Source organism: Pseudonocardia sp. MH-G8, from assembly GCF_002262885.1.
Classification (GTDB): domain Bacteria; phylum Actinomycetota; class Actinomycetes; order Mycobacteriales; family Pseudonocardiaceae; genus Pseudonocardia.
In genome coordinates, this window is the sequence record NZ_NKYF01000031.1 from 1 (window position 1) to 56,680 (window position 56,680).

General features: G+C 71.3%; 57 protein-coding genes and 3 pseudogenes (1 of these 60 cut by a window edge). 23 read left to right on the plus strand and 37 right to left on the minus strand.

The features are described 5' to 3' along the window. Positions 1–1,156 precede the first annotated feature (1,156 nt). From tyrS to CFP66_RS39640, 13 genes are all read right to left on the minus strand, one after another. Positions 1,157–2,428 carry a tyrosine--tRNA ligase gene (tyrS, locus tag CFP66_RS39580; protein WP_094930512.1) on the minus strand — a complete coding sequence of 424 codons (1,272 nt, stop codon included), beginning with the start codon at positions 2,426–2,428 and terminating at the stop codon, positions 1,157–1,159. 47 nt (positions 2,429–2,475) lie between these two features. Beyond that, entirely contained in the window at positions 2,476–3,474 is a 999-nt protein-coding gene (locus CFP66_RS39585; protein ID WP_094930513.1) for an iron-siderophore ABC transporter substrate-binding protein, read from the minus strand. Positions 3,475–3,493: 19 nt separating this feature from the next. Further along, positions 3,494–4,129 carry a DNA-3-methyladenine glycosylase gene (locus CFP66_RS39590; protein WP_094930514.1) on the minus strand — a complete coding sequence of 212 codons (636 nt, stop codon included), beginning with the start codon at positions 4,127–4,129 and terminating at the stop codon, positions 3,494–3,496. Then, positions 4,126–5,412 (minus strand): aminotransferase class I/II-fold pyridoxal phosphate-dependent enzyme, encoded by a 1,287-nt coding sequence (locus CFP66_RS39595; RefSeq protein WP_094930515.1) that lies wholly within the window; start codon positions 5,410–5,412, stop codon positions 4,126–4,128. The genes CFP66_RS39590 and CFP66_RS39595 overlap by 4 nt, the downstream gene beginning before the upstream one ends. Then, positions 5,409–6,830, minus strand: coding sequence for an argininosuccinate lyase (gene argH, locus CFP66_RS39600; protein ID WP_094930516.1), 1,422 nt, complete (start codon positions 6,828–6,830; stop codon positions 5,409–5,411). Before argH ends, CFP66_RS39595 begins: the two co-directional genes overlap by 4 nt. Further along, positions 6,830–8,260 carry an argininosuccinate synthase gene (gene argG / locus CFP66_RS39605; RefSeq protein WP_094930517.1) on the minus strand — a complete coding sequence of 477 codons (1,431 nt, stop codon included), beginning with the start codon at positions 8,258–8,260 and terminating at the stop codon, positions 6,830–6,832. The genes argH and argG overlap by 1 nt, the downstream gene beginning before the upstream one ends. Positions 8,261–8,325: 65 nt before the next feature. Further along, on the minus strand, positions 8,326–8,772 hold the full coding sequence (locus tag CFP66_RS39610) for an arginine repressor (RefSeq protein WP_094930518.1): 447 nt from the start codon (positions 8,770–8,772) through the stop codon (positions 8,326–8,328). Continuing rightward, positions 8,769–9,692, minus strand: coding sequence for an ornithine carbamoyltransferase (gene argF / locus CFP66_RS39615; protein WP_094930613.1), 924 nt, complete (start codon positions 9,690–9,692; stop codon positions 8,769–8,771). The genes CFP66_RS39610 and argF overlap by 4 nt, the downstream gene beginning before the upstream one ends. After that, positions 9,685–10,869: an acetylornithine transaminase gene (locus CFP66_RS39620; protein WP_094930519.1), complete on the minus strand. Its 1,185-nt coding sequence runs from the start codon at positions 10,867–10,869 to the stop codon at positions 9,685–9,687. The genes argF and CFP66_RS39620 overlap by 8 nt, the downstream gene beginning before the upstream one ends. Then, a complete protein-coding gene (gene argB, locus CFP66_RS39625) occupies positions 10,866–11,756 on the minus strand; it encodes an acetylglutamate kinase (RefSeq protein ID WP_198961999.1) in 891 nt (296 codons plus the stop codon). The genes CFP66_RS39620 and argB overlap by 4 nt, the downstream gene beginning before the upstream one ends. A gap of 4 nt (positions 11,757–11,760) precedes the next feature. Continuing rightward, complete coding sequence (gene argJ / locus CFP66_RS39630; protein WP_094930521.1) at positions 11,761–12,921, minus strand: bifunctional glutamate N-acetyltransferase/amino-acid acetyltransferase ArgJ; 1,161 nt, start codon at positions 12,919–12,921, stop codon at positions 11,761–11,763. Then, positions 12,918–13,937, minus strand: a complete 1,020-nt coding sequence (gene argC, locus CFP66_RS39635) for an N-acetyl-gamma-glutamyl-phosphate reductase (RefSeq protein ID WP_094930522.1) — start codon at positions 13,935–13,937, stop codon at positions 12,918–12,920. The genes argJ and argC overlap by 4 nt, the downstream gene beginning before the upstream one ends. 171 nt (positions 13,938–14,108) lie before the next feature. Beyond that, a complete protein-coding gene (locus CFP66_RS39640) occupies positions 14,109–14,669 on the minus strand; it encodes a DinB family protein (protein WP_094930523.1) in 561 nt (186 codons plus the stop codon). Positions 14,670–14,760: 91 nt separating this feature from the next. Between CFP66_RS39640 and CFP66_RS39645 the strand changes: the two genes are divergently transcribed. Next, the gene (locus tag CFP66_RS39645) at positions 14,761–15,732 is read left to right on the plus strand and encodes a YafY family protein (RefSeq protein ID WP_094930524.1); all 972 of its coding nucleotides are present in this window, start codon (positions 14,761–14,763) and stop codon (positions 15,730–15,732) included. Between the two features lie 12 nt (positions 15,733–15,744). Here the strand turns inward: CFP66_RS39645 and CFP66_RS39650 are convergent, their stop codons facing one another. Beyond that, positions 15,745–16,137 (minus strand): hypothetical protein, encoded by a 393-nt coding sequence (locus tag CFP66_RS39650; RefSeq protein WP_094930525.1) that lies wholly within the window; start codon positions 16,135–16,137, stop codon positions 15,745–15,747. Between the two features lie 120 nt (positions 16,138–16,257). Between CFP66_RS39650 and CFP66_RS39655 the strand changes: the two genes are divergently transcribed. Further along, positions 16,258–16,941: a DNA alkylation repair protein gene (locus CFP66_RS39655; RefSeq protein ID WP_369805267.1), complete on the plus strand. Its 684-nt coding sequence runs from the start codon at positions 16,258–16,260 to the stop codon at positions 16,939–16,941. Between the two features lie 268 nt (positions 16,942–17,209). Next, the gene (locus CFP66_RS39660) at positions 17,210–17,794 is read left to right on the plus strand and encodes a hypothetical protein (protein WP_094930526.1); all 585 of its coding nucleotides are present in this window, start codon (positions 17,210–17,212) and stop codon (positions 17,792–17,794) included. A gap of 200 nt (positions 17,795–17,994) precedes the next feature. On the opposite strand, the gene pheT is transcribed toward CFP66_RS39660, so the two are convergent. From pheT to CFP66_RS39695, 7 genes are all read right to left on the minus strand, one after another. After that, positions 17,995–20,487 (minus strand): phenylalanine--tRNA ligase subunit beta, encoded by a 2,493-nt coding sequence (gene pheT, locus CFP66_RS39665; RefSeq protein WP_094930527.1) that lies wholly within the window; start codon positions 20,485–20,487, stop codon positions 17,995–17,997. Between the two features lie 22 nt (positions 20,488–20,509). Next, positions 20,510–21,565 carry a phenylalanine--tRNA ligase subunit alpha gene (gene pheS, locus CFP66_RS39670; RefSeq protein WP_094930528.1) on the minus strand — a complete coding sequence of 352 codons (1,056 nt, stop codon included), beginning with the start codon at positions 21,563–21,565 and terminating at the stop codon, positions 20,510–20,512. A 56-nt stretch (positions 21,566–21,621) separates the two neighbouring features. Then, entirely contained in the window at positions 21,622–22,431 is an 810-nt protein-coding gene (locus CFP66_RS39675; protein WP_094930615.1) for an RNA methyltransferase, read from the minus strand. 50 nt (positions 22,432–22,481) lie between these two features. Further along, positions 22,482–22,859, minus strand: coding sequence for a 50S ribosomal protein L20 (gene rplT, locus CFP66_RS39680; protein ID WP_094930529.1), 378 nt, complete (start codon positions 22,857–22,859; stop codon positions 22,482–22,484). 53 nt (positions 22,860–22,912) lie between these two features. Next, a complete protein-coding gene (rpmI, locus tag CFP66_RS39685) occupies positions 22,913–23,107 on the minus strand; it encodes a 50S ribosomal protein L35 (RefSeq protein ID WP_075950387.1) in 195 nt (64 codons plus the stop codon). Positions 23,108–23,181: 74 nt separating this feature from the next. Beyond that, positions 23,182–23,766, minus strand: a complete 585-nt coding sequence (gene infC / locus CFP66_RS39690; protein WP_094930530.1) for a translation initiation factor IF-3 — start codon at positions 23,764–23,766, stop codon at positions 23,182–23,184. Between the two features lie 207 nt (positions 23,767–23,973). Then, positions 23,974–24,165, minus strand: coding sequence for a hypothetical protein (locus CFP66_RS39695; RefSeq protein WP_143517531.1), 192 nt, complete (start codon positions 24,163–24,165; stop codon positions 23,974–23,976). 131 nt (positions 24,166–24,296) lie between these two features. Between CFP66_RS39695 and CFP66_RS39700 the strand changes: the two genes are divergently transcribed. Genes CFP66_RS39700 through CFP66_RS39720 form a run of 5 tightly spaced genes read left to right on the plus strand, consistent with a single transcriptional unit; the run spans position 24,297 to position 28,726 of the window. Continuing rightward, a complete protein-coding gene (locus CFP66_RS39700) occupies positions 24,297–24,833 on the plus strand; it encodes a hypothetical protein (protein ID WP_094930532.1) in 537 nt (178 codons plus the stop codon). A gap of 52 nt (positions 24,834–24,885) precedes the next feature. Beyond that, positions 24,886–25,743 (plus strand): DUF4097 family beta strand repeat-containing protein, encoded by an 858-nt coding sequence (locus tag CFP66_RS39705; RefSeq protein WP_094930533.1) that lies wholly within the window; start codon positions 24,886–24,888, stop codon positions 25,741–25,743. 29 nt (positions 25,744–25,772) lie between these two features. Continuing rightward, positions 25,773–26,723 carry an ATP-binding cassette domain-containing protein gene (locus CFP66_RS39710; protein WP_094930534.1) on the plus strand — a complete coding sequence of 317 codons (951 nt, stop codon included), beginning with the start codon at positions 25,773–25,775 and terminating at the stop codon, positions 26,721–26,723. Then, a complete protein-coding gene (locus tag CFP66_RS39715; protein WP_094930535.1) occupies positions 26,720–27,505 on the plus strand; it encodes an ABC transporter permease in 786 nt (261 codons plus the stop codon). The genes CFP66_RS39710 and CFP66_RS39715 overlap by 4 nt, the downstream gene beginning before the upstream one ends. Before the next feature lie 18 nt (positions 27,506–27,523). Then, positions 27,524–28,726 carry a cytochrome P450 gene (locus CFP66_RS39720; protein ID WP_094930536.1) on the plus strand — a complete coding sequence of 401 codons (1,203 nt, stop codon included), beginning with the start codon at positions 27,524–27,526 and terminating at the stop codon, positions 28,724–28,726. Between the two features lie 19 nt (positions 28,727–28,745). Here CFP66_RS39720 and uvrA read toward each other — a convergent pair whose 3' ends face one another. After that, positions 28,746–31,655 carry an excinuclease ABC subunit UvrA gene (uvrA, locus tag CFP66_RS39725; protein ID WP_094930537.1) on the minus strand — a complete coding sequence of 970 codons (2,910 nt, stop codon included), beginning with the start codon at positions 31,653–31,655 and terminating at the stop codon, positions 28,746–28,748. 541 nt (positions 31,656–32,196) lie between these two features. Here uvrA and CFP66_RS39730 point away from each other — a divergent pair. After that, complete coding sequence (locus tag CFP66_RS39730; protein WP_158228400.1) at positions 32,197–32,607, plus strand: OsmC family protein; 411 nt, start codon at positions 32,197–32,199, stop codon at positions 32,605–32,607. A 129-nt stretch (positions 32,608–32,736) separates the two neighbouring features. Here CFP66_RS39730 and CFP66_RS39735 read toward each other — a convergent pair whose 3' ends face one another. From CFP66_RS39735 to CFP66_RS39760, 6 genes are all read right to left on the minus strand, one after another. Then, entirely contained in the window at positions 32,737–34,077 is a 1,341-nt protein-coding gene (locus CFP66_RS39735; protein WP_094930539.1) for a PP2C family protein-serine/threonine phosphatase, read from the minus strand. A gap of 86 nt (positions 34,078–34,163) precedes the next feature. Then, positions 34,164–34,877, minus strand: a complete 714-nt coding sequence (locus CFP66_RS39740) for an ABC transporter ATP-binding protein (RefSeq protein WP_094930540.1) — start codon at positions 34,875–34,877, stop codon at positions 34,164–34,166. After that, positions 34,874–35,632 carry an ABC transporter ATP-binding protein gene (locus tag CFP66_RS39745; protein ID WP_094930541.1) on the minus strand — a complete coding sequence of 253 codons (759 nt, stop codon included), beginning with the start codon at positions 35,630–35,632 and terminating at the stop codon, positions 34,874–34,876. The genes CFP66_RS39740 and CFP66_RS39745 overlap by 4 nt, the downstream gene beginning before the upstream one ends. Next, positions 35,629–36,609 carry a branched-chain amino acid ABC transporter permease gene (locus CFP66_RS39750; RefSeq protein ID WP_094930542.1) on the minus strand — a complete coding sequence of 327 codons (981 nt, stop codon included), beginning with the start codon at positions 36,607–36,609 and terminating at the stop codon, positions 35,629–35,631. The genes CFP66_RS39745 and CFP66_RS39750 overlap by 4 nt, the downstream gene beginning before the upstream one ends. Then, positions 36,606–37,469 (minus strand): branched-chain amino acid ABC transporter permease, encoded by an 864-nt coding sequence (locus CFP66_RS39755; RefSeq protein WP_094930543.1) that lies wholly within the window; start codon positions 37,467–37,469, stop codon positions 36,606–36,608. The genes CFP66_RS39750 and CFP66_RS39755 overlap by 4 nt, the downstream gene beginning before the upstream one ends. Before the next feature lie 5 nt (positions 37,470–37,474). After that, a complete protein-coding gene (locus tag CFP66_RS39760; protein WP_094930544.1) occupies positions 37,475–38,701 on the minus strand; it encodes an ABC transporter substrate-binding protein in 1,227 nt (408 codons plus the stop codon). A gap of 150 nt (positions 38,702–38,851) precedes the next feature. Here CFP66_RS39760 and CFP66_RS39765 point away from each other — a divergent pair, with 150 nt between their 5' ends. Together CFP66_RS39765 and CFP66_RS47565 are read left to right on the plus strand one after the other, a co-directional pair. Continuing rightward, the gene (locus tag CFP66_RS39765) at positions 38,852–39,526 is read left to right on the plus strand and encodes an MBL fold metallo-hydrolase (protein WP_094930545.1); all 675 of its coding nucleotides are present in this window, start codon (positions 38,852–38,854) and stop codon (positions 39,524–39,526) included. A gap of 597 nt (positions 39,527–40,123) precedes the next feature. Next, positions 40,124–40,666 (plus strand): hypothetical protein, encoded by a 543-nt coding sequence (locus CFP66_RS47565; protein ID WP_143517532.1) that lies wholly within the window; start codon positions 40,124–40,126, stop codon positions 40,664–40,666. A 30-nt stretch (positions 40,667–40,696) separates the two neighbouring features. Here CFP66_RS47565 and CFP66_RS39775 read toward each other — a convergent pair whose 3' ends face one another. Together CFP66_RS39775 and CFP66_RS39780 are read right to left on the minus strand one after the other, a co-directional pair. Further along, positions 40,697–40,897 (minus strand): hypothetical protein, encoded by a 201-nt coding sequence (locus CFP66_RS39775; protein ID WP_094930547.1) that lies wholly within the window; start codon positions 40,895–40,897, stop codon positions 40,697–40,699. Then, complete coding sequence (locus tag CFP66_RS39780) at positions 40,894–41,568, minus strand: endonuclease domain-containing protein (RefSeq protein WP_094930548.1); 675 nt, start codon at positions 41,566–41,568, stop codon at positions 40,894–40,896. Before CFP66_RS39780 ends, CFP66_RS39775 begins: the two co-directional genes overlap by 4 nt. A 155-nt stretch (positions 41,569–41,723) precedes the next feature. Here CFP66_RS39780 and CFP66_RS39785 point away from each other — a divergent pair, with 155 nt between their 5' ends. From CFP66_RS39785 to CFP66_RS39810, 6 genes and pseudogenes are all read left to right on the plus strand, one after another. After that, positions 41,724–42,383 (plus strand): uracil-DNA glycosylase, encoded by a 660-nt coding sequence (locus CFP66_RS39785; protein ID WP_158228401.1) that lies wholly within the window; start codon positions 41,724–41,726, stop codon positions 42,381–42,383. Next, complete coding sequence (locus CFP66_RS39790) at positions 42,380–42,889, plus strand: recombinase family protein (protein WP_198961991.1); 510 nt, start codon at positions 42,380–42,382, stop codon at positions 42,887–42,889. The genes CFP66_RS39785 and CFP66_RS39790 overlap by 4 nt, the downstream gene beginning before the upstream one ends. Next, positions 42,826–42,975, plus strand: coding sequence for a helix-turn-helix domain-containing protein (locus CFP66_RS50525; protein WP_369805268.1), 150 nt, complete (start codon positions 42,826–42,828; stop codon positions 42,973–42,975). The genes CFP66_RS39790 and CFP66_RS50525 overlap by 64 nt, the downstream gene beginning before the upstream one ends. Next, positions 42,972–43,730: a hypothetical protein gene (locus tag CFP66_RS39795; protein ID WP_094930550.1), complete on the plus strand. Its 759-nt coding sequence runs from the start codon at positions 42,972–42,974 to the stop codon at positions 43,728–43,730. Before CFP66_RS50525 ends, CFP66_RS39795 begins: the two co-directional genes overlap by 4 nt. 431 nt (positions 43,731–44,161) lie before the next feature. Further along, a pseudogene (locus CFP66_RS39805) lies at positions 44,162–44,350 on the plus strand (MBL fold metallo-hydrolase); the annotation flags it as partial. 100 nt (positions 44,351–44,450) lie between these two features. After that, entirely contained in the window at positions 44,451–44,993 is a 543-nt protein-coding gene (locus CFP66_RS39810) for a hypothetical protein (RefSeq protein WP_143517534.1), read from the plus strand. Positions 44,994–45,401: 408 nt separating this feature from the next. Here CFP66_RS39810 and CFP66_RS39815 read toward each other — a convergent pair whose 3' ends face one another. Beyond that, positions 45,402–46,676 carry an IS701 family transposase gene (locus CFP66_RS39815; RefSeq protein WP_369805270.1) on the minus strand — a complete coding sequence of 425 codons (1,275 nt, stop codon included), beginning with the start codon at positions 46,674–46,676 and terminating at the stop codon, positions 45,402–45,404. A 438-nt stretch (positions 46,677–47,114) separates the two neighbouring features. On the opposite strand from CFP66_RS39815, the gene CFP66_RS47570 reads away from it, so the two are divergent. The 3 genes from CFP66_RS47570 (at position 47,115) to CFP66_RS49555 (ending at position 48,736) form a co-directional block, all read left to right on the plus strand. Beyond that, positions 47,115–47,774 carry a hypothetical protein gene (locus CFP66_RS47570; protein WP_143517535.1) on the plus strand — a complete coding sequence of 220 codons (660 nt, stop codon included), beginning with the start codon at positions 47,115–47,117 and terminating at the stop codon, positions 47,772–47,774. Positions 47,775–47,847: 73 nt separating this feature from the next. Further along, positions 47,848–48,498: a hypothetical protein gene (locus CFP66_RS39820; protein WP_094930554.1), complete on the plus strand. Its 651-nt coding sequence runs from the start codon at positions 47,848–47,850 to the stop codon at positions 48,496–48,498. A 106-nt stretch (positions 48,499–48,604) separates the two neighbouring features. Continuing rightward, positions 48,605–48,736 carry a hypothetical protein gene (locus tag CFP66_RS49555; RefSeq protein WP_369805269.1) on the plus strand — a complete coding sequence of 44 codons (132 nt, stop codon included), beginning with the start codon at positions 48,605–48,607 and terminating at the stop codon, positions 48,734–48,736. A 127-nt stretch (positions 48,737–48,863) separates the two neighbouring features. Here the strand turns inward: CFP66_RS49555 and CFP66_RS39830 are convergent, their stop codons facing one another. From CFP66_RS39830 to CFP66_RS48290, 3 genes are all read right to left on the minus strand, one after another. Then, a complete protein-coding gene (locus CFP66_RS39830; RefSeq protein WP_198961992.1) occupies positions 48,864–49,742 on the minus strand; it encodes a hypothetical protein in 879 nt (292 codons plus the stop codon). Positions 49,743–50,844: 1,102 nt separating this feature from the next. Beyond that, the gene (locus CFP66_RS39835) at positions 50,845–51,411 is read right to left on the minus strand and encodes a hypothetical protein (RefSeq protein ID WP_143517536.1); all 567 of its coding nucleotides are present in this window, start codon (positions 51,409–51,411) and stop codon (positions 50,845–50,847) included. Next, positions 51,405–51,566 (minus strand): hypothetical protein, encoded by a 162-nt coding sequence (locus CFP66_RS48290; protein ID WP_158228402.1) that lies wholly within the window; start codon positions 51,564–51,566, stop codon positions 51,405–51,407. Before CFP66_RS48290 ends, CFP66_RS39835 begins: the two co-directional genes overlap by 7 nt. 27 nt (positions 51,567–51,593) lie before the next feature. Between CFP66_RS48290 and CFP66_RS49560 the strand changes: the two are divergent. Next, positions 51,594–51,722, plus strand: a pseudogene (locus tag CFP66_RS49560) (MBL fold metallo-hydrolase); the annotation flags it as partial. Between the two features lie 145 nt (positions 51,723–51,867). Here the strand turns inward: CFP66_RS49560 and CFP66_RS39845 are convergent. After that, positions 51,868–52,524 (minus strand): response regulator transcription factor, encoded by a 657-nt coding sequence (locus CFP66_RS39845; RefSeq protein ID WP_233160086.1) that lies wholly within the window; start codon positions 52,522–52,524, stop codon positions 51,868–51,870. Beyond that, the gene (locus CFP66_RS49565; protein WP_143517537.1) at positions 52,521–53,657 is read right to left on the minus strand and encodes a sensor histidine kinase; all 1,137 of its coding nucleotides are present in this window, start codon (positions 53,655–53,657) and stop codon (positions 52,521–52,523) included. The genes CFP66_RS39845 and CFP66_RS49565 overlap by 4 nt, the downstream gene beginning before the upstream one ends. Before the next feature lie 82 nt (positions 53,658–53,739). On the opposite strand from CFP66_RS49565, the gene CFP66_RS39855 reads away from it, so the two are divergent. Together CFP66_RS39855 and CFP66_RS39860 are read left to right on the plus strand one after the other, a co-directional pair. Further along, positions 53,740–55,203, plus strand: a complete 1,464-nt coding sequence (locus tag CFP66_RS39855) for a serine hydrolase (RefSeq protein ID WP_233160087.1) — start codon at positions 53,740–53,742, stop codon at positions 55,201–55,203. An 84-nt stretch (positions 55,204–55,287) separates the two neighbouring features. Beyond that, positions 55,288–55,476: pseudogene (locus CFP66_RS39860) on the plus strand (MBL fold metallo-hydrolase); the annotation flags it as partial. On the opposite strand, the gene CFP66_RS39865 reads toward CFP66_RS39860, so the two are convergent. Next, on the minus strand, positions 55,477–56,680 hold the 3' portion of the coding sequence (locus CFP66_RS39865) for an MFS transporter (protein ID WP_198961994.1). The gene runs 29 nt beyond the window's last position; only the last 1,204 of its 1,233 coding nucleotides appear in the window; its start codon lies off the right edge, out of view; the stop codon is at positions 55,477–55,479.

Genomic DNA, 56,680 nt, shown 5'->3' on the forward strand with positions numbered 1-56,680 from the left:
CTAACAAAACCCGTGACACAATCACAGGTTAAAACAAACTGGCACAAAACCAATTCATGATAAAGCTCGACACACTGTTGAGTTCTCAAGAGACACCCGCACACCATGACGATCCTCGCGGACCGGGCCGGGGCAACTTTCCTAGCGTACATGGTCCTGGTCGCGGAGTCAAGCTCCGCCAGGCCCACTCCCTCAGGCTAGCACTGTGCAGTGCGGGCCTTCCGGGGCGGTCACCGTGCTGGAGGCTGACTCTGGGCCGAAGATCCCGTCCCGGTCTGTCTTGCTGCCTCCGTGGCGACGAGGAGAAAGTTACACACCCCCGTCGGAGGAGGTCAAACCGGGGGGTCACTTGCCACCGTTCGGCCAGGTCAGGGCCAGTTTCAGGGCTGAGAGCCGCACATGCGCCCGTCCCTCCCCGAGCTCCGCCGACGAACCTGGGGAGAGGCCGACCGCCCAGTGCCGGCGACGGCGACGGCGACGAGTACGCGAGCGTGACGGCCGACCTGCCACCAGATCAGCGAGATCGGTACATGAGCCGCCCCCTGAGGCTGTTGCCAGATCGGTCAGACCCGCGCCGCGGACGCTGCGTCGATCACGGGCACATGGTGGCCAGTCGATCTTCGGCGACGACCATCCGCCCGTGATCGACGCTGCCGGTCGGGACGCGGCGCACGGTGATCGAACTGATCAGTACCTGGGTGCGGACGCTGCGACAGTGCCGTACTTCTCGGGTTGATCACCGCCTGGTGATCAACCCGAGCAGCGCGTGGGTGCTGTCGCGGCGACGTCAGGTACCTTTCGCAACGATCACCAACCGGCGGCCGCCCGGTCCGATCCGGCAACACCGGCTCCCCTTGCAGCCCATGTCCGTCTCCCGGCGATCACCCGGTTCATGCCGGCCGCTCCCGGCGGAGACTGCGGCCTGCTCGGCGGCGGTCCCGGTTGGCCGACACGGGATGCAGGAGCTGCCCAGGTGCACCGGGAGGCACGCGGCCATGATCTCTTCGAGCACTACGTGGTGGTCGTGCTCGCCGCGCTGAGGTACGACTCGCGAGCGCTGATCGTTGCGATCCGCACGGGAGGGTTGTCGGCGAGGCCACCAGGTGCGGCTCGTGGCGATCACGCGCCGGCCGCAGCCTCGCAGGGACGTCGCGCGTCAGTTCGCCCGCACACCTGCGAGGTTGCGCTTGCCACGGCGCACCACGGCCCAGCGGCCCGCGAGGAGGTCGTCCTCACCGAGCGCCCAGCCCTCGTCCGCGACCTTCGCGTTGTTCACGTACGCACCGCCTTCGCCGACCGTGCGCCGGGCCGCCCCGCGGCTCTCCACCAGGCCGGTGGCGAGCAGGAGGTCGACGATCGTGGGCCGCTCCCCGAGCTGGACGTCGGCGTGCGGGACCTCGGCAAGTGCCGCGTCGAGCGTGCCGGCGTCCAGCTCGCGCAGCTCCCCGCGGCCGAACAACGCCGCACTCGCGGCGACCACCTGCTGCGTGTGCCGTTCGCCGTGCACCAGGGTGGTGAGCTCCTCGGCCAGCCGGCGTTGTGCCGCGCGGGCCTGCGGCCGTTCGGCGACGGCCCGCGCCAGCTCGTCGATCTCCTCGCGGGGCAGGAACGTGAACAGCCGCAGGTACCGGACGACGTCGGCGTCGGCCACGTTGACGAAGTACTGGTACCACGCGTACGGCGAGGTCATGTCGGGGTCGAGCCACACGCTGCCGCCGCCGGTCGACTTCCCGATCTTGCGACCCTCGTTGTCGGTGACCAGCGGGGTGGTCAGCGCGTGCACCGCCTTGCCCTCGACCTTGCGGATCAGGTCCACGCCACCGACGATGTTGCCCCACTGGTCGGACCCGCCCAGCTGCAGCCGGCAGCCGTGCTCGCGGTACAGGTGCAGGTAGTCCTGGCTCTGCAGCAGCAGGTAGCTGAACTCGGTGTAGGACATGCCCTCGCCGTCGAGCCGGCGCTTGACCGTCTCGCGGTTGAGCATGACGTTGATCGAGAAGTGCTTGCCGACGTCGCGCAGGAACTCGAGGGTGGTCTGCCCCCCGGTCCAGTCCAGGTTGTTGACGACGAGCCCACCGGTGGGCGAGTCGTCGAAGTCGACGAACCGCTCCAGCTGACCTCGGATGCGCGAGGCCCAGTCGCGCACCGTCTCGGTGCTGTTCAGCGACCGCTCCCCCGCCTCACGGGGGTCACCGATCATCCCGGTGGCTCCACCGGCCAGGACGATCGGGCGCACACCGGCCTGCTGGAACCGTCGCAATGTGATCAACTGCATCAGGTTGCCGGCGTGCAGGCTCGGCGCTGTCGGGTCGAAGCCCGCATACATCGAGAGGACGCCCTCGCCGAGTTCGCGCCGCAGCGCGTCGAGGTCGGTGCTCTGCGCGATCAGGCCGCGCCACTCCAGCTCGTCGAGGATGTCGGTTCCCACACCGAGGATCCTCCCCCACGACGGCCAGCCGTTTTCAGGCGCCCGGTTCAGGCTCCCAGCGCCCCCGCGAACTGGGCGGGCAACTCGTCGAGCAGCGCGGGCAGGCTCAGCACGCTGCTGAACGACAGCGCGACGCCCTGCTCCTGCGAGAGGTTGACCACGCGACCCTCCTGACCCACGCGCAGGGCCGGGTAGCCGGGCTGGGCCTCGAGCGACGCGTTGTCGTTGCCCGGGATCTCCAGCCAGCCGACCACGTCGTTCTCGTCGAGCAGCCCGAGCCGCTCGCTGCTGATGTCGGCGTAGAAGTTGTCGCCGGCGAGCTGGTCGAACGTCTCGGGCACCGTGAAGCCCAGCGACGTCAGGAAGCGGCCCCGGTTGTCCTCCGACGTCCAGACGAAGAATCCGGCGTTGGTGGAGCTCGCCGCGGCGATGGCGGCAGTGCGGCCCGCAAACTGCGGGTACTGCGCGCTCACCGCGGCGAACCGCCCCTCGAGGTCGGCCACCAGCCGGTCGGCCTCGCCCGAGCGGCCCAGGGCGGTGCCGACCATGCGCGTCGTGTCCTGCCACGCGGTCTGGTACGGGTCGGCCCCGGGCGGCTGGCTGATCGTCGGCGCGATGCGGGAGAACAGGTCGTACTCCTCACGGGACAGGCCCGCCGACACCGCGACGATCAGGTCCGGCTGCAGCGCCGCGACGGCCTCGGGGCTGATCGATTCGCCTGCCAGCACCTGGGGCTGCTGACCCTGCAGCCGGTCGCTCGCCCAGGGCCACGTGGCCGACGGCCGGTTGCCGGTGAACTCGCGGATGGCGACCGGCACGACGCCGAGGGCCAGGATCGCGTCCTGGTCGGTGTAGCCCAGCGACACCACGCGTTGCGGCGCTCGCGGCACCTCCGTGGAACCGTAGGAGTGCTCGACGGTGACCGGGAACGCTCCGCCGCCCTCGGCGGGCGGGGCCGCCCCCTCCGTCGAGCCTCCTCCCCCGCACGCCGTGAGCAGGACTGCGGCGGTGAGGAGGGCCGCGACGGCCCGCACGCGTGCGATCACGGACGAAGGCTAGGCTTCCCTACTTCGCCCGTCCAGAGCGGGTGCCCGGCGCGCCACGACCGGGCCGGTACGGGCTCACCGCCGCCGACCCGTCGACCCAGAACCGCCAGGACAGCTCGTGCGCGGCCGCCACCCCGACCCGCGGACCTGTGCGCACGAGCGCCGGGGCCACCGGCGGCGCGTCGAGCACCCGCACCGGGGACGCGGGATCGGTGACGTCCACCCCGTTGTGCTCACGGCCCAGGCCGAGCAGCGACGCGAGCCGGGCCGGGCCGCGGGCGAGATCGTCGTCACGGCGGGCGGTCGGGCGCCGGACCCGGGCCACCCCGAGGTCGGACACCACCTCGCCGGCCCGCAGCAGCACGGCTCCCGCCTCGCCGTCGTCCAGCGCGGTGACGTTCGCGCAGAAGTGCATGCCGTAGACGAAGTAGACGTACAGGTGCCCGGCCGGGCCGAACATCACCGCGTTGCGCGGGGTGCGCCCGCGGTAGCTGTGCGAGGCCGGGTCGTCCCGGCCCCGGTAGGCCTCCACCTCCACGAGGCGGACGGCCACCGGGCCCTCGGGCACGTCCGCGACGACCGTGCAGCCGAGCAGCCGCACGGCCGCTTCGGTGACGTCGACGGCCAACTCCTCCCGCGGGAGGAGATCCGTCACTGCTGCTGCGCCGATGCGCGCTCCGCGTTCGCTTCGCGCTGGACCGGCGAGCGCTGGGCCAGCGCCAGCCGCACGCAGACCGCCACGCCCTCCATCGCCTTGCGCACCTCGGGCAGCGGCGGGAACGTCGGCGCGAGCCGGATCGTGCGGTCCTGCGGGTCCTCGCCGTAGGGGTGGGTGGCCCCGGCCGGGGTGAGCGCCAGGCCCGCCTCCTTCGCGAGCCGGACGATCTCGGTGGCGGTGCCGTCCGGCACGGTCAGGGTGACGAAGTACCCGCCCTTCGGCGCCGACCACTCGACCCCGGGGGTGTCGGCGAACTCGCGCGTGAGGATCTCGTCGACGGCCGCGAACTTCGGCGCGATGATCTCGCGGTGCTTGCGCATGTGCGCACGCAGGCCGTCGGCGTCGCGCAGGAACCGCACGTGACGCAGGTGGTTGGTCTTGTCCGGGCCGATGGTGCGCTTGCCGGTGAGGGCCAGCCACCAGTTGACGTTCGCCGTGGACGAGCCGAGGAACGCCACACCCGCGCCGGCGAGTGTGATCTTCGACGTCGAGCCGAACACGAACGCGCGGTCCGGGTGCCCGGCCTCCGCGCACAGCGCGAGCACGTCGGCGATCTCCACCTCGTCCTCGGTGAGGTGGTGCACCGCGTAGGCGTTGTCCCACATGATCCGAAACTCCGGTGCGGCGGCCGGGGTGGCCGCGAGCCGGCGCACGGTCTCGTCGGAGTAGACCGCGCCGTCGGGGTTGGAGTACTTCGGCACGCACCAGATGCCCTTGACGGCGGGGTCGAGCACCAGCTCGTCGACGACGTCCATGTCGGGGCCGTCCGGCGTCATCGGCACCGGCACCAGCTCGATCCCGAGCCGCTCGCACACCCCGAAGTGGCGGTCGTAGCCGGGCACCGGGGCGAGGAAGACCACGCGCTCCTCGTCGGCCCAGCGCTTCTCGGTACCGGGCAGCGGGGACAGCAGGGCGTGCACGAGCGTGTCGTGCATCAGCTCGAGGCTCGAGTTGCCGAACGCGATCAGCTGCGCGGCCGGCACCTGCAGGAACGGCGCCACGAGCTCGCGCAGCTCGGCGAGCCCCGCCAGGCCCTGGTAGTTGCGCGTGTCCGTGCCGTCCGCGGCGCGGAAGTCCTCGGACCCGGGCAGGCCGAGCATCGCGTTGGCGAGGTCGAGCTGCTGCGCCGACGGCTTGCCCCGGGTGAGGTCGAGCCGCATGCCCTGGCCCTTGAGCTCCTCGTAGGCAGCGCGGGCATCGTCCAGCACCGGCGTGGTCATCTCGCTCCTCCTGTTGCGTTCAGTGCCTCCCGGGCGGCGGTGACAACCGCACGCAGCTCGTCGAGCTGCTCGGCGACCCGCTCACCCGCGGTGCCGCCCCGCGCGTTCCGGGACGCGATGGAGCCTGCCACGGTGAGCACCTCGCGCACGTCCGGGGTCAGGGCGGGGTGGACGGTGGCCAGCTCGGCGTCGGTCAGGTCGGCCAGTCCGACGCCCTTGGCCTCGGCCGCCCGGACGCAGCCGCCCGCGGCCTCGTGCGCCACCCGGAACGGCACGCCCTGGCGCACCAGCCACTCGGCGACGTCGGTGGCCAGCGTGAAACCGGCCGGCGCGAGCTCGGCGAGCCGGTCGGTGTGGAAGGTGAGCGTGGCCACCATCCCGGCGACGGCGGGCAGCAACAGCTCCAGCTGCTCGACGGAGTCGAACAGCGGTTCCTTGTCCTCCTGCAGGTCGCGGTTGTACGCGAGCGGGAGGCCCTTCAACGTGGCGAGCAGACCCGTCAGGTTGCCGATCAGCCGGCCCGCCTTGCCGCGCGCCAGCTCCGCGACGTCCGGGTTCTTCTTCTGCGGCATGATCGAGCTGCCGGTGGAGTACGCGTCGTCGAGGGTGACGTAGGAGAACTCCGCCGTCGCCCAGACGATCACCTCCTCGGCGATCCGGGACAGGTCCACCGCGACCATCGCCAGCACGAACGCGGCCTCGGCGGCGAAGTCGCGCGACGCCGTGCCGTCGATCGAGTTGGCCGACGACGAGTCGAACCCCAGCTCGGCCGCGACGGCCTCGGGGTCGAGCCCGAGCGACGAGCCTGCGAGCGCCCCCGAGCCGTACGGCGAGACCGCGGCGCGCCGGTCCCAGTCGCGCAACCGGTCGACGTCGCGGACGAGCGCGTGCGCGTGCGCGGCGAGGTGGTGCGACAGCAGGACGGGCTGCGCGTGCTGGAGGTGGGTGCGACCGGGCATGGGCACGTCCGGGTGCGCACCCGCCTGCGCGACGAGGGCGTCGACGACGTCCAGCACGCCCGCGCCGACCCGGCGGGCCGCATCGCGCAGCCACATCCGGAACAGCGTGGCGACCTGGTCGTTGCGCGAGCGCCCGGCGCGCAGCTTGCCGCCCAGCTCCGGGCCGGCCCGCTCGATGAGGCCGCGCTCCAGGGCGGAGTGCACGTCCTCGTCGTGCTCCGCCGGTGCGAACGCGCCGGACGAGACGTCGGCGGCGAGCTTCGCCAGCGCGTCGAGCATCCCGGTGAGCTCGTCGTCGGTGAGCAGTCCCGCGCCGGCGAGCACGCGGGCGTGCGCCATCGAGGCCCGCAGGTCGTACGGGGCGAGGCGCCAGTCGAACTGCGTGGACTTCGACAGCGCCGCCAGCGCGTCGGCCGGGCCGGAGGCGAACCGGCCACCCCACAGCTGGGATCCGGACATCAGTCGGTACCCGCTTCCAGCGCGGCGTCGTCGAGGGACTTCTCCGAGTCGCGCTCACCGGACTCGTCGGCCGCGATCCGGTCGAAGCCGCCCGCGGGCAGTTCGCCGAAGAGCGTGCCGTGCTCGACGAGCACCGTGCCCTGCTCGTGCGGCTGCCCGGCGTAGGTCTCGAGCTTCGCGCGGGAGTCGGCGATGTCGAGGTTGCGCATCGTGAGCTGGCCGATCCGGTCCATGGGCCCGAACGCGGCGTTCTCGACGCGCTCCATCGACAGCCGGTCCGGGTGGTAGGAGAAGCCGGACCCGTCGGTGTCGAGGATCGTGTAGTCGTCACCGCGGCGCAGGCGCAGCGTCACGGTGCCGGTCACGAGCGAGGCGATCCAGCGCTGGATCGACTCGCGCACCATCAGCGCCTGCGGGTCGAGCCAGCGCCCCTCGTAGAGCAGCCGGCCGAGCTTGCGACCCTCGTTGTGGTAGTTGGCCACGGTGTCCTCGTTGTGGATCGCGTTGAGCAGCCGCTCGTAGGCGGCGAAGAGCAACGCCATCCCGGGTGCCTCGTAGATGCCGCGCGACTTGGCCTCGATGATCCGGTTCTCGATCTGGTCGGACATGCCCAGCCCGTGGCGTCCGCCGATGGCGTTGGCCTCCCACACGAGGGCGACCTGGTCGGCGAACCGCCTGCCGTTGATCGCCACCGGGTACCCGGCCTCGAAGGTGACCGCGACGTCCTCGGTCTCGATCTCGACCGACGGATCCCAGAACTTCACACCCATGATCGGCTCGATGGTCTCGAGGGAGACGTCGAGGTGTTCCAGCGTCTTGGCCTCGTGGGTGGCGCCCCAGATGTTGGCGTCGGTGGAGTACGCCTTCTCGGCGGAGTCCCGGTAGGGCAGCCCGTGGGCGGTGAGCCACCTGCTCATCTCGTCGCGCCCGCCCAGCTCCTGGACGAAGTCGGCGTCGAGCCACGGCTTGTAGATGCGCAGCTCGGGGTTGGCCAGCAGGCCGTAGCGGTAGAACCGCTCGATGTCGTTGCCCTTGAAGGTCGAGCCGTCGCCCCAGATGTTCACGTCGTCGGCCTGCATCGAGCGCACCAGCAGCGTGCCGGTGACGGCGCGGCCCAGCGGTGTGGTGTTGAAGTACGTCCGGCCCCCGGACCGGATGTGGAAGGCGCCGCACGCCAGCGCCGCGAGGCCCTCCTGCACCAGCTGCGGCCTGATGTCGACCACACGGGCGATCTCGGCGCCGTACTGCTTCGCGCGTGCGGGCACCCCGGAGGTGTCCAGCTCGTCGTACTGGCCCAGGTCAGCGGTGTACGTGCAGGGGATCCCGCCCTTGTCGCGCATCCAGGCGACCGCCACCGAGGTGTCGAGGCCGCCGGAGAAGGCGATGCCGATGCGCTCACCCTTGGGGAGGGAGGTCAGGACCTTGCTCACGAGGGGGTTGCTCCTTCAGTCTCGAGCCCGGCCGGGCGGGTCGGTCGCGCAGGCGCGCGACGGGTTCACAGTTCGCGTAGGCGGTTGACGAGCCCGGCGCCGGTGAGCGGCTCGCGGGCGACCACCATCAGGGTGTCGTCGCCGGCGATGGTGCCGACGACGTCGTGCAGGGCGGCGCGGTCCAGCGCGCTCGCCAGGTAGTGCGCTGCGCCGGGCGGCGTGCGCAGCACCGCCAGGTTCCCACTCGCGTCCGCGGACACCAGCAGGTCCCCCAGCAACCGGGCGAGCCGGGCGGTGCCACCCTCGACGCCGCGCACCGGGCTGCCGTCGTCCGGGATCACGTACGCACCGCGGGCCTTGAGCGCGCCCAGCTCGTCGAGGTCGCGCGACAGGGTGGCCTGCGTGGTGCCGATCCCCTCGGCCTCCAGCAGCCCGAGCAGTTCGGTCTGGCTGTGCACGGCCCGGTCCCGGATCAGCTCGCTGATCCGGGCCTGCCGGGCCGCGCGGGTCATCGGCTGCGCAGCAACCACGCGAGCAACGCCTTCTGCGCGTGCAGCCGGTTCTCCGCCTCGTCCCAGACGGCGCTGGCCGGGCCGTCGAGGACCTCGTCGGTGATCTCGTCACCGCGGTGGGCGGGCAGGCAGTGCAGCACGATCGCACCCTCGGCCGCGCGCTCGAGCAGACCCGAGTTGATCTGCAGCGGGCGGAACGGCGCCGTGCGGTCGAGCCCGTCGGCCTCCTGGCCCATCGACACCCAGGTGTCGGTGACGAGGACGTCCGCGCCCTCGGCCGCGGCGCGCGGGTCGGCGACCAGCTCCACGCCGCCGCTCGTGTCCGATGCCCGGTTCTTCGCGTCCCGCAGCACCCCGGCGTCGGGTTGGAACCCCTCCGGCGCGCAGACCCGGACGTGCATCCCGGCCGTGGCGCCACCGAGCAGCAGCGAGTGCGCCATGTTGTTGGCGCCGTCCCCGAGGTAGGTCAGCGTGAGCCCGGCGAGGCGCCCGAAGCGCTCGCGGACGGTCTGCAGGTCGGCGAGCACCTGGCAGGGGTGGAACTGGTCGGTGAGCGCGTTGACGACGGGCACGGTGGCCGCGGCGGCCATCTCCTCGATCCGCGACTGGCCGCCGGTGCGCCAGACGATCGCGTCGACGTAGCGGGAGAGCATCCGCGCGGTGTCACCGATCGTCTCGCCCCGGCCCATCTGGCTCGACCGCGCGTCGACGATCAGCGGGTGCCCGCCCAGCTGCGCGATCCCGGCCTCGAACGACAGCCGGGTGCGGGTGGAGGGCTTGTCGAACAGCACGGCGACCGGGCGCGGGCCCTCCAAGGAGCGGTGGGCGTACCGGTCGGCCTTCATCGCGTCGGCGAGGTCGAGCACCTCGGCCTGCTCGGCGGGGGTGAGGTCGTCGTCGCGGAGGAGGTGCCTAGCCATCTGCTGCATCGCCGTTCGCATCGTCCAGGAATCTCGGGAAGGCCGCGAGGAACTCGGCGGCCTGGGCGTCGGTGAGCACGAGCGGCGGGACCAGCCGGGCGCGGTCGGGCACGGCGTTGTTCACGAGGAACCCGCCGGCCCGCGCGGCGGCGGCCACGGCCGTCGACACCGGCTTGCGCAGCCCGATGCCGATGAGCAGGCCGGCGCCGCTGACGCCCGTGACGAGCGGGTGGCCCATCGCCTCGACCGCCGTGGTGATCTCCTTGCCGACCTGCGTGACGTGCTCGAGCAGGCCGTCCTCGGCGATCGTGCGCAGCACGGCCAGCGCGGCGGCCGCGCACACCGGGTTGCCACCGAACGTGGTGCCGTGCTGGCCGGGCTCGAGCAGGCCGCCGGCCGCGCCGAGGCCGATGCAGGCCCCGATCGGCAGGCCGCCCGCGAGGCCCTTGGCCAGCGTGACGACATCGGGCACGACGCCGGCCTGCTGGAACGCGAACCACGAGCCGGTGCGCCCGACGCCGGTCTGCACCTCGTCGAGCACGAGCAGGGCGCCGCGCTCGGCCGTGATCCGCCGGGCCGCGGCCAGGTAACCCTCCGGCGGGTTCACCGCGCCGGCCTCGCCGAGGATCGGCTCCAGGAACACCGCAGCCGTGTCGGCGTCGACGGCCGCCTCCAGCGCGGCGACGTCGCCGTACGGGACGTGCTCGACGCCCGGGGTCATCGGGTAGAAGGGGGTGCGCTTGGGCTCCTGCCCGGTGAGCGCGAGCGCGCCCATCGTGCGGCCGTGGAAGGCGTTCTCGGCGGCGATGATCTTCGACCGGCCGGTGCGGCGGGCCATCTTGAACGCGGCCTCGTTGGCCTCGGCGCCGGAGTTGCAGAACAGCACGCGCCCCGGCTCGTCGATCAGCTCGAGCAGCTTCTCGGCCAGGGCCAGCGGCGGCTCGGTGATGTAGAGGTTGGACGTGTGGCCGAGCGTGGCGATCTGGTGCGTCACCGCCTCGACCACGGCCGGGTGCGCGTGGCCGAGGGAGTTGACCGCGATGCCGCCGACCAGGTCGAGGTAGCGGTTGCCCTCGGCGTCCCAGACCTCGGCGCCGCTGCCGCGCACGAGCGTGAGCGGCGGCGTGCCGTAGTTGTCCATCAGCGCGGCCTGCCACCGTTGCGCCATCCCGGTCATGACGGGACCACCATCGTTCCCACTCCCTCACTGGTGAACACCTCGAGCAGCACCGAGTGCGGCACCCGCCCGTCGATCACGTGGGCCTGCGGCACGCCGCCGCGCACGGCGCGCAGGCAGGCCTCCATCTTCGGCGCCATCCCGCTGGCCAGGCCGGGCAGCATCGGCTCCAACTCCTCGGCGGTGAGCGCACTGATCACCGACTCCGGGTCGGGGTAGTCCGCGAACAGCCCGGCCACGTCGGTGAGCACCACGAGTTTCGCGGCGCCGAGGCTGGCCGCCAGCGCGGCGGCGGCGCTGTCCGCGTTGATGTTGTAGACGGTGCCGTCGACGTCCGGCGCGACGCCCGCGACCACCGGGATCCGGCCGGCCTTCACGATGTCGAGCACGGCGTCGGGGTTGACGTGCACCACGTCGCCGACCAGGCCGATGTCCACGGCCTCCCCGTCGACGAGCGCGGTGCGCTTCTCGGCGGTGAACAGCTGCGCGTCCTCGCCCGAGAGGCCCACGGCGTACGGACCGTGCTGGTTGATCAGCCCGACCAGCTCCCGGCCGACCTGCCCGACGAGCACCATCCGCACGACGTCGATCGTCTCGGGCGTGGTGACGCGCAGGCCGCCGCGGAACTCGCCGGGCAGCCCGAGCCGCTCGAGCATCGCCGAGATCTGCGGCCCGCCGCCGTGCACCACCACGGGGTGGATGCCGGCGAGGCGCAGGAACACCATGTCCTGGGCGAAGGCCTGCTTCAGCTCCTCGTCGACCATCGCGTTGCCGCCGTACTTGACCACGACGATCTGGTCGTGGAAGCGCTGCAGCCAGGGCAGGGCCTCCGCCAATATGCCGGCCTTCTGCCCGGCCCGCTCCAGCCGCGCCTGACTCGGAACCAGTTTCTTAGGAGGAGTAAGCACTGTTCTCCTCCACGTAGGCGTGGGACAGGTCGGTGGTGAGGATCTCCGCGGCGCCGTCCCCGAGCCCGAGCGCGACCTCGACGAGGATGTCGGCGCCCTTCAGGTCGGCGTCGGCCCGGTTCCCGGCCGCCACGCCGCCGCGGCACAGCAGCAGGCCGTTGACAGTGATGTCGAGCCGGTCCGGGTCGAGCGCGGCGTCGGCGTAGCCCGCGGCGGCGGCGATGCGCCCCCAGTTCGGGTCCGAGCCGAAGAGCGCGGTCTTGACCAGGCTGTCGCGGGCGACCGTGCGCGCGACCGTCACGGCGTCGTCCTCGGTGGCCGCGCCGGAGACGCGCACGGTGATCCGCTTGGTGACGCCCTCGGCGTCGGCCTGCATCTGCCGGGCCAGGTCCTGGCACACGGCGGTGACGGCCGCGGTGAACGCGTCGGTGTCGGGCACGACCCCGGACGCCCCGGACGCGAGCAGCAGCACGGTGTCGTTCGTGGACATCGAGCCGTCGATGTCGAGCCGGTCGAAGCTCACGCGGACGCCTGCGCGCAGCGCCGCGTCCAGCACGGGGGCGTCGACCACGGCGTCGGTGGTGACGACCGAGAGCATCGTGGCCATCGACGGCGCGATCATCCCGGCGCCCTTGGTGAGCCCGCCGATCGTCCAGCCGGCCTCGTCGGTGTGCGTCGCCTCCTTGACGACGGTGTCGGTCGTCATCACAGCGGTGGCGGCGGCGCGCCCGGCCGCCGCGTCCGCGCCCAGCCCGGTGTGGGCGGCGCGGACCCCGGCCAGCACGCTCTCGCGGGGCAGCTGCGACCCGATCAGCCCGGTGGAGCAGACGGCCACCTCGACTGCGCCGCACCCGAGCAGCTCGGCGGCGGTCTCCGCGGTGGCGTGGGCGGTCTGGAAGCCCTCCGGTCCGGTGCAGGCGTTGGCGTTGCCGGCGTTGAGCACGACCGCCCGCACTCGCCCGGTGGTGAGCACCTGCTCCGACCACAGCACGGGCGCGGCCTTGACCTTGTTGCGGGTGAAGACGCCCGCCGCCGTGTGCTGGGGGCCGTCGTTGACGACGAGGGCGAGGTCGGGGCCGTCGCCCGAGCGGATGCCCGCGACCACGCCGGACGCCCGGAAACCCTGCGGGGAGACGACGCTCACGGGGCCACCCCCGTGACCGGGAGGCCCGCGGTCTCGGGCAGGCCCAGCGCAAGGTTCATGCACTGGACGGCAGCGCCCGCGGTGCCCTTGGTCAGGTTGTCGATGGCGGCGACCACGACGAGCCTGCCGGCGTCGGCGTCCACGACCACCTGCAGCGCGACGGTGTTGGCGCCCAACGTCGAGGCGGTCGTGGGCCAGCTGCCCTCGGGCAGCAGGTGCACGAACGGCTCGTCGGCGTAGGCCTTCGCGTAGACCTCGGTCGCCTCGCCCGTGGACGCGGTGGTGCGGGCCGAGCAGGTGGCGAGGATGCCGCGCGGCAGCGGCGCGAGCACCGGGGTGAAGCTCACGCTCACGGACCTGCCCGCCGCGGCGGACAGGTTCTGCACCATCTCGGGCGTGTGCCGGTGCACCCCTCCCACGCCGTACGCCGAGAGCGAGCCCATCACCTCCGCCCCGAGGAGGTGCGGCTTGAGCGACTTGCCGGCCCCGGACGTGCCGGTGACGGCCGTGACGACGACCTCGGGGTCGACGATCCCGGCGGCCAGCGCGGGCGCCAGCGCGAGGCTGACCGCGGTGGGGTAGCAGCCCGGGACCGCGACGCGGCGCGCCCCGCGCAACGCCTCCCGCGCCCCGGGGAGCTCGGGCAGGCCGTACGGCCAGCTCCCGGCGTGGTCGCCGCCGTACCAGCGGGCCCATGCGGCCGGCTCCGCGAGCCGGTGGTCGGCGCCGCAGTCGACGACGAGCGTGTCGTCACCCAGCTGCGCCGCCAGCTCCGCGGACCTGCCGTGGGGCAGCGCGAGGAAGACGACGTCGTGCCCGGCGAGGGTCTCCGCCGTCGTCTCCTCGAGCACCCGGTCGGCCAGCGGGAGCAGGTGAGGCTGGTGGACCCCCAGCCGCGTGCCCGCGCTCCCGCCCGCTGTGAGGGCTCCGATCTCCACGTCCGGGTGCGCGAGCAGGATCCGGAGGAGTTCTCCTCCGGCGTACCCGCTCGCTCCCGCCACCGCTACCCGCGCCATGCGTATGACTATGCACGCCTACGCAAACTGATGCAAACCCGTTCGGTCACACACGACCGGGCGCCGAGATGATCGCGGCAACGGGCGGGCCCCGGCCTTGATCACGAAGTCGGCGCGAAAACGGGTGGAATCCGCCCGGGAACGCGCCGAAGTTGTGATCATGACGGCCGGTTAGCCCATCGTCTTCTGGCCGTCCAGGGCCTCGCGGAGGATGTCGGCGTGCCCGGAGTGCTGGGCGGTCTCGGCGACGATGTGCATGAACACGCGTCGGGCCGAGCGGCGAGCGCCCTTCTCGAACCACGGGGCCTCGGGCAGCGGGTGCGAGAGATCCAGGTCGACGGTGGCGACGAGCTCGTCGGTGCGCCGGGCGACCTCGTCGTAGCGCGCGAGCACGCCCTCGAGCGTCTCGTCCGGGAGCAGCCGGAAGCCCGCCGTGAACTGCTCGATCATCTCCGGGGTCGGCTCGCCGTTCCAGTCGGTGCCGCCCATCGCCGCCGGCCCGTCGACGATGAAGGCGACCCACCCCTGTTCGGTCTCGGCGACGTGCTTGATCAGCCCGCCCAGGCTCAGCTCGCTCACCGTGGTGCGCTCCCGGGCCTGCTCGTCGGTGAGGCCCTGCACGGTGTGGCGCAGGAACCCGCGCTGCGCGGCCAGGGTCTCCAGCAGGTCGGCGCGCTCTCCGGTCACGGCTGTGGTCACGGAGGCCTCCTGGCCGGTGGTCGTGCTGGTCATCGGTGTTCCGCCTCTCCCTCGGTGGCTGCTGAGGGCAACTCTAGGACCATCAAGTGTCACTTTCTGACCTCAATACGGCGAGAATCAGCTCATGGCCAACACGAGCTCCCGGATGCTGCGGCTGCTGTCCTTGCTGCAGACCCATCGCTACTGGCCGGGGACCGACCTGGCCGAGCGCCTGGAGGTGTCCGTGCGGACCCTGCGGCGCGACATCGACCGGCTCCGCGAGCTCGGCTACCCCGTGGAGGCCAACCGCGGTGTCGACGGGGGCTACCAGCTCGCCGCGGGCGCCGCGCTCCCGCCGCTCGTGCTCGACGACGAGGAGGCGGTCGCCCTCGCCGTGGGACTGCAGGCCGCGGCCCAGGGCGGGGTGGCCGGTATCGCCGAGTCGTCCGTACGTGCGCTCGCCAAGGTGGTGCAGGTGATGCCGCCCCGGCTACGGCGCCGCGTGGACGCGCTGCGGGCGATGACGGTGCCCGCCGGTTGGGGCAGCGCCTCCGCCGACGTGGACCCGGGTGTCCTGACCGTGCTCGCGCAGGCGTGCCGCGACACCGAGCGGGTGCGGTTCGCCTACACGTCCGCCGCGGGCGAGAGCTCCTCCCGCGACGTGGAGCCCCTGCGGCTGGTGTCGCTGGGGAGGCGCTGGTACCTCGTGGCCTACGACCTCACCCGCCACGACTGGCGAAGCTTCCGCCTCGACCGGCTCGACGCACCGGAACGCACCGGCGCGCGGTTCCGCCCGCGCGAGCTGCCCGCGGAGGACGCCGCCGCGTTCGTGCGGGCCGGGATCGACCGCAACCCGGCGTGGTGGGCCGTGGAGGTGCGGGTGGCTGCCCCGGCGGACGTCGTGCGGGCGGCGGCCGGCCGGTGGGGTACGACCGAGGACGACGGCGACGGCCGCTCCGTGCTGCGGATGCGGGCCGACACGCTGGACTGGCCCGCGATGCTGCTCGGCACGATCGGAGCGGACTTCGAGGTCGTCTCGCCTCCGGAGCTCCTCGACCACGTGCAGGCCTGGGCGCGGACGTTCGACCGGGCCACCGGACCGATCGGCCGCCCCTGAACCGGGTGCCGCTCACGCGTCGACCCCGAGGGAGCGGACCACCAGCTCGTCGAGCCTCCGTTCGAGGACCGAATCGACCGGCCAGGCCACCGCCATCGCGGCCAGGTCGACGGCTTCGGACATCGCGCACTCGTCGCACGGGTTCCAGCCCTCCTGCTGTTCGCTGGACTGGATCGCCAGTGCGTAGTCCGCGAGCGTGAGCCCCACCTCGGCAACCCGCGCCGTGGTGGTGGAGCGGTGCGAGTTGAGCCCGCCGAAACCCCGCCCGCACCCGCAGCCGCCGTCGGGATCGCCGCGATCGCGCGGGCACACCTCCACGATCCGGACCAGCTCACCCTCGATGCACCAGTGGTAGTCGCTGCCCCGCTCCCCCTGGGTCTGCGCCGTGGCCACGAACACCTTCATCCCTGACTCCCCTCGTCAGAACCGTCGCCAGGAGTGTGACCGGCACCACCGACAACCCGGTGGGGTCACGGCGCCTCCGTGCACCGGCCGCGGGGCTCGCGCCGCCGGTAGCGTGCCGGCGTGCACCCGATCGTCGAGTGGCTCCGGGCGGACCTCGCCACACACGCCGACCCCACGGCCGCGGACGGGATGCAGCGCTACATGAAGTCGGCCATGCCGTTCCGCGGCGTCGCCAAGCCCGGCCGGGAACGCCTGCTGCGCGCCGCCCTGACCGCGCACCCGCTGCCCGATGCCGCGGCTCTCGACGCCACCGCCCGCGAGCTGTGGGACGGCGCGCGGTTCCGCGAGGAGCGCTACCTCGCCCTCTCCCTCACCGGTCACCGCCGGCACGTGCGGTGGCTCGACCCGTCGTGGGTGCCGCTGCTGCGGCACTGGATCGTCACGGGCGGCTGGTGGGACTTCACCGACGAGATCGCGAGCCGGCGCATCGGTCCCCTGCTGCGCGCGGACCCGGCCGCGCTGCGCCCGGTCCTGCAGGCCTGGAGCACCGACGAGGACCGGTGGCTGCGCCGCACCGCCGTCATCTGCCAGCTCACCTCCGGCCCGGCCACCGACACCGCCCTGCTCACCGAGGCGATCGAGGCCAACCTCCACGACCCGGACTTCTTCCTCCGCAAGGGCATCGGCTGGGCACTGCGCCAGCACACCCGCACCGACCCCGCCTGGGTGCGGGCGTTCGTCGCCGCCCACCCCGACCTCTCCCCGCTCTCCCGGCGGGAGGCGCTGCGCCACCTCGACCGATGATCGTTCCGAGTTCGACCCATCCGCCCTCCGAAGGGCGCTGACGCCGACCTCGCAACGATCACGCGCCCCCACGGCGCGACTCGCACGCACCCACGCCGCGACTCGCATACATTCAGACCCCGACTCGCGGGGGTGACGGCCCGGCCCCGCTCGCGAGTCGCGCTGTGGGTCTCCGCGAGTCGCGCTGTGCGTGTGTGCGAGTCGCGGGAGGCAGGGGAATCCTGCGGAACGGGCCCACGGCGCGGGGTCGCCCGGTTACCGTCGCCGCGTGCAGCGGGGCTGGTGGGTGCGGGTGGCGGTCGCGTGCGCCATGGCTGCCCTGCTGCTCGTCGCCACCGGTTGCACCACCGTCGTCCCCGGCTCGGCCACGGCGGCGCCCGCGCCCGGGTCGTCGGTTCCCGGCGCGCCCGGGGCGCCCGCAGCCCCGCCCGATGCGCGCAGCGGGCTCGACGCCGACGTGCTGCCGAACGAATGCCTGCTCAACGCGGCGGAGTTCGGCGACCTCGTGGGTCTCGCCGTCCAGCCTCCGGAGCAGGGCACGATCGAGCGGGAGGACGGGTCGGTCAGTGCGAGCTGCGTGGCCACCGCGGGCTCGGAACCCGTCGCGATGCTCAACGTCTACGCCGTGCGCTCGGGAACCCCGGCCGACTACGTGCGCGCGGGCGGTGACGCGGGACGCCGCGAGCTGCCGGAGGTCGGCGACGCCGCGGTCGTCATCGACACGGCCACCGGGCCCACGCTGCAGCTCGCGAGCCCGGAGTACCTGCTCACGATCCTCGTGTCGGGCGGCACCCCGTCCGACGACGCGTGGCGCACGGCGGCCCGGGCCGCGCTGTCCCGGTTGCCCGGATAGCCGACGCCGTGCTCACGCCCCCAGTTCCGCTGATGCGCCCGACCGTGCTGTGCCGCTCCCGGGACGGTGGCCACCAACTTTCCCGGGTCACGCAGCAGCCGGTCCGGCCGTCCCCGACACGGGCCCACAGGAGATTCCATGACCATATGGACGTGAGGGGGATATCACCCGGCCGGCCGCCGAGCGGCACACCACCGTCGTCAGGCGCGCAGGGTCGCCGCGTAGCGCTCCGCCGCCACGGCCACGGCGGCATCGCGGCCCGCATTGGCCTCTTCGTTGGTGAGGGTGCGGTCAGGGGCGCGGAAGCGGAGGGTGAAGGCCAGCGATCGGCGCCCCTCCCCCACCTGCTCGCCCGCGTACACGTCGAACAGGCGGACGTCCTCCAGCAGCGCGCCGCCCCCGTCCTGCAGGGCGTCGGCGAGCTCGGCCACCGGCACCGCGGTGTCGGCGACGAGCGCGACGTCGACCGCGATCGGCGGGTACGCCGACACCCGCGGCGCGGGCCGTCCGTCGGCGAGCGGGATCGCGTCGAGGTCCAGCTCCATCGCGCAGGTGCGCTCCGGCAGGCCCAGCGCCTCCACGACCTTGGGGTGCAGCTCGCCTGCGTGCCCCACGATCCAGTCCCCGACGCGCAACGCGGCGCAGCGGCCGGGGTGGAAGGGCGGCAGCGCGGCGGCGGAGACCCGCAGCTCGGCTCCGGCGGACTGCGCGGCGAGCCGGGCGGCCTGCACGGCGTCGGCCCACCCTGCCGGACGGCCCGGGCCCCACCAGCCGCGCGGCTCGCGCTCGCCGGCGAGCACCACGGCGACGTGCACCGGCTGGGCCGGCAGCGCGGCCTCGATCTGCGCCAGCTCGGCGTCGTCGGGACGACCCGCGACGTCGGGGTCGGGCATCGGCACCGGGTTCGCGTGCGGGAGCACCACCTGGCCGATGTGGAACAGGGCCAGGTCGGCCGAACCGCGGGAGCGGTTGCGCACGAGGGTGTCCAGCACACCCGGCAGCAGCGTGGTGGCGAGCTCGGCGCGCTCGGCGTCGAGCGGGTTGAGCACGTGCACGGTGTGGCGGCGCACGTCCTCGGCGGGCAGCCCGAACGCGTCCCAGACGCTCCGGTCGACGAACGGGAACGGCAGCACCTCGACGTACCCGGCCTCGGCGAGCGCACGCGAGACGGCCCGGCGTCGCGTCTGGACCGGCGTCAGACCGCGCCCGGCCGGAGCGGTGGGCAGCACCGACGGGATCGCGTCGTAGCCCTCCAGGCGCAGCACCTCTTCCACGAGGTCGGCGGCCTGGGCCAGGTCCGGGCGCCAGGACGGCGGAACGGCGACGACCTGGGCGCGCCCGTCGTCACCGGTGACGATGTCGACGGCGCAGCCGATCTGTTCGAGGCGGCGCACGGTGGCCCCGCGCGGGTAGCCGAGCCCGGCGACCTCGTCGGGCAGGTCCAGCGGCATCCGCACCGGCGCGGACCGCGGCGCGGCGCCCGCGTCGGTGCGCCCGGCGGCGAGGGTGCCGCCGCCGTGCTCGACGAGCAGTTGCGCCGCGCGTTCCGCGGCGACCGGTGGCAGCTGCGGATCGACGACCCGCTCGAACCGCCTCGACGCCTCCGAGGGCAGCTTGTGCCGGCGGGCGGCGCGGGCGATGACCGCCTGGTCGAAGTGCGCGGCCTCGATCAGGACGTCGATGCGCCCTTCGGTGTCGGTGCCGATCTCCGTGGACGCCCCGCCCATCACCCCGGCGAGGCCGATGGGGCCGGAGTCGTCGGTGATCAGCAGGTCGTCCGGGTCGAGCCGGCGCTCGACGTCGTCCAGCGTCACGACGGTCTCGCCGGCCGTGGCGCGCCGGACGACGATGGGGCCCGAGACACGGCCTGCGTCGTAGGCGTGCAGCGGCTGGCCGAGCTCGAGCATCACGTAGTTGGTGACGTCGACGATCAGCGAGATCGGGCGCATCCCGGCGGCCAGCAGCCTGCGCTGCATCCACCACGGCGCCGGGGCGGCGGGGTCGACGCCGTCGACGCGGCGGGCGACGAACCGCGCGCAGCCCGGATCGGGCAGCGTGACGGGCCACGCATCGCCCTCGGCGGCCGGCACGTCCACGCGCGTGGCGGGATCGGTGAAGTCCGTGTCCAGGGCGCAGGCCAGCTCGCGGGCGAGACCGCGCACCGAGAAGCAGTACCCGCGGTCGGGGGTGATGGCGAGCTCGACCACGGGATCGTCGAGGCCGAGCAGCGGCATGGCGTCCTCACCGGGCTCCCCCGCGCCGGCGGGCAGCACGAGGATCCCCGCGTGGTCGGACCCCAGTCCCAGCTCCTTCGCCGAGGCGATCATGCCGTCGGAGACGTGCCCGTAGGTCTTGCGCGAGGAGATCGGGAACGGGCCGGGCAGCACCGCGCCGGGCAGCGCGACGACGACGAGGTCGCCCGCGGCGAAGTTCGACGCGCCGCAGATGATGCCGCGCACCTTCTCGCCGCCGTCGACACCGACATCGACCTGGCACCAGCGGATGGGCTTCTTCAGCCCCTCCAGGACCTCGAACTCCAGCACCCGGCCGACGACGACCGGGCCGGTGAGCGTGGCAGGCCGGTGGACGTCCTCGATCTCCAGCCCGACGCGGACGAACGCCTCGGCGGTGTCGTCGGCCGGTGGGGTGGCCTCGCCGATGTGCTCGGCGAGCCAGGACAGCGGAACACGCACTCTTTCGCCCTCCCGGGCCGACTCAGACGCCGAACGCGCGGCTGAACCGCACGTCGCCCTCGACCATGTCGCGCATGTCGGGGATGCCGTTGCGGAACTGGAGCGTGCGCTCCAGGCCCATGCCGAACGCGAACCCGGAGTGCATCTCCGGGTCGATACCGCAGGCGCGCAGCACGTTGGGGTTGACCATGCCGCAGCCGCCCCACTCGACCCAGCCGGCGCCGCCCTTCTTCTCCGGGAACCAGACGTCGACCTCGGCCGAGGGCTCGGTGAACGGGAAGTAGGAGGGCCGCAGGCGGGTGCGCGACTCCGCGCCGAACATGGCGCGGGCGAACGCGTCGAGCGTGCCCTTGAGGTGCGCCATCGTGATGCCGCGGTCGACCGCGAGGCCCTCGACCTGGTGGAAGACCGGGGTGTGGGTGGCGTCGAGCGCGTCGGTGCGGAACGTGCGGCCCGGGCACACCACGTACACCGGCAGCTCGCGCTCCAGGAGCGCGCGGATCTGGACCGGCGAGGTGTGCGTGCGCAGCACCGTGCCGGACGTCTCGGAGTCGCCGAGGTAGAACGTGTCCTGCATCGTGCGCGCGGGGTGGTCCTTGCCGAAGTTCAGCGCGTCGAAGTTGAGCCAGGACGACTCGACCTCGGGGCCCTCGGCCACCTCCCAGCCCATCGCGACGAACACGTCCGCCACCCGCTCGGCGACCTGCGTGATGGGGTGCCGCGCTCCCCGCGGGGTGCGGTCCCAGGGCAGCGTGACGTCGACGGCCTCCTCGGCCAGCACGCGCGCGTCGCGCTCCTCGACGAGCACCGCACGGCGGGCGTCGAAGGCCTCCTGCGCCTGTTGGCGGGCGGCATTGACCCGCTTGCCCGCGTCGGCGCGCTCGGGCCCGGGCAGCGATCCGAGCTCGCGGCGCGCCAGCAGCAGCGGGGCGCGGTCACCGAGGTGCGCGGGCTTGACGGCGGCGAGCGCCGCCAGGTCGGACGCCGCGTCGAACGCCTGCTCGGCGGCCGCGACGGCTGCCTTGAGCGTGTCCGGGTGCAGCGGGCCCGGGGTGTCGAGGTCCGTGCTCTCAGTCATGGTGGGCCCATCCTAGGTGGGGCGTGCGGCGGCCCGGGCGTGCGGCCCGGGGTGGATCACGGCGTCCTCCGGCGCCGGCCCGCCGCCACACTCGCGTACAAGCAGACGGCCGCGGCCGTGGCCAGGTTGAGGCTTTCCGCCCGCCCGAGGATCGGGACGCGCACGCGGTGGTCGGCGCCGCGTGCAAGGTCGGCGGGGACCCCGTGCGCCTCGCCGCCGAACACCCAGGCCACGGGGCCGGCCAGCACGGCGTCCGACGCCGGGTCGTGCAGGTCCAGCTCGCCCCCGGCGTCGGCGACGAGCACGGCGAGCCCGGCGGCGCGGCAGGCGTCGAGCACGGCGCCGGCGTCGCGGTCGCGGGCCAGTGGCAGGTGGAAGACGCTGCCGGTGGAGGCGCGCACGGCCTTGCCGTTGTGCGGGTCGACCGTGTCGCCCGCCAGCAGCACGGCGTCGGCACCCGCGGCGTCCGCCACCCGGATCACGGTGCCGACATTGCCCGGGTCGGCGATGCCCGCGCACACGGCGACCAGCGCGGGCCGCTCCCCCAGCGCCTCGGCCACCGCGACGTCGAGCAGGTCGCACACCGCCACCAGGCCCTGCGGGGTGACGGTGTCGGACAGCGAGGCAGCGGCCTGGTCCGTGACCACGACGACACGCACCCCCGCTTCCCGCGCCGCGGCGACCAGCTCGGGGTGGCGGTCGGCCGCGGCGTCGGTGATGAAGAGCTCGTGGACGCGGGCGTGGCGCAGCGCCTCGCGGACGGCCTGCGCCCCCTCCACGAGGAACCGCCCGGCCCGATCACGGCCCGTGCGCCTCAGCAGCTTGCGGGCTGCGACGACGCGGGGCGTGCGCTGCGTTGATGCGATCTCCGCGTGCGCTCCGATCGGTGTACCGGGCGGTTCGGCGCGGCCTGCGCTCAGGCGGCGCTCCCGTTCTGGGCGGGCACGTTGGCGCGGGAGAGCTCGACGAGCGTGGTGAACGCGGCCGGGTCGCTGATGGCGATCTCCGACAGGTTCTTGCGGTCGACCTCGACACCCGCGACCTTGAGGCCCTGGATGAAGCGGTTGTACGTCATGCCGTTGGCGCGGGCGGCGGCGTTGATGCGGGTGATCCACAGCTGCCGGAAGTCGCCCTTCTTGGCGCGCCGGTCGCGGTAGGCGTAGTTCAGCGAGTGGAGCATCTGCTCCTTCGCCTTGCGGTACAGACGCGACCGCTGCCCGCGGTAGCCGCTGGCCAGCTCGAGGGTGGTGCGACGCTTCTTCTGAGCGTTCACCGCGCGCTTCACGCGTGCCATGGGGGTGTGTCCTTACGTCGTTCGGTCTGCGGGAGGGAGGGGCCGAGCTCAGCTCAGCGGCCGAGCATCTTCTTGACGCGCTTGACGTCGGCCTTGTTCACGGGCACGACGCCCGACAGGTCACGCGTCTCCTTGCTCGACTTGACCTCGAGGCGGTGGCGCAGGCCGGTCTGCTGGCGCAGCAGCTTGCCGCGACCGGTGATCTTGATCCGCTTTGCGATCCCGCTGTGCGTCTTGTTCTTGGGCATGACTGTTCCGTTCACCGGTGACGCCCCGGCGGCCCGGGGCGTCGAGATTGGTCGTGCTGGCCGTTCCGCGGGCCTCAGGCCTGCTGGACCTCCGCCGGCGCGGCGGCGGCAGCGGCCTCCTTGCGGGTCGGCGGCTTCTTGTTCGGAGCGATCACCATCGTCATGTTGCGGCCGTCCTGCTTGGGAGCCGCCTCGACCGTACCGAGGTCACTGATGTCCTCGGCCAGCCGCTGCAGCAGCCGGAAGCCCAGCTCGGGGCGCGACTGCTCGCGGCCACGGAACATGATCGTGACCTTGACCTTGTTGCCGCCTTCGAGGAAGCGCCGGACGTGCCCGCGCTTCGTCTCGTAGTCGTGCTTGTCGATCTTCGGCCGGAGCTTCTGCTCCTTGATCGTGGTGAGCTGCTGGTTGCGGCGGGACTCCCGGGCCTTCTGCGCGCTCTCGTACTTGAACTTGCCGTAGTCCATGAGCTTGCAGACCGGCGGGCGGGCCTGAGCGGCGACCTCGACGAGGTCGAGCTCGGCCTCCTGCGCGAGCCGCAGGGCGTCCTCGATGCGCACGATGCCGACCTGCTCCCCGTTGGGTCCGACCAGACGGACCTCGGGGACGCGGATGCGGTCGTTGATGCGCGTCTCTGTGCTGATGGGGTCTCCTCGTATCGACGTCGTCCGGCGCGACGGAGCGAAGACCCGTGATACACCGGACGAGCCTGTGGCTCACCGGCGGACCGGACCCGGACACCTTTGAGATGGCGGGTGGGAGCGGGGCTCCGCTTGTCGCCCTGATGCGCTGAACAACACGCGACAGGGTGGTCGCATTCCGAAGGGTACCAGGGCCGCAGCCGAGCTGCGCGCCCCGGGCTGTTGTCAGCGGCCGGGCGCACCACGCCCGGCCAGGTACGCCTCGGCGCGAGCGACCAGGTCGGCCCGCCCATCGGCCCAGAGCCTGAAGTTCTCCAGCACCTGCCGGCCATCGAGTCCCGGCCGAAGCAGGTCGAGGTCCGGACGGGCGAAGAAGACGTCGTAGATCGGCACGAGGTCCTCCGCAGTCGGCGGCACGCCGCAGCTCTTGCAGGTCACCTTCGGAGCGCGGCTTCCTGAACAAGCGCATACCCCTCATCCTCCCGCAGACACCATCATGGCACCCCATTCGTTTGCCTTGGCACCATAGTGATGCCATAGTGGCACCCATGGACCTGACGCCGCATGTCGAGCGGCTGCGCTACGAGCTCGGGATCGCCGCTGCCGCAGGCGGCGACGACGCGCGTGCGCTCGCCGAGCGGCTCACCGCACCGCTGGAATCCGCGGTCCGGCTGGTACTGCTCGAGGCACTGTCCGATGCCGCCGACGAGATCACGCGGGAGATGGCGCCCGGCTCGGTGGAGATGCGGCTGCGCGGCCGGGAGCCCGGCTTCGCGGTCACACCGGCACCGGCCGAGGACGCGCCCCCCGCCCCCGGCGGCGCCGCCGACGCCCTGGGGGGTGGCATCGGCGGCGCCGCGCCCGCCCCCGACGTGGAGGAGGGCGCCATGACGCGGATCAACCTGCGGCTGCCCGACTCGCTCAAGGCCAGGGTCGAGGAGGCGGCGGGCCGCGAGCGCCTCTCGGTGAACGCCTGGCTGGTCCGCGCCGCCACGTCCGCGCTGACCCCGGGCGACCGGGACGAGCGCCGGTCCCCCCGCCGCAACGCCCGCGGCGGACAGAACCTCACGGGCTGGGTCCGCTAGTGATCCCGTCCGATCCCGAGACATCCCACACTCCTGCAGGGAGGGCTTCGCCATGCCCACTTTCGCCACCCCGGCACCGATCACCGTCACGCTCGACCTCGTCATCGCCGACGTCCGGCTCCGCGCCGGTGAGCGCGACGACACGGTCGTCGTGATCACACCGCGCAATCCGGCAGACCCCGAGGACGTCCAGCTCGCGGAGCGCACCCGCGCCGAGTTCGCCGACGGCCGCCTGGGGATCCGCGCCCCCCGGTCCTGGCGCAGCCTCAGCCCGTTCCGCACCGGCGGGGCCCTCGACATCGAGATCGACCTGCCGGCCGGCTCCGAGGTGCGTGGTGAGGCGTCGATCGCCGAGCTGCACGCCGCCGGCCGCCTCGGGACCTGCCGGTTCTCCACCTCGATGGGTGACCTCTCGCTCGAGCGGGTCGGGCCCGCCACGCTGGCCACCCACGGCCGGGTCACCATCGGCCGGACCGAGGGCTCCGCCGAGATCAACGCCGCCGGCGCCGTGCGCATCGGCACGACCGGCGGCCCGACGACGATCAAGAACCTGAACGGCACCACGGAGGTCGACACGGTCGAGGCCGGCCTCACCTGCCGGTCCGCCAACGGCGACATCTCCGTCGGCACGGCGCTGGCCGACGTCGAGGCGACGACCTCCAAGGGCGACGTCCGGATCGACGAGGTCGTGCGCGGCGGGGTCTCGCTCGAGACCGCGCACGGCCGCATCGAGATCGGCATCCGCCCGGGCACCGCCGCGCAGCTCGACGTGCACTCGCGGCTCGGCCGGGTGCGCAACGCCCTCGACGTCACCGACGGGCCGGACGCCTCCGACGAGATCGCCACCGTCCGCGCCCGCACCTCCGTCGGCGACATCGTCGTCCGGCGTCCCGAGTCCACCACCCGCTGAACAACTCACCGAGCAACGGGAGCCATGACATGTCCACCCCACCGGCGATCACCGCGCGCGGGCTGCGCAAGGCCTACGGCGAGAAGGTCGTCCTGGACGGGCTCGACCTCGACATCCCCGCCGGCTCGATCTTCGCGCTGCTCGGGCCGAACGGCGCAGGCAAGACCACCACCGTCAACATCCTCGCGACGCTGGTCGGCGCGGACGGCGGGAGCGCGCGCGTCGCCGGCCACGACCCCGCCCGCGAGCCCGACGCGGTACGCGCGGCGATCGGCGTCACTGGCCAGTTCTCCGCCGTCGACGGCCTGCTCACCGGCGAGGAGAACCTCGCCCTGATGGCCGACCTGCACCACCTGGACCGGGCGGAGGGCCGGCGTCGAGCTCGCACCCTGCTGGAGCGTTTCGGCCTGGTCGAGGCCGCGCGCAAGCCCGCGGGCACCTACTCCGGGGGCATGCGCAGGCGCCTCGACCTCGCCATGGGCCTCGTCGGGCGCCCGCGGGTGCTCTTCCTCGACGAGCCGACCACCGGGCTCGACCCCCGCAGCAGGCGCGCGCTGTGGGACATGATCCGCGAGCTCGCCGCGGGCGGCGTCACGATCCTGCTCACCACCCAGTACCTGGACGAGGCCGACCAGCTCGCCGACCGCATCGCCGTGCTCGACGACGGCCGGATCGTGGCGACCGGAACGGCGGACGAACTCAAGAGCCTCGTGCCCGGCGGTCACGTCCGGCTGACCTTCCCCGACGCGGCCGGGTACGACGAGGCCGCGCGCGTGCTCACGGGTGCCGTCCGGGACGACGCCGCGCTGGCACTGCAGGTGGCCGGCGGCGGCAGCGTCCCCGAGATCCGCGGCCTGCTCGACCAGCTCGACCGCCTCGGCCTCGACGCCGACCGGTTGTCCGTGCACACCCCCGATCTCGACGACGTGTTCCTCGCCCTCACCGGGCGAGCGGCCCCTGCGGAGGCGATCTCCCGATGACCACGACCATCGTCCGGGCGAGCCACCCCCTGCGGGACTGCGCCACCATGCTGCGGCGGCAACTGCGGCACCTGCGGCGCTACCCCTCGATGACGCTGATGCTCGTCGGGATGCCGGTGATCTTCCTGCTGCTGTTCGTCTACGTCCTCGGCGGCACGTTGGGCGCCGGGCTCGGCGGGGACCGCGGGGACTACGCGTCCTACGTCACCCCCGGGATCCTGCTGATGACCGTGGGCACCGCCGTGAGCGGCACGTCGGTCTCCGTGGCCATGGACATGACCGAGGGCATCGTCGCCCGCTTCCGCACGATGGCGATCTTCCGGCCGTCGGTGCTGACCGGGCACGTGCTGGGCAGCATGGCCCAGACATTGCTGTCGGTCGTCGTGGTCGCCGGCGTCGCCGTCCTGGTCGGATTCCGCCCGGCCGCGGGCGTCGGCGGCTGGCTCGCCGCGCTCGCCGTGATCGCCGTGTTCGCGTTCGCCCTGATCTGGCTCGGCGTCGCGCTCGGCGTGAGCACGCGCAGCGTCGAGACGGCGAGCAACACGCCCATGCCGCTGATGCTGCTGCCCTTCCTCGGCAGCGGGTTCGTGCCGACCGACTCCATGCCGGCCGCGCTGCGCTGGTTCGCCGAGTACCAGCCGTTCACACCGGTGATCGAGACCGTGCGCGGCCTGCTCATGGGCACGCCGGTCGGCGGCCACGCCGCCGCCGCCCTGGCCTGGAGCGCCGTCATCGGCGCGGGCAGCTACGCCTGGGCCATCCGCCGCTACAACCACACCTGACCGGATCGGAACACCGCCATGACCGAGACGCTCGTCCCGCGCATCACCGAGCTACCCACGCGCCGCCATCCGGATCGGCCGTTCGACCCGCCGCCCGAGCTGGCCGCGATCCGCGAGCGGCACCCACTGGTCCGCATGACCTACCCGGACGGCCACGACGGCTGGCTCGCCACCGGCTACGCCGCCTGCCGCGCCGTGCTCGCGGACCGCCGCTTCAGCTCGCGCTACGAGCTCGCACACCTGCCGCTGGCGGTGGACGGCGCGCCGCCGGAGCTGCCGCCGGCCGCCGTCGGCGACCTCACCGGGATCGACGCGCCGGAGCACACCCGCCTGCGACGCCCGCTCGTCGGCTACTTCACGGTGCGCCGCATGCATTCGCTCACCGAGCGGGTGCAGGAGATCGCGGCCGAGCACCTCGACGCGATGCAGCGCGACGGCTCGCCGGAGGACCTCGTGTCCTCGTTCGCGAAACCGATCCCCGCGCTCGTCATCTGCGAGCTGCTCGGCGTGCCCTACGCCGATCGCGACACCTTCCAGCGCCACGTGTTCACGATCATGGGTGGCAGCAGCACCATCGAGGAGATAGGCGCGGCGATGGGCGCGCTCCACGCGTACCTGCTCGACCTGGTGCGGGCCAAGCGTGCACGTCCGGCCGAGGACATCCTCAGCAGCCTGACCGGGACCGACCTGACCGACGACGAGCTCGCGGGCGTCGGTGCCTTCCTGCTCGCGGCCGGCCTCGACACCACGGCGAACATGATCGCCCTCGGCACGTTCGCCCTGCTCTGCCATCCCGACCAGCTCGCACTGCTCCGCGCGGACCCCGCGCTCGTCGAGCCCGCGGTCGAGGAGCTGATGCGCTACCTCACCGTCGGGCACACCGGCCTTCGCACTGCGCTCGAGGACGTCGAGCTGGAGGGACAGGTGATCCGGGCCGGCGAGTCGGTGACGCTCGCCATGGGGGCCGGCAACCGCGACCCGCGCCGGTATCCCGACCCCGACGCCCTCGACCTGCGCCGCGGCGCACCCGGGCACCTGACCCTCGGGCACGGCATGCACCAGTGCCTCGGCCAGCAGCTCGCACGCGTGGAGATGCGGGTGGCCTTCCCCGCGCTGCTGGCCCGGTTCCCCGGGCTGCGCCTGGACTGCGCACCCGAGGACGTGCCGACGCGCCCCGACGCGAACATCTACGGGGTGCAGCGGCTCCCGGTGGCCTGGTGATCGCCGAGCCGTTGGACGATCAGCTCGCCGCGGCGGCCTTCTTCCGCCGCGCCTTCGGGGCCGGCGCCTCCTCCGGCGTGACCAGGCCCTTCAGGAACTGGCCGGTGTAGCTCGCCGGGTGGGCCGCCACCTGCTCGGGCGTGCCCTCGGCGATCACCGTGCCGCCGCCCGAGCCGCCCTCCGGGCCCATGTCGATCAGCCAGTCGGAGGTCTTGATGACGTCGAGGTTGTGCTCGATGACGATCACCGAGTTGCCCTTCTCGACGAGGCCGTTGATCACCTGGAGCAGCTTGCGGATGTCCTCGAAGTGCAGGCCGGTGGTGGGCTCGTCGAGGATGTAGACGGTGCGGCCGTTGGAGCGCTTCTGCAGCTCGGACGAGAGCTTGACGCGCTGCGCCTCGCCGCCCGACAGCGTGGGCGCCGGCTGGCCCAACCGCACGTACCCGAGCCCGACGTCGACCAGGGTGCGCAGGTAACGGGCGATCGAGTTGATCGGGGCGAAGAACTCGGCCGCCTCCTCGATGGGCATGTCGAGGACGTCGGCCACGGTCTTGCCCTTGTAGTGCACCTCGAGCGTCTCGCGGTTGTACCGGGCGCCCTTGCAGACCTCGCAGGGCACGTAGACGTCCGGCAGGAAGTTCATCTCGATCTTGATGGTGCCGTCGCCGGAGCACGCCTCGCAGCGGCCGCCCTTGACGTTGAACGAGAACCGTCCCGCCTGGTAGCCGCGCACCTTCGCCTCGGTGGTGGAGGCGAAGAGCGTGCGGATCTTGTCCCACACCCCGGTGTAGGTGGCGGGGTTGGACCGCGGGGTGCGCCCGATCGGCGACTGGTCGACGCGCACCAGCTTGTCGAGGTCGTCGAGACCGGTGATGCGGGTGTGCCGGCCGGGCACCTGCCGGGCGCCGTTGAGCTTGTTGGCGAGCACGGTGGCGAGGATGTCGTTGACCAGCGTGGACTTCCCCGACCCGGACACCCCGGTGACCGAGACGAGGCAGCCCAGCGGGATGTCGACGTCGATGCCGCGCAGGTTGTGCTCGCGGGCCCCGACGACCGTGAGCTGACGCTTCCGGTCGCGCGGGCGGCGGATCTCCGGCACCGGGATCGACCGCCGGCCGGACAGGTAGGCGCCGGTGAGCGAGGTGTCGTGCGCCTCGAGCTCGGCGACCGTGCCGCTGTGCACGATCTCGCCGCCGTGCTCCCCCGCGCCCGGGCCGATGTCGACGGCCCAGTCGCAGGATCGGATGGTGTCCTCGTCGTGCTCGACGACGATGAGCGTGTTGCCCAGGTCGCGCAGCCGGGTGAGGGTCTCGATCAGCCGCCGGTTGTCGCGCTGGTGCAGCCCGATCGAGGGCTCGTCGAGCACGTACAGCACGCCGACCAGGCCGGACCCGATCTGCGTGGCCAGCCGGATGCGCTGCGCCTCGCCGCCGGACAGGGTGCCGGCCGCGCGGTCGAGCGAGAGGTAGTCGAGCCCGACGTCCAGGAGGAAGCCCAGCCGCGCCTGCACCTCCTTGAGCACCCGGCCGGCGATCATGGCCTGGCGCGCGTCGAGCTGCATGCCGTCGAGGAAGGCGGAGCACTCGGCGACCGACATCGCCGAGACCTCGGCGATCGACCGGTCCCCCTGCGTGCGGTGGGCCAGCGTGACGGCCAGCACCTCCGGCTTGAGCCGCGCCCCCTTGCAGGCCGGGCACGGCACGTCGCGCATGTAGCCCTCGTAGCGCTCGCGCTGCGACTCCGACTCGGTCTGGTCCAGGCGCCGCTCCAGGAACGGGATGACGCCCTCGAAGTTGGCGTAGTAGGCGCGCTCGCGGCCGTACCGGTTGCGGTAGCGCACGTGCACCTGGTCGGTGCTGCCGTGCAGGACGGCCTTCTGCGCGGCGGCGGAGAGCTTGCGCCACGGGGTGTCCATCCGGAACCCGACCGCCTTCGCCAGGCCCTCCAGCAGCCGCCCGAAGTACTCCGCCGACTGCCCGCCGGCCCACGGCGCGACCGCGCCGTCGGCGAGGCTCGCCTCCTGGTCGGGAACGACCAGCTCGGGGTCGACCTCCTTCTTGATCCCGATGCCGACGCACTCGGGGCACGCGCCGTAGGGCGAGTTGAAGGAGAAGGTGCGCGGCTCGAGGTCGTCGAGCGACAGCGGGTGGCCGTTGGGGCAGGCCATCCGCTCGGAGAAGCGGACCTCACGGTGGGGGTCGTCGTCGGCCAGGTCGACGAAATCGAGCACGACCAGGCCGTCGGCCAGCCGCAGCGCCGTCTCCACCGAGTCGGTGAGCCGCTGCTTGGCCGACCCCTTCACGGTGAGCCGGTCCACCACCACGGAGATGTCGTGCTTCTCCTGCTTCTTGAGCTTGGGCGGCTCGGTGAGCGGGTGCACGGTGCCGTCGACCATCACGCGCGAGTAGCCCTGCGACTGCAGGTTGGCGAACAGGTCGACGAACTCGCCCTTGCGGGTGCGCACCACCGGCGCCAGCACCTGGAAGCGGCTGCCCTCCTCCATGGCGAGGACCTGGTCGACGATCTGCTGCGGCGTCTGCTTCTCGATCACGTGCCCGCAGACGGGGCAGTGCGGCACGCCCGCGCGGGCGTAGAGCAGGCGCAGGTAGTCGTAGACCTCGGTGATGGTGCCGACGGTGGAACGCGGGTTGCGGTTGGTGGACTTCTGGTCGATCGAGACGGCCGGGGAGAGACCCTCGATGAAATCGACGTCGGGCTTGTCCATCTGCCCGAGGAACTGCCGCGCGTAGGCCGACAGCGACTCGACGTACCGGCGCTGGCCCTCGGCGAAGATCGTGTCGAACGCGAGGCTGGACTTGCCCGAGCCGGAGAGGCCGGTGAACACCACGAGGCTGTCGCGCGGCAGGTCGAGATCGACGCCGCGCAGGTTGTGCTCGCGGGCGCCGCGTACTACCAGACGGTCGGCCACGGTGGGGAGCCTCCTGAAGATGCGTGTGGAGGGGCCTTCCTACAGGCCCTCGTTCCATGCTAAGCGCGACCACCGACAGAACCGGCGCGGCAGCCGGCGGCCCGGCGAGCGGCCGCGGCGGAGAGCCGGGCAGCGACAACGAGGATCGCACACACGTTCGAAGCGCCGTCGACCGGGTCGGCACCGCCACCCGCCCCTCACCGGCGGGACCGGGGCGCCGGATCGACGTCGGACGTCGTGGTGATCGCCACGAGCCGCACCCCAGCGCGGCGCCGACCGCAATGACGTGCGGCTCGAGAGGATTCTCCCGCACCGATCGTTCCGAGCCGCACGCCAGCGCCAGAGGCACGACAACAGCGTGCGCCTCGGAAGGATCAGTCGGGCATGATCTGCACGAGCCGCACACCACCGACCTTCCCACGACCACGGCGCACGACTGGGAGCGATCAGCGACGGTCGGCGTGGCCGGGGGGCGGATCCCCCACACCCGATCGACGAGCGGGAGGCGGTCCGGGTTCCCGCAGGGCTCTACCCTTGCCCGGTGGGAGAACCGAACGTCTGGTCCGTGGCCCGCCTGCCCGCGCCGGAGAGCGAGGCCGCGGACCTGAGCGTCAACGGGCTGGAGCTGAGCTGCGCCGTGCCCGACGACGCGGGGTCCGAGCCCGCGGGCGCCACCCCCTTCGGCCTGCTCGCCGCGTCGCTCTCGTCCTGCACGGCGATGTCGGTGCGCACGTTCCTGGTGCGCTGGCGGATCGACCCCGGCGCGGTCACCGTGCGCGTCGGCGTGCACCAGGACACCCCGCCGATGCTGGACCGGCAGGTCACGGTGGCTGCCGAGATCAGCCCCGACCTGCGGGAACAGCTCGCCGGAGTCGTCGACAGCACGCCCGTCACGGTGTTGCTCCGCGACGCGATGACGATCCGCACGGTCCTGACGACGGGCGCGGGCTGACGACGGCCACCGGAAGGCGCGGCGAGCGGCTCGGACCCGTCGTGCTCCCCCGGCCGTGCCCGCCTCGGCCCGGCCCGCCCGCTCCCCGATCACCGCCCCGTCGGCCTGAGGTCCGCGGCGGCGGGACGGTCAGGGTGTGACGTCGGGATCGGGTTCCGCGAACGGCTCGGCGGGCAGGCGCAGGGCGAGCAGCGCGACGTCGTCGGCGCCGTCCGGCGCGAGCCGATCGACCAGCTGGTCGCAGAACTCGTCCAGGTCGTGGCGCGCCAGGGCCGAGGCGTGCTGGCGCAGCCGGGTGAGGCCCACGTCGATGGATTCGCGCCGGTTCTCCACGAGCCCGTCGGTGTAGAGCAGCACGGTCGCCCGCGCCGGCAGCGGGTGCAGTGCGTCGTGGCGGAGCTCGTCCGGCTGCACGCCCAGGATCATGCCCGCTCCGCCGTCGAGGTAGGTGGCCTGCCCGTCCTCGGTGACCAGGAGCGGCGGCGGGTGCCCCGCGTTCGTGAACCGCAGCTGGTGCGGCCCGCCCACCGGGCCTTCGATCCGGGCGAACACGAGCGTGGCCATCCGCGCGTCGCTGACGTGCGTGGCCACCTGGTCGAGCCGCCGCACGATCACGTGCGGCGGCTCCGTGCGGTCCCACGCCAGCGCGCGCAGCATGTTGCGCAGCTGGGCCATGCGGGCCGCGGCCGGCAGGTCGTGCCCGACGACGTCGCCCACGACCATCGTGGTGACGCCGTCGGGGAGCAGGAACGAGTCGTACCAGTCGCCGCCCACGTGCGAGGTGGCGTGCGCCGGGCGGTAGCGGGCGGTCAGCTGCAGGTGGTCCACGTCCGGGAGGGCCGGGAGCAGGTGGCGCTGCATCGTCTCCGCGACCCGCCGCTGCGCGTCGAACAGCTGCGCGTTGTCGACCGCGAGACCGGCCTGCTGCGCGATGTCCGCGGCCAGCTCGACGTCCACGGCGTCGTAGGGCGGAGCCGGATCCCGCCGGACCAGCGTGAGCGCTCCCAGCACCCGGCGCGGGGTGCGCAGCGCGACGACCACGGCGGAACCGGCGCCCAGCTCGTCGAACAGCTCGTGCTGGGCGACCATGAGCGGTGAGTCCCGGCGGGCGGCGAACTCGTCCGGGCCCAGCAGGGCGGGCGGGCCGCCGCGCAGGACCTGCCCCAGCGACGAGGCGGAGCGCTCCGGCACCGGCGGCATCGGCCGCTCGTGGGTCCCCTCCGGCGCGCACCCGGGATCACGGTGCACGACGACGGCACGACGCAGCTCCTGGGCGCCGTCGTCCGCGAGGAGGTCCACGACGAGCCAGTCGGCAAGGCGGGGCACCACCAGCCGCGCCAGGCGCCGCAGCGCCTCGTCGACGTCGAGCGTCGAGCCGAGCACCCTGCCCACCTCGCCCACCAGCTGCAGGCGCGCGATCACCCGCTCCAGCGCGGCCACTTCGGGCGCGAGGCCGTCGGTCGTCCCCATGTCCGTACGTCCCGTCCCGTCGCGATGACCCCACTCGTGGCCCGGAGGGTACGTCGCGCGGAGGGCCCGATGCGTGACACCGCTGCTCAGGCGACCCCGAGGAGGCGGTGGGCGGTGTCGGGGTCACGGCGGAACTGCGCGGTGGGCACCCGGTGCACCAGCACCCCCTTCTCCATCACCGCGATCTCCCCGGCCACCGCGAACGCCAGGTGCAGGTCCTGCTCGACGAGCAGAACCGCGACGCCCTCGTCGCGCAGCGTGGCGACGACCCCGGCGATCTGGTCCACGACGGCGGGCGCGAGCCCCTCCGACGGCTCGTCGAGCAGCACCAACCGCGGGTTCGTCAGCAGGGCTCGGGCGACCGCGAGCATCTGCTGCTCCCCGCCGGACAGCTGCCCGGCGTAGTGGCGGAGGCGCTCGGCCAGCCTCGGCAGCAGGTCGAGCACGGCGTCGACGGTCCAGGCGCCGGGCCGGGCCGCCAGCGCGAGGTGTTCGGCGACGGTCAGCGTGGCCCACACCCGACGCCCCTGCGGCACCAGCCCGATCCCGGCGCGGGCGATCCGGTCCGGGCGCTGCCCGGCCAGCTCCCGGCCGTCGAGCCGCACCGAGCCCGCGCTCGCCGGCACGAGCCCGGCCAGGGTCATGACCAGCGTCGACTTCCCGACCCCGTTGCGGCCGAGCAGGCCCAGCACGGTGCCTGCGGCCAGGTCGAGGTCGACGCCGTGCAGCACGGTGCCGCGGTCGTAGCCGGAGACCAGGCCCCGGACCTCGAGGAAGCTCGGCGCCGACGACCCACTCATGCCTCGAACAGCTCCTCGCGCCGCCCCGTACCCAGGTAGGCCTCGCGGACCGCCTCGCTCGCGCGCACGTCACCCGGCGTGCCGGAGAGCAGCACGCGCCCGAGGTGCAGCACCGTGACGGCGTCGGCGAGGGCGAACACCAGGTCCAGGTCGTGCTCCACGAACAGCACCGTGATCTCGCGCGGGAGCGCGGAGAGCAGCGCCACCAGCCGGGCGCTCTCCGCGGGCGACATCCCGGCCGCGGGCTCGTCGAGCAGCAGCAGCGACGGGCGGCAGGCCAGCGCGAGCGCCACCTCCAGCTGCTTGCGCTCGCCGTGGGACAGGGCAGGCGCCAGGACGTCCCCGCGCCCGGCGAGCCCGACCTCGTCGAGCAGCTCCTCGGCGCGGGCGCGCAACGCCGGACGGCGGCGCGGGAGCAGACCGGTCCGCCCGCCGTCGTGGCGCTGCACCGCGAGCAGGACGGTCTCCGCCGCCGTCAACGAGGCGAAGACGCTGGCGTGCTGCATGGTCTGGCTCATCCCGCGCCGGCAACGCGCCACCTCCGAGAGCCGTGTGACGTCGCGCCCGGCCAGCTCGACGACGCCTGCGTCGGCCCGCGTCGTGCCGGTGAGCAGCGTGAACAGGGTGGACTTGCCCGCACCGTTGGGGCCGATCACGGCATGCCGGGCGCCGGGCGCGACGGTGAGGTCGACACCGTCGACGGCGGCGAGCGCGCCGAACGAGCGACGCAGCCCCGTGCACCGCAGCGCCGTCACGACCGCCTCCGCAGGCGGATCCCCGCCGCCCCTCGCGGCAGCAGGTACACGGCCAGCACGAACACCGCGCCGAGCACGAGCGTGCCGTGGCCGTCCAGGCTGGGGCCGAGCGCGTCCCGCACAATGATCACCAGTGCCGCGCCGAGGCACGCGCCCCACAGCGACCCGGCACCGCCGATGATCACGGCGAGGAGCGCGAACGACGCCGTCAGGAAGCCCAGGTCGGGCAGCGCGACGAAGCGGGCCTGCGCCGCGAGCAGCGATCCGGCGAGCCCGGCGACGCCGCCTGCGAGCACGAACACGCCGTACTTGTAGAGCGCCGTCGGATAGCCGATCGCGCGCATCCGCGGCTCGTTGTCGCGGATCCCCCGCAGCGCGTCGCCGAACGGCGAGCGCGCCACAAGCCAGAGCGCCGCGAACCCGACCACGAACACCGCGAGGACGTACCAGTGGACGAACCCGGCGTTCGTCAGCGGCTCCCCCGCGACGCGGACCGCCGGGATGCCGGTGAGGCCGTTCGCACCGCCGGTGACCGAGTCCCAGGTGTTGGCGAGCTGCTGCACCGTCTCGCCGATCGCGAGCGTGAGCATGAGGAAGAAGACGCCCGCGCTGCGGACCGTGATCCACCCGGTGAGCGCCGCGACGAGCGCACCGACGCCCGCCCCGGCCAGCAACGGCACCGGCGCCTGCGCCGTCACGTTGATCGACACCCAGCCCGCGGCGTAGGCACCGGACCCGAAGTAGGCGGCGTGCCCGAGCGACGGCAGCCCGGTGACGCCGACCAGCAGGTCGAGGCTGGCCGCGAACAGCGCGAACACCAGGATGCGGGTGAGCGTGGTGGTGGCGAACGGGGCGAGGAACAGCGGCACCGCCGCGAGCACGACGAGCACGGCGGAGGCCACGCCCACGCCCAGGGCAGCCCGTCCGCGCGCGGCGCGCGGCGCGGTCGACGGGGCCCGCGTCTGCACCGCCGTCACCGGGCGCCCACCGACGCCGGGCCGCCGAACAACCCACGCGGACGCAGCACCAGCACCAGCGCGAGCGCCGCGAACAGCACGAACGAGGCCAGCTCGGGCAGCAGCACGCGGCCGAGCGTGTCGACCTGACCGATGATCAACGCGCCGACGAGCGCGCCGCGCACCGAGCCGAGCCCGCCGATCACGACGACCACCAGCGCCAGGATGAGCACCGTGGCGTCCAGCCCCGGCCGGGCGCCGTAGATCGGCCCGCCCAGCACCCCCGCCGTGGTGGCGAGCAACGAGCCGACGGCGAACACCGTGCCGGTGACCAGCCGGTTGTCGATGCCCAGCGTCGCGACCATGTCCCGGTCGGCGACGGTGGCACGCACGAGCGCACCCACCCGCGTCCGCTCCACCACCAGGTGCACGAGCACCGCCAGCACCGCGCCGGTGCCGATCAGCACGAGCCGGTAGGTCGGGTACACCGCACCGAACACCGTGACCGAGCCGTCGAGCCCGGGCGGGGCGGCGGCCGACAGGGGGTCGTCCCCGAACGCGATGATCAGCAGCTCCGCCACCACGAACGCCACGCCGAGCGTCAGCAGCGCCTGGTCCAGGTGCGAGCGCCGGCGCAGCGGAGCGGTCATCAACGACAGCAGCCCACCGGCGACCAGCCCGCCCACCGCGGCGATCCCGAGCGCGGTGAGGAAGCCGCCCCAGCTGCCCGACAGCGCCGCCCCGAGGTAGGCCCCGCCGAGGAACAGCGCGCCGTGGGCGAGGTTGAGCACGTCCATCATCCCGAACACGATCGACAGCCCCACCGCCAGGATGAACAGCAGGAAGCCGATGGCGAGCCCGTTGAGGACGCTGACGAGCATCGGGCTCAGGCCGCGGCCGGCTGGCTCTGCGGGCCCAGATCGGCCACCACGGCGTTGACCAGCCTGCCCCCGACGTTCTCGACCCGACGCAGGTAGATGTTCTGGCGCGGCGTCTGGTTCTCGAACGTCCACGGGCCGCGCGGGCTGTCCTCGATCGTGCCGACCCCGCCGAGCGCGGCGACCAGCGCGTCGCCGTCCAGCGCGGTGGCCGTGCGCAGCGCGCGGTTCAGCACGTTGGCCGCGTCGTAGGTCTGCACCGCGAAGCAGCTCGGCGCCTCCCCGTGCGCGGCGGTGTAGGTCTCGACGAACGCGGCGTTCTCCGGGTTGTCCAGCTGGTCGCTGTAGTGCAGCGTCGTCTGCACGCCCAGCGCGGCGTCGCCCTGCTGGGGCAGCACGTTGCCCTCGGTGAGGAAGCCCGAGCCGTACAGCGGGATGGAGCCCGCCAGCCCGAACTGCGCGTACTGCTGCACGAACGTGATGGCCTCGGCGCCGGAGAAGAAGCAGAACGTGGCCCGCGCGCCGGAGTTCTGGATGTTCGTGAGGAACGGCTGGTAGTCCGACGTGGTGCCGAACGGCGTCGTCGCGCTGCCGACCACCCGCCCGCCACCGGTCTCGAACGCCCGGGTGAAGCCGGAGATGACCTCGGTGCCCGCCGCGTAGTCCGGCGCGATCGCGAAGACCCCTTCGGCGAACCCGGACTCCGCCAGGTGCGTCCCCATCGCCGCCGCCACCTGCGCGTTGGTGAAGGAACTGCGCCAGACGTAGGGCGTGCGGCCGGCACCGGTGACGTCCTCGGCGCCGGCGTTCGTGACGATCAGCAGCTTGCGCGACTCGGTCATCACGTCCCGCACACCCAGCGCGGTGGCCGAGTTGACCAGGCCCACCACGACGTCGACGCCGTCGCTCTGCAGCACCTTCTGCACGGCGGGCACGCCCGTCTGCGGGGTCTCTCCCTCGTCGGCGATCACGGTCTCGACCGTGTAGTCGCCGAAGCGGCCCCCGTTGCCGTCGAGCCAGAGCTGCCAGCCGCGCTGCATGTCGGTGCCCAGCGCCGCGTAGACGCCGGACTGCGGCACCACCAGCCCGACCCGGACCGATCCGCCGCCGCCGGCGGCACCCCCGCCGTCGGAACCGCCGACGCTGCTGCCGCACGCCGCGAGGGCCGGGACGGAGGCCGCCGCCCCGAACAGACCGAGCATCCGCCGGCGGGTCATCAATGGGTGGTCGGCCATCGCGGACAGCTCCTCATCGAACTCGTCAGGCCCGGGTGGAATGCTGACGGATCGTCGTCGAGCAACGGGTCGGTGTCAACGATCCGGGTGAACCGGGCGCATCCTCACGATCCACGCGGTGACTGCCCGTGGGCGCACTAGTCTGTCCCGGTGGACGTCCTCGACAGCTACTCAGGCCACGTCGAACCGGGCGGCGCCGCCATCCGCCGCGACCTCGACGCGCTGAGCATCACCAAGATCTCCGTCGGCCCGATGAACAACAACGCCTACCTGCTGGTGTGCCGCGCCAGCAACGAGGCGCTGCTGGTCGACGCGGCGGACGAGCCGGACCGGATCGCCGACCTCGTCGGCGCCGACGACTCGCGCCCCGAGCTCAACCACCTGGTCACCACGCACCGTCACCACGACCACTGGCAGGCGCTCGGCGCCGTCGCCGGGATGTTCCAGACCCGCCAGATCGCCCACCCCCTCGACGCCCCCGAGCTGCCGATCCCCATGGACGAGCTGGTGGACCACGGCGACACCGTCCGCTTCGGGGAGATCGAGCTCGAGGTCGTGCACCTGCGCGGGCACACGCCGGGTTCGATCGCGCTCGTCTACCGCGGCGGCGGCCACCCGCACATCTTCACCGGCGACTCGCTGTTCCCCGGGGGCCCTGGACGGACAACATCGCCCGAGGACTTCACCTCGCTCATGAGCGATCTGGAGGAACGGGTGTTCGGCCAGCTTCCGGACGAGACGTGGGTCTACCCCGGCCACGGGGACGACACCACCCTCGGTGCCGAGCGCCCGCACCTCGGTGAGTGGCGGGAGCGCGGCTGGTGAGCTGACCACTCGCCCGGCCGGGGCCGCCTACGCCATTAGGCGGCCTCGCCGTCTGTTGCGAGCAGCACGACGGGGCCTTGATCGCAGAGGAGCTGCGACCGGTGCCTGATCGTGCCCCATCCCCCCGCCGCCGTCGTCGACGCGGCGCCCATCGCGCCCCCGGCTGGTGGCCCCGCCCGCGCCGCCGCAGCTGCCGCGGCCGCATCGCCCGCGCCGTCGGCCTCCCGGTCGCCACCGCGCCTACGTCCTCGCCGTCCTGCTGGTCCTCGCCCCGGCGATGACGTCATGAGCACGCTCCGGTTCGACGACACCTCCCGCTGCCCCGTCGGGGTCTGCTGCGTCGGGTGCGGCGTCACTGACGCCGAGCTGTTCCCGGCCTGCACCGGCGCGCCCGATCTGTCCGGCGCATCGGCGGGGATGCCCTGTACCGACCCCGGCTGCCCCTCGCGCGCGTCCGACGACTACCCGCCCGGCCCGCTGACCGGGGCCGGAAGCGGCGAGGGTCTGTCGGAACGATCTGGCATCCTCCGGTCCGTGACCTCTGTGGACGCTCTGCCGACGGCCGAGCAGATCGCTGTTCGCGCCCAGGAGCTGAAGGTGCTGCACCTCGGGCTGATGTTGAGCCTGTCCTCGCTGTTCGACCCGGACTTGCCGATCCTCCAGACTGAACTCCGGCGTCTGGGAGAGCACCCGGACGGCGACTTCCCGGTGAACCTCTACTACCGGGCCGCCGAGGCTGAGCCGGAGTGCCTGTCGTACTCCGCGAGGAACATCTTCACCGCCGTCTCGAACCTTCGCGGCGACGTCGTCAAGCACGACATTATGTCGATCAGCATGATCAACGCTGGGATCAGGCTCGGCGACATGATCCGCAAGGGCGGGCACAACCGCGATGACGTGCCGCTGCTGCAGTTCGCCTACCACTTCCGCAACGCCAGTGGGCACGGCGACGTGTGGAACTACAGCCCGAGCGGGCCACCGCACCCGGCCTCGTGCCGCGACCTAGTGCTGACCGGCGAACTGGTCGGCCGCCGGGCCACGTGGGAGACCGTGACGCCGCGGCTGTTCGTAGAGTTCCTCGACGACATCACCGAGCATTTCGCGCCCGGCCTCGTGCCGCCTCCGAGCCGCGAGGCGTGATCGACCACACGAACTGTGGGCCACCCTCGTTCACGATCGCGAACGACGGTGGAACCCGAGTGCCACCCTCGTCGTCTGTGCCGGGCATGGCCGCTCGTCGATCTCGCTCACCTCGCCGCGCTGCTCGGCATCGAGCCGTACGCCCCGGCCGACGACCTCGCCGTCCTGCGCGATCTGCTCGCGCGCCGGAACGCGCTCGCGCAGGAGCGCGGGTCGTGGCTCGCGTGTCACAGTCCGATCCCCGTCAACACGTTGTTCGACCACGAGTCATCGGGTGGCTCGCCCCAGCCGGGCCACCATCCGCCGACCGGTGCGCCGTTCTCCCAGCCGTAGCCCGTGTAGGGCTCGTCGATGCCGAGGATCATGTACGGGTGTCGCCGGCAGTACTTGCCGAACACCGTGTCCGGATGACGGTCCATCCCCTCGCGGGTGTTGCAGGACCGGCATAGCCATCCGCGAACGCGGCCGGTCCAGTGACAGTGATCTTCGACCTCGCTCCCTGGGGCCCCGCACACGGCGCATCGCCCCTGGTCGAAGATGCGAAGCGCGTCGATGAAGGCGAACGCGCGCTCGACGCGCGACAGCGTCTGATCGCGAGAGCGGGCGAGCCGGTCGCGGATCTCGTCGGTGACCGGCCACGACCAGCACGCCGGTTCGATCGCGATCGCCTCCTGCCAGGCCGCGGCCTCGGCGGCCTCGCGGGCGGCGTCGAGTGCGTCGCGCCCGGCCCGCGGCAGGTGGTGCCAGCAACGGGTACGTCCTGACGGCGTGGCGCCGCCGTAGTCGGTGCCGAGCGCGTTCCGGCTACAGCGGGAGCGCTTCGCGGTGATGCCACGGCATTGCACGGTCACAACGCCGCCGTCATCAGCTGCGCAGCGTGTTGCCCGGGCGGAGTCGGACATGGCGCGGAAGGTACGCGCTCACTCCGACGGATCACGGTCGTCTACGTGACACCGCTCGACGATCATGGCGGCCGCGGTCAGTCGCGACGCAGAACTCGTGTCCGAAATAACGTTTGCTAGGTAACGCCCGGAGCCGTTTGTACGACGCGATGCGAGTGAACCTCGATCGACACCAGCGGATGCGCGACGCGGACTTCCGCGCCGACCAGCACTCCCGGCTCCGCGACCCGCACATCGCGCCGTTCACGGACCTGGTCGACGAGCTGCGCGCTGAGCCGGGCCGCGGCTGGATGCCTTACATCGCCCCCATGTACGGCGGCATCAACGCCAGCATCCTGAGCGTGCTCCAGGACCCCGGCCCCGGCACTCGCGAGGCCGACGGGAGCGGGATGCTCTGCTGCGAAAACGTCGACGACTCGGCGATGCTTCTCGCCACCCTCCTGGAGAGCACGAGGATCCCCGTGTCTGAGCTGCTGCCATGGAACGGTTACCCCTGGTACCGGCACACCACCGGGAAGAGCGTCCCTCCGTCGGCCACCGAGTGCGAAGCGGGGGTCGAGCCCCTTCGACGCCTGATCGACCTCGCCCCGAACCTGCGGATCGTCATGCTTCACGGGGGCATCGCCCAGGACGTCTGGGCCAGGTTCGGCAAGCGTCACCGCTCGATCGCCCGCCGGTTTCACGTCGTGCCGACCTTCCACACCGGCAGGCAGGCCTTCATCGGCACCCACGAGATCCGTACCGTACGGCTGCGGCACCTCTACGAGAGCTTCGCTGAGGTCGGTGACCTCATCCGCAAGGAGGACGTTGCATGACCCTGCTTGGCTACGCCCGCATCAGCACATCCGACCAGACCGCGGACGGACAGCACGACGCCCTTGCGGCCGCCGAGTGCGAGCGCGTTTTCACCGGCGTCGCGTCCAGCGAGCTCGCCCGCCGCCCTCAATTCGACGCGATGCTCGACTACACCCGCCCGCACGACGTCGTTGTCTTTACCCATCTCGACCGGCTGGGCCGCTCTATTGCTCACCTTGTTCAACTCGCCGGGATCCTTCAGACCCGCAAGATCGACCTCCGCGTGTTGCGGCAGGGCATCGACACCTCGACCCCCAGTGGTCGCCTGACCTTCCACATTCTCGCCAGCACCGCGGAGTTTGAGCGCGACCTAATCTCTGAGCGCACCCGTGAGGGCCTGGCCGCCGCGCGGGTGTCGCAGGCCACCCGCACAGGCGGCGGAAGGGGGGCGGGCGCCGCCCGGTGCTGTCGTCGGCGAAGCCGGCTCGCGCGCGCAAGCTGCGCGACGGCGGTGAGCACACGATGACCGAGATCGCGGAGTTAGTCGGTTGCTCACGCGCGACGCTGTATCGAGTGCTCGACGACGCCGCGGTTACGGCGGGCGCCCGGTGAAGATCGTGGACGGCCCGACAGCGGACACGGGAGAGGACGACTGGTATCCGGGCCCGCCCCGCCCGTCGCGGGAGCTGCGATTCCTCGTGCGGTACGACGAGTACTTGGGCGGTCCGGTTGCCTATTGGCGCGACTACCGGGCGGCACTTGCACTCTATTTCGAGTACCAGGCTGCCCACCACCGTTGGGGCGCCGATGAGGGCGAGGCGGGCTCGGACGACGAAGTCACCGAGACGCCGCAGCAAAAGGTGGACCGCTACGCCTACTACGCCTTGAAGCGCAGGGTCTTCGACGTGTCCGTGGTGGTGGCGGCGCTGGCTGGGATCACACGCCGCAACTTGGCCCACTGGCTGGTCAAGTCCCGCGGGTTCCCGTGGCGCGGCAACTGTTCGGTGGACGACCTGAACAGGTTGCTGGCATTCCTGCTCGACCCCGCGACGGTGACGTTGGCCCGGGCCGTGCCGGACTACCCGCTGCACGTGCTGTACGGCGACGAGGACGACGAGCAGCTGTTAGCGCCGGCGGCGGTGCATGAAGCGTTGGTGCGCCACGCCGCCCATGAGGTGTCGGTTCAGCAGGCTGCCGAACTGCTCGGCCCGACGCTTGATGCCGCGACCGAGGAGCGCGAGGACAACGGTTACCGGGACGAACACGATGCCTGGGACGTGCTCGAAGCAGGACGGATGCCCGTTCTTGGCGAGCTGCGCCACCGAGCCCTCATCAAGGCCGTCCGAGCACAGGCCGCGGACAGATGAGTCTAGGTCGCTGGTCGGCGACGGCGGGGGCAGGCGTTCCACCGCCGCGGCCACAGCATGGACACCGCTATAGGCGGCTGATGGCCTCCAGCGCGACCGCAGCGTCCTCCAGCCGCAGGCTCGCGGACTTCACCTCCGGCACGGGCGGGTGACGTCGTCGACGAGGGACCGGGGCCACAGCTGGTACAGGTCGCGGTCGTCGAGTCGCGAACGTCTGTCTCTCTGTGATCTCGCGGCGGGGCTCGTCCAGGGGGCGAGGGCGGCGCGGTGTGCCGCGAGCCGTTCCTCGGCGGTTACCTGCTGCTCGGGTTCGGTGTCGTCGACGTGCCGGGCGATGAGTTCGACCTTCACGCGCTCGGCGGCGGCGCGGGTGCCCGCGGTGTGGGCGAGCCAGCGGGCGCGTGTCGTCGAGCTGCTAGAAGCTCTGCCCCTCGCTGTTCCCCGGCGGTCCTGGGCGGAAAACAACGCCTGAAGACTTCGCGTCGCTGATGAACGACTTGGAGGAGCGGGTGTTCGGTCAGTTCCCCGACGAGACGTGGGTGTATCCCGGCCACGGGGACGACACGACGCTCGGCGTGGAACGCCGGCACCTCGGCGAATGGCGTCAGCGCGGGTGGTGATCTTGCGGCCGATCCGGACCGCCTCCGCACAAGCGCCCCACGAAATGCGTCTGCACATCGTCCCGTGTCGCGCTCAGCCTGATGAGCAAACCGTCGGAGGGTGGTGGCATTCTCGTCCAACATGCAGCGCGATCCCGACATGTACGGCCGCACTGAGTTCGGATGGTTCCTCGGATCCCTCACCCTCGCCACCACCATCGCTGGTGGGCTTCCGATCGACTGGTGGTGGCGGATCCTGGTCGGCGTCGTGCTGGCCTTCGCGCTGCTTCCCGTACTGGGGTGGCTGTCCGGGCCGTTCGGCCGCGTGCTGCGGTTCCTGCTCGCTCCGGTCCAGCCGCTGCCAACACGCCACTGGACAGGTAGCCGGATGACCGTGGGGAAAGCCGGAGCCGACAATGACGACCCCAACGCTTCGCGGGTCATGATCGAATTTGACCCCGGGGACCTCCACCCGCACTACGTGCTGCCCGCCGGCGACGACCCGCTGCCGCTGTTCCGCGAGACGATCAAGACCGTCAACCCGAACGTGACCAGCGTGCGCGCGATGAAGGGCTACGACGAGGTGAAGCGCTGGAGCCCATCCCGGTGGACTCGCGTCACGTTGGCCTGGCGGCGGGCAGCGCAGCCGGAGAGGATGTCCTGATCGGGCCGACGTACCCGAGATCGCAGAGCATGCCCGGCAGCTCAGATCCTGTACCTGACCCTGAGCTGCCCCCTCTCGTAGTTCTTCACGGCTCGAGTTGCGGCTCCAATCAGTTTCGGGACGAGCGGGGCGCGATTGCCATCCGAGCTACGTCCCGTGCGTCCCCGACAGCCCCAGGACCTGGACGGCGAAGGACGTGGGGACCGCGCCACAGTCATTGGGCCCGACAAGTACCGGCTGGACGGCGACGACAACGGCAGGCAGTGGTGCGAGCGGTATCCAACCGCATCCCACCGGGTATCACCACGGTCCGCGCTCCCGCGCCCCCGCCGTTGCACTTCGCGGCCAGGTACGGTGGCCTTGAGTCGGAGCATCGGAGGCACCTAGTACTCCAGCGGTAGATCGTGATCATGTCTCGGGTCGGCGTCGGTAGTGGCTGGTTCGGGCACGGTGTTGGTGGCGGCGTCGCCAGTGACTCCAGCTCAGAGCGCTGGCCAAGGAACGGATCGGGCTGCTGATCAGCCGGTTGAGTAGCCGGGCGGTCTCGTTGCAGGTCAACGGGATCAGATCGGTCGGTGATGGGTGTCGGGTCCGCGCCGCGGTAGTGAACACGGCGAGCAGTGCGTGGGCTGCCATCGCGATCAAGGTCCAGCGCCGCCAGGAGCTCCAGCGGCGGACCTGGTGCTCGTCGAGGCCGGTGAGGGTTTTGGTGGCCTGAAACGACTCCTCGATGCGCCATCGTGTTCCGGCGACGCGGACCAGTTCGGTCAGGGGTGCGGGCTGAGGTGCGTAGCAGCGGTAGTAGGCCAGCTCGCCGTGCTCGGGGTGGCGGCGGATCAGCAGCCAGCGGTGCCCAGGTCCGTCGTCGGGGTGCAACGCCACGAACGCCCACTCGTAGAAGCGGGGCCCCTTTGCCCCGGCGCCGGCCGAGTAGCGGGTCCAGCAGTGTTCGGCGAGCCCGGCGGTGACCTGGTCAACGCGCATGCGGACGCCGCCGCGGGCGCCGTGCACGGTGACACGGCGGTTGCAGCCGATGCCCAGCACATAGCCGAGCTGGAGAGTCTCCAGTTGTGCGCGCAGGTCGGGGTCGGCGCCGTAGACCTCGTCGCCGGCAGCCCATCCCGCCGGGACCCCGGCCTCGACAGCCCTGGTGATCATCGTTGTGGCCAGGGCCGGTTTGGTGGCGAACTCGACCTCGGCGGGCACCCCTGCCGCCGCGCGACGGTCGGGTTCTTCGGCCCAGCTGCGGGGCAGGTAGAGCTCGCGGTCGATCAATGCGTGGCCGTGGCGGGAGGCGTAGGCGAGGTAGACCGCGACCTGGGCGTTCTCGACCCGGCCCGCGGTGCCGGTGTACTGGCGCTGCACCCCGACGGTGTGCTCGCCCTTCTTCAGGTCCCCGGACTCGTCCACGATCAGCACCCCGTCGGGCTCGCCGAGGTGTCCGGCGACGAACCTGCGCAGATCCGCGGCGACACCCTCGGTGTCCCAACAGGCCCGGTTGAGCAGGTGCTGCATGCCGTCCGGGCTGGTCTCGCCGGCGTGTTCGGCGATGCTCCAACAGGTCTTGCGCGGCAGTTCCGCGAGCATCCCGCGCAAGAACCTGGTGAAGCGCTGCCGGGTCTCCACCCGGGAAAATCGGCCCGCGACCCGATCGAGAAGTTGACCTTCCAGCGCCGGCCACAGGCCGGCCTCTACGCTGTGGCCCGCGGCCACCGCATCCTCTTGAGTCCACACAACCCAAGATGATCATGCGGTGGCCGCGCCATGTTTCCGGCGCCCCCGCCGCAAGATCACGAAGTCCGGCTGGAGTACTAGTTGACACAGGATCTCTTACTCACACTTTCCTGTCTCGCATATGCACTCATCGCCGCGATTACCAATCGTGGGTTCATTGTCGCACCTCAACATCGTATATTACTAGCCAGGGCACGAGACTGCCGGGCGCGTGCGAACATCTTGGTCGAGCGTCATGCGCCGACCGGAAGCAGCCAGAAGGCGTACGAGTCAATCCAATCGGACCTTGACGAGATTCGAGGAGTCGGGGCAAAAAGGGGGTGGCTTAGTGCCATCACATGGCTCACACGCTCACCCTCTACCAAACTCGCTTCGGACTACGTCCTGATGAACGCGGCCGAGCGACGAATAGCGGAGCTCGTGGCCGACGAAGACCTCGATGCATACTTTGCCTTCGAGATTGCACATCTACAAAATCTTGACCCCAACGCCACCGGCCACGTCAAAGAGCGACTCGCCGCGATGCCTACCGCCCGAGAGAAGCGCCTGACACTAGATGATAAATGGCGACGCGCAGAGAGACTTGAAGGCAACGCATTGATGCGTGAGCTCAATGGCCAACGCATCTCGCTCTGGCTCGCCATGGTTGGACTTCTCGCGACATTTGCGATCGGCCTCTTTCTCGACCACGAGTTGACGCTTCTATTGGGCGCACTCGGCGGATTCCTGTCACCAGTCGTCACTACACTGACCCACGAACGCGAATCAACCGCCCATGAATCGTCCTGGGGAATAATGGTGCTCACCCCTGTAGGAGGTGCCCTGACAGCGGTCGGAGGCCTGCTGCTCGTGCGCCTCCTCGCCGATGTGGATATCGGCATTCTTGGACCCGTCTTCCTAGCTAACTCTTGGGAGAATGCACAATCTCCCGTCGCGTTAGCACTCGCGCTCCTCTTCGGTTTCTCCGGCCGCCTATTCTCACGTCTCGCTATCTCTGCCGCCTCACAGCTCGGCAGCCCGCCTCCGCCACCACATGGCGAGACTTGACGGCGTCATCGCGCGAGCCTTCTCCCGGACGTGCAGAACTTCCATCTAGATGATACTGAGTGGATCATGCCCCGTGACCTCAAATCCGGACAACAACGAGCTCGCCTCCACCTACGAGGAGGCCACTGACTGGCCAGTTGCGAGCCACAGCCTGCTGGCCTCGTCTGGCATCGACCACCTGCACGCCTTCGTCGACTGGTGGCCTCTCACTCTTGGGCGGCGCCTTGGCTACCAGAAGGCTGCAGAGATCCTGTCTCAGGCCATGCTCGATGCCCACCCCAGCGAACGAGACACCCTCGTCTTCCCGTGGCTGATGTGCTGGCGACATTACGTTGAACTGGAGCTGAAGTACATGCTGCAACTGTGCGAGGGCGCCCTTCAGTCTCCCGAGAAAAATCGCGCGCACCACAAGATCTTGCAGCTTTGGCAGGAGCTAAAGCCACTGCTCGTGCGGCTTCGACCAACCGACGAGACCGCAGAGATCACGATCGTGAACCGCCTCATCACGGAGCTTGCCAGCCTCGACCCCGACAGCATGCACAGTCGCTACTCGAACCTTAAAGACGGCACCCCGACGATGAGAAACGTGAAGCCGCTAGATGTCGTGGAGTTTCATAATGCGATGTCCGGGATGGCAGCCTTCTTCGGAGGCGTGACCAGCGCGATTGAGTACGACGAAGAGATTCGGCAGGAGGTCCGCCGTGAGTACGAGGGCGGCTTCTAACTCTCTCTCGGTTGCCATCACCACTGGCGTGTGCCTACGCGTGAACAGAGAAGTGGCTCCCGGTGGCCCTGGGCGGACAACATCTTTCGAGGACGTCAACTCGCTCATGCGGGACCTGGAGGAGCAGGTGTTCGGCCAGCTCCCCGACGAGACGTGGGTGTACCCCGGCCACCGGGACGACACGACGCTCGGCACGGAGCGCCCGTCGCTGCCCGCGTGGAGAGCACGCGGCTGGTGAGCTGAGCACCAGCCCCGACCGGGGCCGCCTACATGAACGTGACCACCGCCATGCAGCGCCGGTCCAGTCACGTGGCAATTAGGCCGTTCGAGCGGGAAGGCGCTCCACATTTTTCGGTCATTACGGTTCAGTCGTTGCCGTATTCTGCTTCGATGAAATCGGCGGCATCGCCGGTCGATTCGAAGGTAACCTCCATGCCGGCAGCTTCGAGTAGTTCGTACGAATCGAGCACAAGCTTGCAATGCTCGCAGCTAAAGTACTCCGCGCTGACGGAAATTTCTGCCCACGTGTCGAAATCATCCTCAGCGATCTGCTCATGGCGCAATCGGCTACTCTCGACTACGTCTCCTTCAAGAATGCCGATCGAACCGCACGCAGGGCAGCCGGCGGTCGCGTGGTGTGCGAGGTAGGCCTGCAACGTCGTAGGGCTTGACCATTCTGCCGCAAGACGAGCAGGTAGGGTTCCGGTCTCGTACTGCGCCAGCCGTTGCTTGGCCCGTTCCATGAGCATCTCGGCGCGGTGCTCAATATTCTTCTGATTCCGCGCTAGGTGTTCTTCAACTAGGTCTACCCTCTCTGACCCGACGAAATCGTCAATGTCTGAGTCGCATGCATTGACGAGGATGGCTGCTTGCGCCCAGAAGCGTGCCCACCAAATTTCCGGAGGGAGGCCAGTGAACCCGATGCCGCCGCCGTGCAGGTACTCGTTACGCGCGGCCGTGATCCGCAATGCTTCGGCCGAATTGAATGGCTTGAACGCGCGGCCACAGCGCTTATATATTGTCGCGGCTCGCACAGAAATGAAGCGAGAGTCGGCGTCGACGAGTCCGGTCGCCATCAGGAGGTTGACACCCTCTTCATTGGGCTCAGCGATCAGCACAGGCGATGTGCGCGCCAGAGCTGCCTTTCCCAGCAATTCGAGCGCAAGGGATGCCCAGAGCGCCTGCTCTTCGAATGATCGCGGCTCGTTATCCATCGCGTGATTGATGAATAGTTTGGCCTTCATCCACAGCGCACTGTGGTCAAATGATCGAGGCATTTCAGAGGGCTTTCGTTATGAACATTATACGATCCAGAGAACGTTCGTTGTCATTCGACGCATCAGCTCTAGCGTGGAGAGTTCGCGAATTGTCATAAGTAGCACCTGGTCTACCATTTGCCAGTTGTACGAGATTGCCGTGGGCGTTAGATCCGCGATGGCGGCGACCACGGCTCTGGCTCTCTCGTCGCAGGCGTCCATGCAGGACGAGTCATATCGAAGTCGGTGGAGGCGTGGACTCGCGGTCGCGTAGAAGCTACTTGCGCCGTTCCGGATGAGGAAAACCCCGTTTCGCGCCGCCTGCCAAGGAAATGATGAAGGATGATTCGATGCGGCGCGAAGAGGCAGTAGCAGTGTTGGCGTGTCATTGGGCTGACTGGCGGTCAGTAGCACGGCATCTGGCGGTTCGTCCAAGTGGGCGCCATCGGTGTGCAATGGTTGCCGGCCAGTGCCGTATATTGAGCTGATCGAGGAAGGATTGGCAGCATCTTTACTGGTGGGGCGCAGCGTGACTGTTGCAGGGTCTGTTGATCGCGCTCGAATAACGCGCCATCCAAGCTGATTTGCTTCGTACCTCAAAACCGGGGCGCTGATCGTCGCGCTGGCCCAGCCGTCCCGCTTAGCGATAGACCACAAGTCGGCCAATGAGATTCGTTCACTCATGATCAGCGCCGCCCGCATCAGACAATACTGCAAGTATCCGTCGAAGATGGGTGCGATTTCCGATCGGCAGGGAAGTCACGCAGAGAACGTCGGCGTTATCATGGTTGAACCGTTGAGTCTCACCGTCCCAGTCGAGTTCTCCAGCACAAGATCTGTTAGCCAGCAGAAGCGTAGCCTTGGATCGCCGGAGTGCGGGAATAAGTACTTGTGGAGCCAAGAGTCCTCCCGTCGATTGCACTTTATTGCATGCAGGATGGATGCTGTCGACTCGCTGCCATCCATCCCCTTACATCCGACAGTCGCTCAGAGCGGCCGTAGTGTTACTTCTGGAGCTGCCGTCCAGCAAGGCCACAGTGCGAAAGCACGGTACTTCTCTGAATCCTCTGTCCACGCAAGTCTATCGAACCTATTCGTCCGCATGCCACGTGATCGCGATGGACTCGGGCTTGAAACCGGGACCGCCCCGACCAGGCAAGACACGAACCCCTACGCCCAGGACGATTAGCAGTGCCCGCCGCTGTGTCACCGAGAGCCCGGCCCATCTCTCCGCCGCCACCGGCCCGGGGAGCTGTGCGATCAGTTCGGGCGCTACACCGCGGATCGTCCGCGCGCTCTCGCGTTCCGCCTCGTCCAGTTCCGGCCGGAGTCTCGCTGTGATCCGACTCAACTGCGCCCGGTCGATCTCGCCATCAGCGTAGGCGTCCGCTGCCTCGGCAAGACGCGCCCGAATGCCCTCAGCACGCTCCCGGGCATGGGCCCCTGCCGCGTCGTCGTCACGCCTGAGAAGATCCCGCGCGTCAGGCTTGCTGAGACGGGCGATCACCACACGCTCGACCAAGTCGTCCACCCACTCGCGTCGACGTCCCACACAGCCGCTCGGTGCATTGCAGACGTAGAGCTCATGCCCGTAGCGCTTGAGCACCCGCAGCGCCGAGCCGCACTTGCCGCACTCACCAATGCCGTAGCTCAGCAATGCTTGCGCGCTCCCCCGCGGGTGGTCACCCGCAACGGGTCGGTGAGCATCGCGACCACGCGCGCGTGCTTGTCTGCGTCGACGATGGGTGGCCACGCGGCGTCGCCGTGGATCTTGCGCCCGCGCACCACCTTGCCGATGTTCGATGGGCGCATAGCGAGCTTGCGGATGGTCGACGGTAGGACGACCTCGAGGAGCGGGTCTTCGGCACCCTGCCGGACGAGACGTGGGTCTACCCCGGTCACGGGGACGACACGACGCTCGGCACGGAGCGCCCGTCGCTGCCCGAGTGGAGGGCACGCGGCTGGTGAACTCCCGACGGCTCGGGATGATCAGCATGGCGCAGTACACCGCGTCGGCGGACCGGCTGAACGGCTTCAGGTGAACCGTCCCGGCCTTGGTGTACCGCTGCCGACGGGCGGACGTGCAGTACCCGAGCCTGCGGTCTCCCTGGCTCTACCATCGGCCGGCAAGGCCTGACTCGTATCCGGCGATGACGAGTTGAGCGCGGTCGCGCGCGTCGAGCTTGGTCATCAGCCTGCCGATGTGGGTCTTGACGGTGCCTCTGCTGAGGTGGAGCCGGTGCTGGATCTCGTCGTTGGAGAGCCCACGGGTGACGAGGACGAGGACCTCGCGCTCGCGTGGGGTGACGTCGTCCAGACGACGCCGAGAAGCAACACCGGCACCGGTGAACTCGCCGATCAGCCTGCGGGTCACGGTAGGCGCGAGAAGTGCGTCGCCTGCGGCGGCCACGGTGATGCCGTCGAGCGGGCGCGCCGGGCTCGTGTCCTTGAGCAGGAAGCCGGAGGCTCCGGCCCGCAGCGCGCAGAAGACGTACTCGTCGAGATCGAAGGTGGTGAGCACGACGATCCGCGCCGTGCTCTCGACGTGTCTCAGACGTTCGACGGCGGTGAGGCCGTCCGAGCGCGGCATCCGGACGTCCATGAGCACGACGTCGGGGCGGTGGGCGATGGTGAGGTCGACCGCCTGCTCACCGTCCTCGGCCTCAGCGACGACCCTCATCCCGGGAGTCGCGTCGACGAGGGTACGGATCGTCGCCCGGTAATGGTCGTCGTCGTCGGCGAGGAGCACCCCGATCCCGGCAGCGCTCACGGGCGGCGCGCCGTGCTCAAGGGAAGTGTCGCGCGCAGGACGAAACGACCGTCGGCTGCGCCGCCTGCGCTCATACTCCCGCCATGCGCGGTGACCCGTTCGCGCACGCCGAGAAGCCCGTAGCCCTCCGAGTGCCAGGTCCGGGTGGCAGGGTTGGTCGCCGTGACCACGAGAGCGCCGGCGCTCTGCACGAGGCTGAGGGTGCATTCACGGGGCGCGGCGTAGCGGACGGCGTTGGTCAGGGCCTCCTGGAGGATCCGGTACGCCGACGCCTGGACGGACGCGGGCACCTGCCGGTGCCCGTCCTGCTCGAGGGTGACGGAGAGACCGGCCGCCTCGGCGTTCGCGACGAGGCGGGGCAGATCGTCGAGGCCTGCTCGCGTGTCGTCCACCTCCCGCAGAGCGGTGAGGACCGTTCGGACGTCATCGAGCGCCTCCCGGCTGACCTGCGCGATCGCGCTCAGCGCGGCATGGCCTTCCTCGGGCCGGTCGGCAGCCAGGTGCTCGGCGACCGCGGCCTTCATGGCTATGACGCTGAGGCTGTGGCCCAGGATGTCGTGAACGTCCCGGCCGATCCGGAGTCGCTCCTCGCCGACGGCACGTTGCTCACGCAGCCGCGCCAGTTGCTCGGCGTCGGCGCGGCGGGCCCGCAGCACACGACCCAGCGCCCAACTCCCTCCGATCACCACAACGCCGTACCCGAGAGACGAGAGCGGGGTGGAGGCGAAGGACTCCTCCCCCGGAGGCGCCGCGACCACGGGAAGACCCGGCACCACCACGGTCATGAACCCCGGGACGAACACCGCAGCCGAGGCGCCACCCACCGCGGCGGCTGCCGGCCACGCACGAACGCCCGAGGCCACCGGATAGAGCGCGAGGGCCACCGCGATCACCACCGCGTCCCCCGGCACACCGACCAGGACGGCTCCCGCCGCCATGACCGACTGGCCGACGAAGACGGCCGACGGCCGGACTCGACGCACCGCCACCCCCGAGGCGAGGCCGATGATCGCGACACCCAGGAACCACCCTCCGGACGGCGCACGCACGGAGGCGAACGCGGCGAGCGCGACCGCCACCAGACAGTCCGCCGCGACCAGCCATCCGGCCGGAGGTGTCCTCCCCCTCAGCACGGGGCAACGCTAGCCTCGCCGGCCGGAAGATCGGACCGTGGTCCGATCCGGGACCGCAACACACCGACCACCATCGACATCCGTGAGACGTCGTGCTCGTGTCCTCCTCCTTGCCATCGCCGCGCCGGCCTCCCTGCTGGTCATCACCCCCGCAGCGCACCCACAGCCCGCAGCCGTGGCCCCCGCGACCGTCAGCTCCGTCGTCGAGCAGTACCGCGACACCGCCCACGTGCCCGGCGTCGCCGTCGCCGTGACACGCGGCGACAGGGTGATCCTCGCCCGCGGGTTCGGCCACACGGCCGACGGTCAGGAGGTCACCGCGACGACGGTCATGGCGATGGCCTCGGTGAGCAAGTCCTTCACGGCGTTGGCCGTGGTCCAGCTCGCCGAGCAGGGGCGGCTCGAACTCGACCAGCCCGTGCAGCGCTACCTGCCCGAGTTCGTCACCGCTGACCCCCGAGGCGCCCGGATCACCGCTCGCCAACTCCTCGACCAGACCTCGGGCCTGACAGATGCCGGCGTCAGCCAGTTCACCCGTCCGCAGCCCGAGAGCTTGCGCGACTCGGTCGCGGACTTCCGTGACGCCGAACTCACCAGCCCACCCGGCAGCCAATGGGCCTACTACAACCCGAACTACCAGATCGCCGCTCGCCTGGTGGAGGTCGTGAGTGGGCAGCCGTTCGACGAGTACCTCGCCGATCATGTCTTCACCCCACTGGCCATGAACGACAGCAGAAGCATCGGCACCGACGACGACCTCCCCCCGACGGCCCACGGCCATCTCAAGCTGCTGGGCCATCCCATCCCGGCAGCGGAACCCACCGCGTTCGGAGCCGGCTCGGGCGGGGTGCTGAGCACCGCCGAAGACATGACCTCGTGGCTGATCATGCAGAACCGGTCGACGCCTCCAGGAACCACAGCGGTCGTCTCGCCCGAATCGCTGAAGACCATGCATTCCCCGTCATCGTCGGTCTCGGGCGACTACGCGCTGGGCTGGTCGGTCGGACGCACACCGTCCGGCGCCCCGCTCGTCTCCCACGGCGGCGACCTCTTCACCTCGACCACCTGCCAGGCCCTGCTCCCCGAGTCGGGGTACGGCATCGCCGTCATGGCGAACACCGGCCTTGCCTACGGGGACGCGTCCGCGATCGGGAAGCGGCTCGTCGCCCTCATCGACGGCGAGCCTGCGGCGCCCGCCTCTGCGCAGACGGTCGCCGTCGACGGAGTGTTGCTCGGCATCGCCCTCCTCGCGCTCGCGCTCGGAACGATCGGATTCGTCCGAGCCCGACGCTGGGCGACGACCCACACGATTCGCAGAGCGCTCATCGGTGTTCCGCTGCTCCTGGCGCCACTCGTTGTCCTCGTCCTCTTCCCCGCCATAGTCAGGGCCCTCTACCGCGGACGCGACATCACCTGGACCCAGGCCTTCTACCTGTACCCCTCATTCATGATCCTTCTCATCGCGCTGTCAGCAGCAACGACCCTCGTCGGAGGCGCGCGGCTCGTCTGGAAGGCCAGGCTCTCGGAACCCGGCAGCCGACCTTGACGGGCTGGGCGTCTCAGCGCTGCGTCGTGGCGGGGAAGGAACGCGGTGGCGACGAAGAGCGCGCGCACCCAGTTGTGGGAATCCACGCTCTTCCCGGGAGGACCGGGGAAGACGGACGGGCCTGCCGAGTTCGGCTCGCTGATGGACGACCTGGAGGAGCGGGTCTTCGGCGAGCGGTCGGACGACACGTGGGTCTACCCCGGCCACGGGGACGACACCACCCTCGGGCGGGAGCGCCCCGGCATCCCGGAATGGCGCTCCCGCGGCTGGTGATCAGGCCGGAGGTCGAGCGTGACCAGGCCGCACCGTGCCTCGGCCTGCCACCATCGCGACGATCGTCTGGCCGGCCGCAGCGACGCACATCAGGATGATCGGTGCATGCCATCCGGAACCGGCGGTGTGCAGCAGCCCGAAGACCACCGGTCCTGCGGCGGCCAGCAGGTACCCGATCGACTGCGCCATCGCGGACAACGCGCCCGCCGCAGCCGCGTCCGGGGCGCGCAGGCTGAGGAAGGCCAGTGCGAGCACCAGGCACGCTCCGCCGCCCAGTCCGAGGACGACACTCCACAGCAGCGCCCATCCCGGCGCCACCAGGAGTCCGAGGTAGCCGGCGAGCAGGACCGCCGAGCTCGTCGTCGCCAGCGCGCGTTGATCACGTGCCCACCGCAGCGCGGCAGGCACCGCCAGGCTGGTCACCACCGCGACCACCTGGAACAGGAACAGCAGCCATCCCGCCGCAGCCGCGCTCACCCCGCTGTCCTGGAACACCTGGGGCAACCAGGTGACCACGACGTAGAAGCCCAGCGACTGCAGTCCCATGAACACCGTGACCGCCCACGCGAGTGCCGATCTCCACGGCAACCGGTGCCTGCCGATCGCCTCGTCGGCCGGCGGCGGTGTCCGCATCTGCGGGAGCCACAGCACGATGGCCACCAGGGCGAACACGATCCAGAGACCCCACGCGGTGCGCCAGCCGCCAGGGGCGACCTGGCTGATCGGCACCGCCATCCCGGATGCCACTGCGGCGACACCGCCCATCACGGTGGCGTACGCGCTCGTCAGGAGCCCGACCCTGGTGGGGAAATCGCGCTTGATCAGGCTCGGCAGCAGAACGTTGCCCACGGCGATCCCGGCCCCGATCAACACGGTTCCGGCGAACAGGCTGCTCGCCGTCGGCGCCCACCGGACCGCGATCCCGAGCGCCAGCACGACGAGCGCACCCCCGAGGAGCCGCTCGGGACCCCACCGCGCGGCCAGTCGCGGGACCAGCGGCGAGATCACCGCGAACGCCAGCAACGGCACCGTGTTCAGCAGGCCCGCCACAGCCGGAGCCAGCGCCAGATCGGCCTGCACGCGATCCAGGAGCGGTCCGACGCCGGTCAGGCTCGCCCGCAGGTTCGCCGCCACCACCAGCAAACCCCACACCAACAGCGCCCGACCGGAACGCCCCGTCGACCGCGTCCTCTGCCGACGACGC

Bases quoted from the DNA above. Each gene is read 5' to 3' on its own strand.
- CFP66_RS39595 (WP_094930515.1), bottom strand. From the start codon at position 5,412: ATGACCACGCCGGTGCTGGACGATGCCCGCGCTGCCTACGAGGAGCTC.
- argH (WP_094930516.1), bottom strand. From the start codon at position 6,830: ATGTCCGGATCCCAGCTGTGGGGTGGCCGGTTCGCCTCCGGCCCGGCC.
- CFP66_RS39610 (WP_094930518.1), bottom strand. From the start codon at position 8,772: ATGACCCGCGCGGCCCGGCAGGCCCGGATCAGCGAGCTGATCCGGGAC.
- argF (WP_094930613.1), bottom strand. From the start codon at position 9,692: ATGGCTAGGCACCTCCTCCGCGACGACGACCTCACCCCCGCCGAGCAG.
- CFP66_RS39620 (WP_094930519.1), bottom strand. From the start codon at position 10,869: ATGACCGGGATGGCGCAACGGTGGCAGGCCGCGCTGATGGACAACTAC.
- argC (WP_094930522.1), bottom strand. From the start codon at position 13,937: ATGGCGCGGGTAGCGGTGGCGGGAGCGAGCGGGTACGCCGGAGGAGAA.
- CFP66_RS39640 (WP_094930523.1), bottom strand. From the start codon at position 14,669: ATGACCAGCACGACCACCGGCCAGGAGGCCTCCGTGACCACAGCCGTG.
- CFP66_RS39645 (WP_094930524.1), top strand. From the start codon at position 14,761: ATGGCCAACACGAGCTCCCGGATGCTGCGGCTGCTGTCCTTGCTGCAG.
- CFP66_RS39650 (WP_094930525.1), bottom strand. From the start codon at position 16,137: ATGAAGGTGTTCGTGGCCACGGCGCAGACCCAGGGGGAGCGGGGCAGC.
- pheS (WP_094930528.1), bottom strand. From the start codon at position 21,565: ATGACTGAGAGCACGGACCTCGACACCCCGGGCCCGCTGCACCCGGAC.
- rplT (WP_094930529.1), bottom strand. From the start codon at position 22,859: ATGGCACGCGTGAAGCGCGCGGTGAACGCTCAGAAGAAGCGTCGCACC.
- rpmI (WP_075950387.1), bottom strand. From the start codon at position 23,107: ATGCCCAAGAACAAGACGCACAGCGGGATCGCAAAGCGGATCAAGATC.
- CFP66_RS39700 (WP_094930532.1), top strand. From the start codon at position 24,297: ATGGACCTGACGCCGCATGTCGAGCGGCTGCGCTACGAGCTCGGGATC.
- CFP66_RS39705 (WP_094930533.1), top strand. From the start codon at position 24,886: ATGCCCACTTTCGCCACCCCGGCACCGATCACCGTCACGCTCGACCTC.
- CFP66_RS39710 (WP_094930534.1), top strand. From the start codon at position 25,773: ATGTCCACCCCACCGGCGATCACCGCGCGCGGGCTGCGCAAGGCCTAC.
- CFP66_RS39715 (WP_094930535.1), top strand. From the start codon at position 26,720: ATGACCACGACCATCGTCCGGGCGAGCCACCCCCTGCGGGACTGCGCC.
- CFP66_RS39720 (WP_094930536.1), top strand. From the start codon at position 27,524: ATGACCGAGACGCTCGTCCCGCGCATCACCGAGCTACCCACGCGCCGC.
- CFP66_RS39735 (WP_094930539.1), bottom strand. From the start codon at position 34,077: ATGGGGACGACCGACGGCCTCGCGCCCGAAGTGGCCGCGCTGGAGCGG.
- CFP66_RS39740 (WP_094930540.1), bottom strand. From the start codon at position 34,877: ATGAGTGGGTCGTCGGCGCCGAGCTTCCTCGAGGTCCGGGGCCTGGTC.
- CFP66_RS39755 (WP_094930543.1), bottom strand. From the start codon at position 37,469: ATGCTCGTCAGCGTCCTCAACGGGCTCGCCATCGGCTTCCTGCTGTTC.
- CFP66_RS39760 (WP_094930544.1), bottom strand. From the start codon at position 38,701: ATGGCCGACCACCCATTGATGACCCGCCGGCGGATGCTCGGTCTGTTC.
- CFP66_RS39780 (WP_094930548.1), bottom strand. From the start codon at position 41,568: ATGTCCGACTCCGCCCGGGCAACACGCTGCGCAGCTGATGACGGCGGC.
- CFP66_RS39790 (WP_198961991.1), top strand. From the start codon at position 42,380: ATGACCCTGCTTGGCTACGCCCGCATCAGCACATCCGACCAGACCGCG.
- CFP66_RS47570 (WP_143517535.1), top strand. From the start codon at position 47,115: ATGAACGCGGCCGAGCGACGAATAGCGGAGCTCGTGGCCGACGAAGAC.
- CFP66_RS49555 (WP_369805269.1), top strand. From the start codon at position 48,605: ATGCGGGACCTGGAGGAGCAGGTGTTCGGCCAGCTCCCCGACGAGACG.
- CFP66_RS39830 (WP_198961992.1), bottom strand. From the start codon at position 49,742: ATGAAGGCCAAACTATTCATCAATCACGCGATGGATAACGAGCCGCGA.
- CFP66_RS48290 (WP_158228402.1), bottom strand. From the start codon at position 51,566: ATGCGCCCATCGAACATCGGCAAGGTGGTGCGCGGGCGCAAGATCCAC.